General features: G+C 73.4%; 39 protein-coding genes. 16 read left to right on the plus strand and 23 right to left on the minus strand.

The window, feature by feature from the left end; translation table 11 throughout:
• Nucleotides 1-107: 107 nt before the first annotated feature.
• Together metG and ACFU5G_RS10210 are read right to left on the minus strand one after the other, a co-directional pair.
• On the minus strand, nt 108-1,826 hold the full coding sequence (gene metG, locus ACFU5G_RS10205; protein ID WP_377243282.1) for a methionine--tRNA ligase: 1,719 nt from the start codon (nt 1,824-1,826) through the stop codon (nt 108-110).
• A gap of 150 nt (nt 1,827-1,976) precedes the next feature.
• Nucleotides 1,977-2,567 carry a TIGR03086 family metal-binding protein gene (locus ACFU5G_RS10210; protein WP_377243285.1) on the minus strand — a complete coding sequence of 197 codons (591 nt, stop codon included), beginning with the start codon at nt 2,565-2,567 and terminating at the stop codon, nt 1,977-1,979.
• 51 nt (nt 2,568-2,618) lie between these two features.
• Here ACFU5G_RS10210 and ACFU5G_RS10215 point away from each other — a divergent pair, with 51 nt between their 5' ends.
• Nucleotides 2,619-3,035 (plus strand): MarR family winged helix-turn-helix transcriptional regulator, encoded by a 417-nt coding sequence (locus ACFU5G_RS10215; RefSeq protein WP_377243288.1) that lies wholly within the window; start codon nt 2,619-2,621, stop codon nt 3,033-3,035.
• Here the strand turns inward: ACFU5G_RS10215 and ACFU5G_RS10220 are convergent.
• On the minus strand, nt 3,032-3,511 hold the full coding sequence (locus ACFU5G_RS10220) for a hypothetical protein (RefSeq protein WP_377243291.1): 480 nt from the start codon (nt 3,509-3,511) through the stop codon (nt 3,032-3,034). The genes ACFU5G_RS10215 and ACFU5G_RS10220 overlap by 4 nt on opposite strands.
• A 124-nt stretch (nt 3,512-3,635) precedes the next feature.
• Here ACFU5G_RS10220 and ACFU5G_RS10225 point away from each other — a divergent pair, with 124 nt between their 5' ends.
• On the plus strand, nt 3,636-4,589 hold the full coding sequence (locus ACFU5G_RS10225; protein ID WP_377243294.1) for a dihydrodipicolinate synthase family protein: 954 nt from the start codon (nt 3,636-3,638) through the stop codon (nt 4,587-4,589).
• Between the two features lie 68 nt (nt 4,590-4,657).
• On the opposite strand, the gene ACFU5G_RS10230 is transcribed toward ACFU5G_RS10225, so the two are convergent.
• From ACFU5G_RS10230 to ACFU5G_RS10280, 11 genes are all read right to left on the minus strand, one after another.
• Complete coding sequence (locus ACFU5G_RS10230) at nt 4,658-5,704, minus strand: magnesium transporter CorA family protein (protein WP_377243297.1); 1,047 nt, start codon at nt 5,702-5,704, stop codon at nt 4,658-4,660.
• Entirely contained in the window at nt 5,704-6,204 is a 501-nt protein-coding gene (locus tag ACFU5G_RS10235; RefSeq protein WP_377243300.1) for an Lrp/AsnC family transcriptional regulator, read from the minus strand. The genes ACFU5G_RS10230 and ACFU5G_RS10235 overlap by 1 nt, the downstream gene beginning before the upstream one ends.
• Before the next feature lie 111 nt (nt 6,205-6,315).
• Nucleotides 6,316-7,035 (minus strand): response regulator, encoded by a 720-nt coding sequence (locus ACFU5G_RS10240; RefSeq protein WP_020016460.1) that lies wholly within the window; start codon nt 7,033-7,035, stop codon nt 6,316-6,318.
• On the minus strand, nt 7,032-9,569 hold the full coding sequence (locus ACFU5G_RS10245; RefSeq protein WP_377243303.1) for a DUF4118 domain-containing protein: 2,538 nt from the start codon (nt 9,567-9,569) through the stop codon (nt 7,032-7,034). Before ACFU5G_RS10245 ends, ACFU5G_RS10240 begins: the two co-directional genes overlap by 4 nt.
• A 4-nt stretch (nt 9,570-9,573) precedes the next feature.
• Nucleotides 9,574-10,200, minus strand: coding sequence for a potassium-transporting ATPase subunit KdpC (gene kdpC, locus ACFU5G_RS10250; RefSeq protein ID WP_377243306.1), 627 nt, complete (start codon nt 10,198-10,200; stop codon nt 9,574-9,576).
• A gap of 33 nt (nt 10,201-10,233) precedes the next feature.
• Nucleotides 10,234-12,429: a potassium-transporting ATPase subunit KdpB gene (kdpB, locus tag ACFU5G_RS10255; RefSeq protein WP_377243309.1), complete on the minus strand. Its 2,196-nt coding sequence runs from the start codon at nt 12,427-12,429 to the stop codon at nt 10,234-10,236.
• A complete protein-coding gene (kdpA, locus tag ACFU5G_RS10260) occupies nt 12,426-14,093 on the minus strand; it encodes a potassium-transporting ATPase subunit KdpA (RefSeq protein ID WP_377243312.1) in 1,668 nt (555 codons plus the stop codon). Before kdpA ends, kdpB begins: the two co-directional genes overlap by 4 nt.
• 8 nt (nt 14,094-14,101) lie before the next feature.
• On the minus strand, nt 14,102-14,194 hold the full coding sequence (gene kdpF, locus ACFU5G_RS10265; protein ID WP_020016455.1) for a K(+)-transporting ATPase subunit F: 93 nt from the start codon (nt 14,192-14,194) through the stop codon (nt 14,102-14,104).
• A gap of 746 nt (nt 14,195-14,940) precedes the next feature.
• The gene (locus ACFU5G_RS10270) at nt 14,941-15,378 is read right to left on the minus strand and encodes a zf-TFIIB domain-containing protein (RefSeq protein ID WP_377243315.1); all 438 of its coding nucleotides are present in this window, start codon (nt 15,376-15,378) and stop codon (nt 14,941-14,943) included.
• 70 nt (nt 15,379-15,448) lie between these two features.
• Nucleotides 15,449-16,696 (minus strand): hypothetical protein, encoded by a 1,248-nt coding sequence (locus ACFU5G_RS10275; RefSeq protein WP_377243318.1) that lies wholly within the window; start codon nt 16,694-16,696, stop codon nt 15,449-15,451.
• Between the two features lie 2 nt (nt 16,697-16,698).
• On the minus strand, nt 16,699-17,826 hold the full coding sequence (locus ACFU5G_RS10280; RefSeq protein WP_377243321.1) for an SPFH domain-containing protein: 1,128 nt from the start codon (nt 17,824-17,826) through the stop codon (nt 16,699-16,701).
• Nucleotides 17,827-18,051: 225 nt separating this feature from the next.
• Between ACFU5G_RS10280 and ACFU5G_RS10285 the strand changes: the two genes are divergently transcribed.
• The 6 genes from ACFU5G_RS10285 to ACFU5G_RS10310 all read left to right on the plus strand — a co-directional run bounded on the left by ACFU5G_RS10285 (nt 18,052) and on the right by ACFU5G_RS10310 (nt 24,524).
• Nucleotides 18,052-18,435 (plus strand): universal stress protein, encoded by a 384-nt coding sequence (locus tag ACFU5G_RS10285; protein WP_377243324.1) that lies wholly within the window; start codon nt 18,052-18,054, stop codon nt 18,433-18,435.
• Between the two features lie 19 nt (nt 18,436-18,454).
• Nucleotides 18,455-19,573 carry a GTP 3',8-cyclase MoaA gene (moaA, locus tag ACFU5G_RS10290; protein ID WP_377243327.1) on the plus strand — a complete coding sequence of 373 codons (1,119 nt, stop codon included), beginning with the start codon at nt 18,455-18,457 and terminating at the stop codon, nt 19,571-19,573.
• 134 nt (nt 19,574-19,707) lie between these two features.
• Nucleotides 19,708-20,697, plus strand: a complete 990-nt coding sequence (locus ACFU5G_RS10295; RefSeq protein ID WP_377243330.1) for a carbohydrate ABC transporter permease — start codon at nt 19,708-19,710, stop codon at nt 20,695-20,697.
• Nucleotides 20,694-21,575, plus strand: a complete 882-nt coding sequence (locus ACFU5G_RS10300) for a carbohydrate ABC transporter permease (RefSeq protein WP_377243333.1) — start codon at nt 20,694-20,696, stop codon at nt 21,573-21,575. The genes ACFU5G_RS10295 and ACFU5G_RS10300 overlap by 4 nt, the downstream gene beginning before the upstream one ends.
• Nucleotides 21,576-21,625: 50 nt before the next feature.
• Nucleotides 21,626-23,008, plus strand: coding sequence for an ABC transporter substrate-binding protein (locus ACFU5G_RS10305; protein ID WP_377243336.1), 1,383 nt, complete (start codon nt 21,626-21,628; stop codon nt 23,006-23,008).
• A 130-nt stretch (nt 23,009-23,138) separates the two neighbouring features.
• A complete protein-coding gene (locus tag ACFU5G_RS10310; protein WP_377243339.1) occupies nt 23,139-24,524 on the plus strand; it encodes a glycosyltransferase family 4 protein in 1,386 nt (461 codons plus the stop codon).
• Here the strand turns inward: ACFU5G_RS10310 and ACFU5G_RS10315 are convergent.
• Both ACFU5G_RS10315 and glp read right to left on the minus strand, forming a co-directional pair.
• Nucleotides 24,490-24,909: a molybdenum cofactor biosynthesis protein MoaE gene (locus ACFU5G_RS10315; protein ID WP_377243342.1), complete on the minus strand. Its 420-nt coding sequence runs from the start codon at nt 24,907-24,909 to the stop codon at nt 24,490-24,492. The two genes, ACFU5G_RS10310 and ACFU5G_RS10315, sit on opposite strands and share 35 nt — an antisense overlap.
• Before the next feature lie 32 nt (nt 24,910-24,941).
• Nucleotides 24,942-26,192, minus strand: coding sequence for a gephyrin-like molybdotransferase Glp (gene glp / locus ACFU5G_RS10320; protein ID WP_377243345.1), 1,251 nt, complete (start codon nt 26,190-26,192; stop codon nt 24,942-24,944).
• A 78-nt stretch (nt 26,193-26,270) separates the two neighbouring features.
• On the opposite strand from glp, the gene ACFU5G_RS10325 reads away from it, so the two are divergent.
• On the plus strand, nt 26,271-26,909 hold the full coding sequence (locus ACFU5G_RS10325; RefSeq protein WP_377243348.1) for a hypothetical protein: 639 nt from the start codon (nt 26,271-26,273) through the stop codon (nt 26,907-26,909).
• Between the two features lie 12 nt (nt 26,910-26,921).
• Here the strand turns inward: ACFU5G_RS10325 and ACFU5G_RS10330 are convergent, their stop codons facing one another.
• A complete protein-coding gene (locus ACFU5G_RS10330; RefSeq protein WP_200835928.1) occupies nt 26,922-27,410 on the minus strand; it encodes a dsRBD fold-containing protein in 489 nt (162 codons plus the stop codon).
• A gap of 150 nt (nt 27,411-27,560) precedes the next feature.
• On the opposite strand from ACFU5G_RS10330, the gene ACFU5G_RS10335 reads away from it, so the two are divergent.
• The 3 genes from ACFU5G_RS10335 (at nt 27,561) to ACFU5G_RS10345 (ending at nt 30,827) form a co-directional block, all read left to right on the plus strand.
• Entirely contained in the window at nt 27,561-28,775 is a 1,215-nt protein-coding gene (locus ACFU5G_RS10335; RefSeq protein WP_377243352.1) for an XdhC family protein, read from the plus strand.
• A gap of 221 nt (nt 28,776-28,996) precedes the next feature.
• A complete protein-coding gene (locus tag ACFU5G_RS10340; protein ID WP_377243355.1) occupies nt 28,997-30,202 on the plus strand; it encodes an FAD-dependent monooxygenase in 1,206 nt (401 codons plus the stop codon).
• A gap of 10 nt (nt 30,203-30,212) precedes the next feature.
• Nucleotides 30,213-30,827, plus strand: a complete 615-nt coding sequence (locus ACFU5G_RS10345) for a TetR/AcrR family transcriptional regulator (protein ID WP_377243358.1) — start codon at nt 30,213-30,215, stop codon at nt 30,825-30,827.
• Here the strand turns inward: ACFU5G_RS10345 and ACFU5G_RS10350 are convergent.
• A complete protein-coding gene (locus ACFU5G_RS10350) occupies nt 30,802-31,155 on the minus strand; it encodes a VOC family protein (protein ID WP_377243360.1) in 354 nt (117 codons plus the stop codon). The two genes, ACFU5G_RS10345 and ACFU5G_RS10350, sit on opposite strands and share 26 nt — an antisense overlap.
• Before the next feature lie 78 nt (nt 31,156-31,233).
• Between ACFU5G_RS10350 and ACFU5G_RS10355 the strand changes: the two genes are divergently transcribed.
• Both ACFU5G_RS10355 and ACFU5G_RS10360 read left to right on the plus strand, forming a co-directional pair.
• A complete protein-coding gene (locus tag ACFU5G_RS10355) occupies nt 31,234-32,232 on the plus strand; it encodes a S66 peptidase family protein (protein ID WP_377243363.1) in 999 nt (332 codons plus the stop codon).
• 100 nt (nt 32,233-32,332) lie between these two features.
• Complete coding sequence (locus ACFU5G_RS10360) at nt 32,333-32,749, plus strand: Hsp20/alpha crystallin family protein (protein ID WP_377243366.1); 417 nt, start codon at nt 32,333-32,335, stop codon at nt 32,747-32,749.
• 176 nt (nt 32,750-32,925) lie between these two features.
• On the opposite strand, the gene ACFU5G_RS10365 is transcribed toward ACFU5G_RS10360, so the two are convergent.
• From ACFU5G_RS10365 to ACFU5G_RS10385, 5 genes are read right to left on the minus strand one after another with little or no spacing between them, the layout of a single operon-like run.
• The gene (locus tag ACFU5G_RS10365; RefSeq protein ID WP_377243369.1) at nt 32,926-33,858 is read right to left on the minus strand and encodes an ROK family protein; all 933 of its coding nucleotides are present in this window, start codon (nt 33,856-33,858) and stop codon (nt 32,926-32,928) included.
• Nucleotides 33,855-35,675 carry a dipeptide ABC transporter ATP-binding protein gene (locus tag ACFU5G_RS10370; RefSeq protein ID WP_377243372.1) on the minus strand — a complete coding sequence of 607 codons (1,821 nt, stop codon included), beginning with the start codon at nt 35,673-35,675 and terminating at the stop codon, nt 33,855-33,857. Before ACFU5G_RS10370 ends, ACFU5G_RS10365 begins: the two co-directional genes overlap by 4 nt.
• Nucleotides 35,672-36,508 (minus strand): ABC transporter permease, encoded by an 837-nt coding sequence (locus ACFU5G_RS10375; protein ID WP_377243375.1) that lies wholly within the window; start codon nt 36,506-36,508, stop codon nt 35,672-35,674. Before ACFU5G_RS10375 ends, ACFU5G_RS10370 begins: the two co-directional genes overlap by 4 nt.
• Nucleotides 36,505-37,542: an ABC transporter permease gene (locus ACFU5G_RS10380; RefSeq protein WP_377243378.1), complete on the minus strand. Its 1,038-nt coding sequence runs from the start codon at nt 37,540-37,542 to the stop codon at nt 36,505-36,507. The genes ACFU5G_RS10375 and ACFU5G_RS10380 overlap by 4 nt, the downstream gene beginning before the upstream one ends.
• 1 nt (nt 37,543) lies before the next feature.
• Nucleotides 37,544-39,358 (minus strand): peptide ABC transporter substrate-binding protein, encoded by a 1,815-nt coding sequence (locus tag ACFU5G_RS10385; protein WP_377243381.1) that lies wholly within the window; start codon nt 39,356-39,358, stop codon nt 37,544-37,546.
• A gap of 264 nt (nt 39,359-39,622) precedes the next feature.
• Between ACFU5G_RS10385 and ACFU5G_RS10390 the strand changes: the two genes are divergently transcribed.
• Nucleotides 39,623-40,846 carry an ROK family protein gene (locus ACFU5G_RS10390; RefSeq protein WP_377243384.1) on the plus strand — a complete coding sequence of 408 codons (1,224 nt, stop codon included), beginning with the start codon at nt 39,623-39,625 and terminating at the stop codon, nt 40,844-40,846.
• Nucleotides 40,843-42,345 (plus strand): M81 family metallopeptidase, encoded by a 1,503-nt coding sequence (locus tag ACFU5G_RS10395; RefSeq protein WP_377243387.1) that lies wholly within the window; start codon nt 40,843-40,845, stop codon nt 42,343-42,345. Before ACFU5G_RS10390 ends, ACFU5G_RS10395 begins: the two co-directional genes overlap by 4 nt.
• The last annotated feature ends 201 nt before the right edge of the window (nt 42,346-42,546 follow it).

The raw sequence follows: 42,546 nt of genomic DNA on the forward strand, positions 1-42,546 counted from the left end.
CGGCACAGGGCTGTGCCGACCTCGATGCCAAGTGCCGACGTCGCAGGAGACTGCCGACCTCAGCCGCCAACCGCAGCCGCCGGCCGGCGGCCCTCAGCCTGCCGAACTCAGTCCTCGCCGCCGCCGAAGCGCTCGCGGTAGGCGTCCAGGTCGTCGTCGCTGATCTTGGCGAACAGCACCGGCGGCACCGTGAACGCCGTCCCGGCCGGCACGGCGTCGAGCGACGTCGCGGCATCGGCGTCGACCCAGGTCGCGGTGTCGTCGTCGAGGGCGAACACGCCGCGCAGCGTCGCCGCCGTCTGCGGGATGAACGGCTCGGAAACCACCGAGTAGAGGTGGATCAGGTTCATAGCGGTGCGCAGCGAGACCGCCGCCGCCTCCGGGTCGACCTTGACCTGCTTCCACGGCTCCTTCTCGACAAGGTACGCGTTGCCCGCCGACCACAGCGCGCGCAGGGCGTTCGCGGCCTTGCGGTACTGGAGGGCCTCCAGGTGCTCCTCGTACTCGGCCAGCAGCCGGGACACCTCGGCGCCGAGCTTCTCCTCGGCCGGGCCGGGCTCGCCGCCCTCGGGGACGGTCTCGCCGAACCGCTTGGCCGAGAACGTCAGCACCCGGTTGACGAAGTTGCCGAGGGTGTCGGCCAGGTCCTTGTTCACCGTGCCGGCGAAGTGCTCCCAGGTGAACGACGAGTCGTCGGACTCCGGGGCGTTCGCGATCAGGTACCAGCGCCAGTAGTCGGCCGGCAGGATCTCCAGCGCGGCGTCGGTGAAGACGCCCCGCTTCTGCGACGTCGAGAACTTGCCGCCGTAGTAGGTGAGCCAGCTGAAGCCCTTGACGTAGTCGACCATGGTCCACGGCTCGCGGACGCCGAGCTGCGTGGCCGGGAACATCACCGTGTGGAACGGGACGTTGTCCTTGGCCATGAACTGCGTGTAGCGCACGTCGTCGGCCTCGTACCACCAGGACTTCCAGTCCCGGGTCTCGCCTGCGGGGGCGGCGTCCGCCCACTCCTGGGTGGAGCCGATGTACTCGATCGGGGCGTCGAACCACACGTAGAAGACCTTGCCGTCGGCGGCGAGCTCGGGCCAGGTGTCGGCCGGGACGGGCACGCCCCACTCCAGGTCGCGCGTGATGGCGCGGTCGTGCAGGCCCTCGGAGAGCCACTTGCGCGCGATCGAGGTGGACAGCAGCGGCCAGTCCTTGCTGTTGCCGTCGATCCACGACTCGACCTCGGCCTGGAGCTTCGACTGGAGCAGGAACAGGTGCTTGGTCTCGCGCACCTCGAGGTCGGTCGAGCCGCTGATCGCCGAGCGCGGGTCGATCAGGTCCGTCGGGTCGAGCACGCGGGTGCAGTTCTCGCACTGGTCGCCGCGCGCGCGGTCGTAGCCGCAGTGCGGGCAGGTGCCCTCGACGTAGCGGTCGGGCAGGAACCGGCCGTCGACCGGCGAGTACACCTGCCGGATCGCCCGCTCCTCGATGAAGCCGTTTTCGTTGAGCTGCCGCGCGAAGTGCTGCGTGGTCTCGGCGTTCTGCTCCGAGGAGCTGCGCCCGAAGTGGTCGAACGACAGCCCGAAGCCCTCGTAGATCTTCTTCTGCGTCTCGTGCGCCCCGGCACAGAACTCGGCGACGGGCAGGCCCGCCTCGGCCGCGGCCAGCTCGGCCGGCGTGCCGTGCTCGTCGGTGGCGCAGATGTACAGCACGTCGTGGCCGCGCTGGCGCATATACCTCGCGTAGACGTCGGCCGGGAGCATCGACCCGACCATGTTCCCCAGGTGCTTGATGCCGTTGATGTACGGAAGCGCACTGGTGACAAGGTGGCGAGCCATCGCTGGATGCTCCGATTCGTAGTTCTGGATCCGTGGGTCCGGGCAGGATGCCCGGCGGGCTCGCGGAGCGAGCCACGGCCAAGCCTAGATCCACCGGGTCCCGGGGGCGGCATCGCGGTCACGGTGTGAGCGGCGTCGCGCTCGGGATGGTCAGGCGGCGGCCGGCCGCGGGGCACGGCCCAGCAGCCGCAGCGCGGCGAGCCACGGGTCGGAGCCGGTCGCGGTGAGCGGCGGCTCGAACACGCCCGGCGTGCCGCCCGGCCGGGCGGCGATGGCGCCCGCGCTGTCGAGCACGAAGGCGACGGTGGCGTCGTCGGGCCGGTAGGTGGCGCCGACCGCGGTGGCCACGTCCCAGGCGTGCACCGCGGTGTCGAGGAGCTGCATGCCGAGGGCGAGGGTCGCCGGGACCTGGGCGCCGAACTCGGCCAGGTGGACGGTGGCGTCCGGTTGGGCGCGGCCGAACCCCTCCCGCAGCGCCGTCGCGGACTCCGCCCACACGCCGACGGCGCTGTCCGGCGTCACCGCCGGTCCCGCGTAGAGCGCGATGTCGGCGTCGCCGTCGCCGAGGGCGGCCGCGAAGCCGCGGTTCTGGCCGATCATGTGCGACAGCAGGGCGGCGAGGTCCCACTCGTCGCACGGCGTCGGGAGGTCGAGCGGGCCCTGTGCGGCCCGCTCGACGAGGCGGGTGGTGTCGGCGAGGGCGGTGTGGTGCAGGGTGAGCATCTCCGAATAAGTAAGCATGCGTAGACGATACACCCGCGCAGATCATAGGTTGGTGGTTAGGATCTCCGGGTGGAGCGTCCCGAGCTTGGCTATCTCTTCGACCGGCTGCTGCGGGTGGTGATCGCCCGCGAGGAGCCGATCCTCGCGGCCGCCGGCCTGCAGATGTGGGATCACGTGCTGCTCACCGCGCTCGCCCGGCGGGACGCCCCGACCCAGGCGCAGCTCGCGGCCGAGACCGGGCGCGACAAGACCCGGCTGATCGGCAACCTGGACCGGCTCGTCGAGCTCGGGCTGGTCAGCCGCGTGCCCGACCCGGCCGACCGGCGCAACCGCGTGGTCTCGCTCACCGCCGAGGGGCGGCGGGTCCTGGAGCAGTGCCAGGCAGGCATCCGCGCGATGGAGACGGAGCTGCTGGGCGGCCTCCCGGCCGGCGAGCGCGCGGACTTCGAGCGGGCGCTGGTGGCGCTGGTCGCTTCCCTGGACTAGCGCAGGCTCCCCCGGGCACGGCCGCCGAGCGCGCGGCGCGGGTCGCCCGCGCACGGCACGCCGAGCAGGTCCGGGGCGCCGACGTCGGCGGGCAGCGCCACCTCCGCGAGCGGCACCTTGTCGGGGTCGCAGACGAGCGTGGGCACCAGCCGCGCGACCGACGCCCGGCCCAGCAGCCGCAGCTCCGGCCACGTCGCGCCGCCCGGGCTCGCGAACCCGGCGTCGAGGACCAGCACCCTGAGGCCGTCGTGCGTGGTCGTGGTGTCGAGGACGGTCGTGACCAGCACGACGGACGGCTCCGGGCGGTCCGCCGTGTGCAGGCACGGCGTGCCGCACAGCAGCGCGAGCCCGTGCAGCGAGACACCGCCCACGACGACGTCGGTGGTGGTCGCCCGGGTGCCCGCCGGCCAGGCAGCGGCGGCGAGCGGGTCGGGGATGCTCGCGCGGAGCGTGGGCAGGAGCGCGGTGAGAGTCATGACCCCGTCGTACGGCGCGGGGACGGGCGCGGACCCGAGCGCTGACACAACCCATACGGACGCCCGCCAAGTCCTGACGGTGCCCGTACGGACGCTCCCCCACCCACCGGAATAGCGTGATCGGGTGCCTGATCCACGCTCCACGCGGCTCTTCGCCGCGACTGTCACGCCCTTCACCTCCGACGGCCACCTCGACCTCGACGCGCTCGCCGCGCACGTCGACCGCCTCGTGCGAGAGGGGGTGGACGGGCTGGTCGTCGGCGGGACCACGGGCGAGTCCGGCGCCCTCGCGCCGCAGGAGCGCACCGAGCTGCTCCGCGCTGCCATCGACGCGGCCGGCGACCGCGCCGCCGTCGTCGCCGGGGTGGGCGAGCACGACACGACCACGGGCATCGCCCTCGCCGTCGCCGCCGCCCGGGCCGGGGCCGACGGCCTGCTCGTCGCCGCCCCCGCGGCGAGCCGCCCGTCGCAGGCCGGGCTCCTGGCGCACGTCCGGGCGCTCGCGGACGCCGTCGAGGTGCCCGTGATGCTCTACGACAACCCGCGCCGGTTCGGCGTCGGCTTCGAGACGGCGACCCTGGTCCGCGCGGCCGAGCACCCGGGTGTCTGGGCCGTCAAGGACGCCACGGAGAACCCGCACCGCGCCGCGGAGATCATGGGGCTGACCGACCTCGCCTACTACGCCGGGTCGGACGCCGCGGCCATGGTGCTGACGGCGGGCGGGCAGGGCGTGGTCGGCGTCGGCGTCAACGTGGAGCCCGCCGCCTGGCGGGCCTACGTCGACGCGCTCCTGGACGGCGACCTGGACGCCGCGGACGACTTCGCCCGGCGTCTCGCCCCGCTCGACCACGCCCTGCACCGCCACGTGCCGCCCGCGGTGGCGACCAAGGTGGTGCTGCGCGGCCTCGGCCTGCTGCCCACCGCCCGGGTCCGCCTGCCGCTGGTGGGCCCGGTCCCCGAGGAGGCCGCGGCGATCCGCCGCGACCTGGAGGTCTACGAGGGGCTCCCGGACTTCCGCAGCGGGCTCGCCCGACTCGACCACCCGGACGCGCACGGGGGCGCGCTCCGCCTGCTCTGAGGAGCGTTCCGCCGGCTGTGAGGCGGACGCCGCCGGCTCCGGGTCCCCACCACGGAGCCGGCGGCGCGTCAGAGCCAGTGGCGCTTCCTGAACCCGGCGTAGAGCCACCCGGCCCAGCCCGCCATGGCGAGCACGGCGAGCGGGTAGCCCAGGGGCCAGGAGAGCTCGGGCATGTGCTCGAAGTTCATGCCGTAGATCGTGCCGATCAGCGTGGGCGCCAGGAAGATGGCCGCCCACGCCGAGATCTTCTTGACCGTCTCGCTCTGCTGGTAGGTGGCCTCGGCCAGCCGGCGTACCTCGTCGTTCTGCCGCTGCCCCACCATCGTCGAGGTGAGGTCGAGGATGCCGCGGTAGTACTCGATCAGCCCGTGCACGTACTGGAGCTGGCCGCTGGTCAGGTCCCGGACCAGGTCGAACAGGCGCCTGCCGTCGGCCACGGCGGCCCGGCCCGTCCAGGAGACGCCCGGCAGGCCCGCGAGGCTGTCGTAGACGGCGGAGTTCTGCGTGCTCATGGTCCACACGGCGAGCAGCTCGTGCCGGGCCCGGAAGAGGCCGTCCAGGAATCCCTCGGCGTTGGTGACGCGGCCGCCGGTGAGCCACTGCTCGAACCGCCACACGTCCGAGGTGACCGTCTCGACGAGCTCGTCCTGCACCCGCGCCATCGCCGAGACGATCGCGCGGGAGAGCTCGAAGCCGCTGTCGGGGCGGAACCGGTCGGCCTTGATCCGCTCGAGGACCGCACGGGTCTCCCGGAGCGCGACGTCGTCGGCGACGGCCGGGTTCACCGGACCGTGCACGGTCACGAGGTACCGCCGGCCCACGAACTGGTCCAGCTCGATGTAGTGGATGTGCCCGTGCTCGCCGCGCTCGGGTCCGTGCAGCACCACGAAGACGTGGTCCCGGTAGGCGTGCATCTTGGGCACGCGGTTGCGCTCGACGGCGTCCTTGACCGCCAGCGGGTGGAACCGGAACACCTCCGAGAGCACCCGGACCGCGTCGTCGTCGCACTCGGGGACGTCGACCCACACCAGGCCCTCGTCGGCGGCGAGCAGCTCCGGCAGCTCGTCCACGGTGCGGGACGCGACCCCGTCGGCGGTGATCAGGCGGACCTCCATCACGCCGCCCCCGACCAGGAGGGCACGCGGTGCAGCAGGAGCTGCGCCGACGTGTGCCGCACGCCCGGCTGCGCGCGCAGGCCGCGGAGCTCCTCCTCGACGTCCGGCAGGCTGCGACACGCGAGGTGGACGGCGTAGTCGGACTCCCCCGTGACCTGCCACGCCGACACGACGGCGGCGCTGCCCGCCAGCGCCTCCTCGAACGCCGCGAGGTCGGCGTCCGCGCGCACCCGCACCTGTACCAGGACCTCCACCGGGCGGCCGAGGACCGCGCGGTCGACCCGGGCGTGGAAGCCCGCGATGACGCCCCGCTCGACCAGCCGGCGCACCCGCACGGACGTCGCGGAGGTACTCAGGCCGGTCGCCGCGGCGAGCTCCTGCAGCGTGGCCCTCCCGTCGTGCAGCAGCAGGTCCAGGAGCACGCGGTCGGTGTCGTCCGGCGCCGGTGCGGGCGCCGGATCGGCACCGGAGGATCGGCGGGCGGCTGAGGTCAGGGCCATACCGCGACGCTACGAACGCCGCGCACGGGAACGGGTCGCGTGAACGTTATCCGTACGCCGGACCCGGACATCCTGACGGGACCTTGACGCCCTCGCTCCCCGGAGGCGCCGTCACTCCTCGAACCGGTACCCCGCCCCCGGGTGCGTCAGGATGTGCTTCGGGTGCGACGGGTCCTGCTCCAGCTTGCGCCGCAGCTGCGCGGTGTAGACGCGCAGGTAGTTGGTCTCCGTCGAGTAGGCGGGGCCCCACACCTCGTGCAGCAGCAGCTTGCGGTCCACGAGCCGGCCGCGGTTGCGCACCAGCACCTCCAGCAGCGCCCACTCGGTGGGGCTCAGCCGCACCTCTTCCCCGGCGCGCGAGACCTGCCGCCGCGCCAGGTCGATCCGCAGCTCGCCCGCGGTGACCACGGGCTCCTCGGCCTGCGCGGGCTCCGCCCGGCGGACGGCGGCGCGCAGCCGCGCCAGCAGCTCGTTCATGGCGAACGGCTTGGTCACGTAGTCGTCGGCGCCCGCGTCGAGCGCGTCCACCTTGTCGTCGCCGAGCTGCCGGGCCGACAGCACCACGATCGGCACCCGGGTCCAGCCCCGGATGCCGGCGATGACGTCGAGCCCCGGCATGTCGGGCAGCCCCAGGTCGAGCAGCACCACGTCCGGCCGCGTGGACGCCACGGCGTCCAGCGCCGCCGCGCCCGTGGGCGCCGCGGTCACGTCCCAGCCGTGCGCGCGCAGGTTGATGGCCAGCGCACGGGTCAGCGCGGCGTCGTCGTCCACCACGAGCACGCGGTTGCCGGACGCCGAACGCTCGCCCCCGCCGTCCACCTCACCGGTCACGGGACCATCCCATCACGCGGGACGGTGAGAACCATGGTCAGACCGCCGCCCGGAGTGTCCTCGGCGGAGATCCGGGCGCCGACGGCGTCCGCGAGGCCCGACGCGACCGCCAGGCCCAGGCCCAGGCCGTTCGCGCTCGTGTCGTCGAGCCGCTGGAACGGCTCGAACATGGTCGCCTTGCGGTCCTCCGGCACGCCGGGGCCCGTGTCGGCGACGCGCAGCTCCACGGCGTCGCGCGCGGCCGAGGCGGTGAACAGCACCTTGGCGCCGGGCGGCGAGTGCCGCACCGCGTTGGAGACCACGTTGGCCACCACGCGCTCGAACAGGCCGGGGTCGGTGTGCACGAGCGGCAGGTCCTCCGGCACGTCGAGCGTGAGGTCGGCCAGCCACGGCTCGACGGCGATCGGCACCACCTCCTCCAGCGACGCGGCACGCAGCGCGGGCCGGACGGCGCCGGTCTGGATGCGGGACAGGTCCAGCAGGTTGCCGATGAGGCGCTCCAGCCGGTGCGTCGAGTCGGCGATCGTGGCCGTCAGGATGTCGCGGTCCTCCCGGTCCAGCTCGACGTCCGGCGAGGCCAGGCCGTCCACGGCCGTACGGATCGCCGCGAGCGGCGTGCGCAGGTCGTGCGAGACGGCGGCGAGCAGCGCGGTACGGGTGCTCTCGGTGCGCTCCAGCACCTCGGCCTGGGCGGCCTGCTCGCGCAGCCGGCGCCGCTCCATGACGATCCCGGCCTGCGCCCCGAACGCCTCGACCACCTGCCGGTCGCTCGCCGGCAGCACGCGGCCGGCCAGGACGAGCCGGTGCCGGTCGTCGATCGCCACCTCGGTCACGGTCGCCTCCTCCTCGGCGCGGCCGTGGGGAGCGGGCCCGGCGTCCGCCTCGGTGACCCACCGCTCGTGCGCCACCACGGACCAGGGCGCGCGGTCGTCGGCGCGCTCCTCCAGGCGCACATCCCCCATCGCGAAGGTCTGGGCCAGCCGGTGCACGATCGCCTGCGCCGTGTCCTGGCCCGACAGCACCGACCGGGACAGCGCGGCCAGCGTGGACGCCTCGGCGCGCGCCCGGTAGGCCTGCGTGGTGCGGCGGGCCGCCAGGTCCACCACGGAGGCCACGGCCACCGCGATCACCACGAACACCGCCAGCGCGAGCACGTTCTCCGCCTCCGCGATCGTCAGCCGGCCCGTCGGCGCCGCGAAGAACCAGTTCAGGCACAGGTTCGACACCACGGCCGCCACGACGGCGGGCCACAGCCCACCGATCATCGCGACCCCCACCACGCCCGCCAGGAGCAGCATGGCGTCCGTCGCGAGCGCCACGTCGTCGGTGCCGAACGCCAGCAGCCCGGCCGTGAGCACCGCGGGGATGAGCAGGGCCGACGCCCAGCCCGCGGCCCGGCGCCGCGGGGACAGCGACGAGTAGCGCGAACGCACGCCCACCCCGACCCGCGCCCGCTCGTGGGTCACCAGGTGCACGTCGATCGCGCCCGACAGCCGCGCGATCTCGGCGCTGGACGAGCCCAGCAGCGCCTGCCGCCACACGGGGTGCCGGGAGACGCCCACCACGATCATCGTCGCGTTGACCCCGCGCGCGAAGTCCACGACGGCGGACGGCACGTCCTCCCCCACCACCGTGTGGAACACGCCACCGAGCGACTCCACCAGCGCGCGGTGCGCGGCGATCGTGGCCGACGGCGTCGACGGCAGCCCGTCGGTCGGCAGCACGTGCACGGCCAGCAGCTCGGTGCCCGCCGCCCGCTGGGCGATCCGCGCGGCCCGGTGCAGCAGGGTCTCCGTCTCCGGGCCACCGGTGACGGCCACGACGATGCGCTCGCGGGCCGGCCAGGTGCCGCCGATCGAGTGGTCGGCGCGGTACCGGGTCAGGGCGTCGTCCACCCGGTCGGCCAGCCACAGCAGCGCGAGCTCGCGCAGCGCCGTCAGGTTGCCCACGCGGAAGAACGACGACATGGAGGCGTCGATCTGCTCGGCGCGGTACACGTTGCCGTGCGCCAGCCGGCGCCTCAGCTGCTCCGGTGAGAGGTCCACGAGCTGGATCTGGTCCGCCTCGCGCACCACCTGGTCCGGCACGGTCTCGCGCTGCCGCACGCCGGTGATGGCCTCGACGTCGTCCGTCAGGGACGCGATGTGCTGCACGTTGACCGTGGTCACCACGTCGATCCCGGCGTCCAGCAGGTCGTGCACGTCCTGCCAGCGCTTGGCGTGCTGGGAGCCGGGTGCGTTGGTGTGCGCCAGCTCGTCCACGAGCGCCACCTCGGGCGCGCGCTCCAGCACCGCGGCGACGTCCAGCTCGGTGAGCGTGGACCCGCGGTGCTCGGCCAGCCGGCGCGGGATCATCTCCAGGTCGCCGATCTTGGCGACCGTCGCGGCCCGGCCGTGCGTCTCGACCAGCCCGATCACGAGGTCCGTGCCGCGCGCACGGCGGCGGTGCGCCTCGTCCAGCATGGCGTAGGTCTTGCCCACGCCAGGGGCCGCCCCCAGGTAGACGGTGAGGCGGCCCCGGCGTCCGGTGGTCATGGGTTCAGTGTGCGTCATCGAGCGCGAGGTTGAGCTCCAGCACGTTGACCCGCGGCTCGCCCAGCACGCCCAGGTCACGCCCGGCCGTGTGCGCCTCGACCGCGGCCTCGACGTCGGCCACCGGCAGGCCGCGCTCGCGCGCCACCCGGGCGACCTGGATCGCGGCGTACTCGGGGCTGATCTGCGGGTCCAGGCCCGAGCCGGACGCCGTCACGGCGTCGGCCGGGACGTCGGCCGGGTCCACGCCCTCCAGCTCGGCGACGGCGGCCTTGCGCTCCTCGATCGTCGCCACGAGGTCGGGGTTGAGCGGGCCCAGGTTCGAGGCCGCCGAGGCCAGGGTGTCGTACCCGTCGCCCGCCGCCGACGGCCGCGGGTGGAAGTACTCGGCGCCGGTGAAGCCCTGGGCGACCAGCGCCGAGCCCACCGCCTCCGACCGGTCGGTCGTGTGCGAGCCGTCCGAGCGGACGAGCGAGCCGTTCGCCTGCCAGGGGAACGCCACCTGTCCCACCGCCGTCATCGCGAGGGGGTAGGCCAGGCCCGTGAGCAGGGTGAAGACGAGCAGCATGCGCAGCCCCGCCAGCGAGTGCCGGGTCAGCGTCGCGAGATCGCTCGCCACCGTGGTGCTTGCCATTGTGATTTCCTTTCCGGATCCGATGCGCGCGGGCTACAGGCCCGGGATCAGCGAGACGACGAGGTCGATGAGCTTGATGCCGATGAACGGCGCGACCAGGCCGCCCAGGCCGTAGACGAGCAGGTTGCGCGTCAGCAGGGACGACGCCGACGCCGGCCGGTACCGCACGCCGCGCAGCGACAGCGGGATCAGCGCCAGGATGATCAGCGCGTTGAAGATGACGGCCGACAGGATCGCCGAGCCCGGGCTCGCCAGGCGCATGATGTTCAGCACCTCGAGCTGCGGGAACACCGTCATGAACATGGCGGGCAGGATCGCGAAGTACTTCGCGACGTCGTTCGCCACCGAGAACGTGGTCAGCGCACCGCGCGTGATGAGCAGCTGCTTGCCGATCTCCACGATCTCGATCAGCTTGGTGGGGTCCGAGTCGAGGTCCACCATGTTGCCCGCCTCCTTGGCGGCGGACGTGCCGGTGTTCATCGCCACGCCGACGTCGGACTGGGCCAGCGCCGGGGCGTCGTTCGTGCCGTCGCCGGCCATCGCGACGAGCTTGCCGCCCTCCTGCTCGCGCTTGATGAGCGCGAGCTTGTCCTCCGGGGTGGCCTCCGCCAGGACGTCGTCCACGCCCGCCTCCGCGGCGATGGCCCGCGCGGTCACGGCGTTGTCGCCAGTGACCATCACCGACCGGATGCCCATGGCGCGCAGCTCGTCGAACCGCTCGCGCATGCCCTCCTTGACCACGTCCTTGAGCCGGACGACGCCGAGCACGCGCGCCGGCGCCTCGCCCACCTGCTCCGCGACCACCAGCGGGGTACCGCCCGCCTTCGAGACCGCGTCCACGTGCTTCTCGAGGTCCTTGAGCTCACGCTCGGAGACCTGCGCGCCCGTGCTGTGCACCCAGCGCTGGATCGCGCTCCCGGCACCCTTGCGGATGCGGTGCATCTCGGTGTGGCCCGCGCCCCCGGCCTCGCTGGACCGCGTCAGCGGCAGGTCCACGCCCGACATCCGGGTCTGCGCCGTGAACGGCACCAGCTCCGCGTCCAGCGGCAGCTCCTCGCCGACGCCGTACTTCTCGTCGACCAGGTCGACGATGCTGCGCCCCTCCGGGGTCTCGTCGGCCAGCGACGCGAGCCGCGCCGCGACCGCGAGCTCCTGCGGCGTCACCCGGCTCACCGGCAGCACCTGCGTGGCGCGCCGGTTGCCGTACGTGATGGTGCCCGTCTTGTCGAGCAGCAGCACGTCAACGTCGCCCGCCGCCTCCACGGCGCGGCCCGACATCGCCAGCACGTTGCGCTGCACCAGCCGGTCCATGCCCGCGATGCCGATCGCGCTCAGCAGCGCGCCGATCGTCGTCGGGATGAGGCAGACCAGTAGCGCCACGAGGACCAGCAGCGACTGCCGCGAGCCCGAGTAGACCGCGAACGGCTGCAGCGTGGCCACCGCCAGCAGGAACACGATGGTCAGCGACGTGAGCAGGATGTTCAGCGCGATCTCGTTCGGCGTCTTCTGCCGCTCGCTGCCCTCGACCAGGGCGATCATCCGGTCCACGAACGTGGCGCCGGCGGGCGCCGTGATGCGCACGACGACCTGGTCGGACAGCACCACGGTGCCGCCGGTGACGGCGCTGCGGTCGCCGCCGGACTCGCGGATGACCGGCGCCGACTCGCCGGTGATGGCCGACTCGTCGATGGACGCGACGCCCTCGATGACGTCGCCGTCGCCCGGGACGGTCTCGCCCGCGGCGACCACCACGACGTCGCCCACCTGCAGCGTCGAGGACGGCACCTCGACGGTGGGCAGCAGGTCCAGCCGCGTGCCCGAGGTCAGGGTGTCCTGCGGGGCGTCGACCTTGCGCGCCGTCGTCTGCTTCTGGGTGGCGCGCAGGGTCGAGGCCTGCGCCTTGCCGCGCGACTCCGCCACGGACTCGGCGAGCGTCGCGAAGAGCACGGTGGCCCACAGCCAGACCGCGATCCACCAGGCGAACACGCCCGGCTCGACGATCGCGAGCACCGTGGTGACCAGGGCGCCCACCTCGACCACGAACATGACGGGCGAGGTGTACAGCACGCGCGGGTCGAGCTTGCGCAGTGCGCCCGGGAAGGCGGACCGCAGCTGCGTCCAGGTCAGGGCGCGCGGTGCGGCGGAGCGCTTGGCCCGCTGCGGGCCGGCCCCGCCGGCCGCGGGTTCTTGGGTGGGGACGTCCGGGATGTTCCGGGTGTCGATGGTCATGACAGGGACTCCACAACGGGACCGAGGGAAAGAACGGGGATGAAGGTGAGACCCACGACGATGATCGCCACCGTCGCCAGCAGGCCCGCGAACAGCGGGCGGTGCGTGGGCAGGGTGCCCGACGTCGCGGGCACGGCCGTCTGGCTCGCGAGACGGCCGGCGAGGGCCAGCACCAGCGCGATCGGCACGAACCGGCCGGCCAGCATCGCGATGCCCTGCGTCACCTCGTAGAACGGGGTGCCGCTGGTGAGCCCGCCGAACGCGGAGCCGTTGTTGTTCGCGGCGGAGGCGTAGGCGTACAGCACCTCGGACAGGCCGTGCGGGCCCGACTCCTGGATGCCGACGAGGCCCGGCTCGACGACCACGGCGATCGCCGTGCCCACCAGGACCAGCGCGGGGACGGTCAGCACGTACAGCGCGACGAGGGTCATCTCGGGGCGGCCGATCTTCTTGCCCAGGTACTCGGGCGTGCGACCCACCATGAGCCCGGCGATGAACACCGCGACCACGGCCAGGACGAGCATCCCGTACAGGCCGGAGCCGACGCCGCCCGGGGCGATCTCGCCCAGCAGCATGTTGAACAGCACCAGCCCGCCGCCGGGGGCGGTGAGCGAGTCGTGCGACGCGTTCACCGCGCCGGTCGACGTCGCCGTGGTCGCCACCGCGAACAGCGCGCTGCCCGCGAGGCCGAACCTGGTCTCCTTGCCCTCCATGGCGGCGCCCGCCGCCTGGGGCGCGGCCCCGGGGCCCGCCATCTCGGCCCAGGTGGTCAGCGCGAGCGAGGCCGCGAAGAGGCCGGCCATGACGCCGAGGATCGCCCAGCCCTGCCGCTTGTCGCCGACCAGGATGCCGAACGTGCGGGGCAGCGTGAACGGGATGAGCAGGATCAGGAAGATCTCGACCAGGTTGGTGAACGGCGTCGGGTTCTCCAGCGGGTGGCCGGAGTTCGCGTTGAAGAAGCCGCCACCGTTGGTGCCGAGCTCCTTGATGACCTCCTGCGAGGCCACCGGGCCACCCAGCGACTGCTGGGTGGCGCCCTCGACCGTGGTGATCGCGGTGTGCGGGTCCAGGTTCTGGATCACGCCGCCGGCCATCAGCAGCACCGCGGCCACCAGGGACAGGGGCAGCAGGATGCGGGTCACGCCGCGGGTCAGGTCGGACCAGAAGTTGCCGATGCGGGCGTCCGTCCCGGAGCGGGCGAACCCACGCACCAGGGCGATCGCGACCGCCATGCCGACGGAGGCGGAGACGAAGTTCTGCACGGCCAGGCCGGCCATCTGCACCAGGTGTCCGGCGGCGGCCTCACCCGAGTACCACTGCCAGTTGGTGTTGGTCACGAAGCTGACCGCGGTGTTCCAGGCACCGGCCGGGTCGAACCCGGTGAAGCCCAGGCTCCACGGCAGGTACGCCTGGAGGCGCAGCATGCCGTACAGGAACAGCACGGAGACGAGCGAGAACCCGAGCAGGGACATCAGGTAGGTGGTCCAGCGCTGCTCGGCGTCCGGGTCCACGCGGACGACGCGGTACCAGAGGCGCTCGGCGCGCAGGTGCTTCGGGCTGGAGTAGACGTGCGCCATGTAGGCGCCCAGGGGGGCGTGGACGGCGGCGAGGACGGCGACCAGGACGGCCACCTGTGCCACCGCGACGAGGACTGCGGAGCTCATGGCGGCGATCACCGCGTCCGGTCGGCGCGGATCAGCGCCACGAAGAGGTAGACGAGGCCCGCGAGGGTGAGCACCAGGCCCACGGCGTCGAAGGGGTTCACTTCCGCCTCCCCGAGGGGCGCGCGGAGTCGTCGCTCGCGGCGGCGCGGCGCGCCACCAGAGCCACCGCGGCGAAGAACGCCACGGTCAGGAGGATGAAGGCCAGATCGGTCATGCCACTGGTCTACGCCTGCGCGCGACCGGTGGAACCAGTCCTTGACGGAACGCTGACGCCGCCTGACCGCCCGCTAACACCCTCCTGACGTCGCGGGCTTCTGTGGGGCCGGGGGCGGTGAACGTAGGGTCCGTCGGCGCATGAGCGGCCATGGACCGACGACGCCTACGTTCGACCACTCGACCACTCGACCACTCGGCAGCGCGTGCCGAGTGCCAGGTGCCGGGTGCCGCGCGTCGTCGGCCCGGCTGGGCGCCGTCGAACGTAGGGCCTGTCGTCGCATGAGCGGTCATGAGCCGACGACACCTACGTTCGACCACTCGGCAGCGCGTGGGGAGTGCCGGGTGCCGGGTGCCAGGTGCCGCGCGTCGTCGGCGCGGCCGGGCGCCGTCGAACGTAGGGTCCGTCGGCGCATGAGCGGTCATGAGCCGACGACACCTACGTTCGACCGCTCGACCGCTCGGCAGCGCGTGCCAGGTGCCAGGTGTCGGGCAGCGCGTGCCAGGTGCCAGGGTGCGGGTGCGCTCATCTAACTCGGGCCGGGAATGAGATCGGTCGGTTGCTGTGAGGTCGGTCGGTTGATGGACCGGTCTCGCAGCAACCGACCGATGTCGTCAGCGCGGCGCGGGTGGGTCAGAAGTCGAAGAGCTCACCCAGGATCGACTCCTTGCGCTTCTTCTTGTAGCGCGAGTCGTAGCGGCGGTCGCCGTACGAGTCGTAGCGGCGGTCGTCGTCACGACGGCGGTCGTCGTCGTAGCGGCGGTCGCGGTCGTAGCGGCGGTCGTCGTCACGACGCCGGTCGTCGTAGCGCGGGTCGTAGGCCGGCTGCGGCGAGCCGTAGGCCGGGCCGGCGTGCACCGGGTTCGGCGCCGAGGGGGCGACGGGAGCGGGCGGGGCCACGGGGGCCGACGGCCGGTTCTCCGCGGCGATCTCGGCCTCGACCGACCGGTCGATGACCTTGTCGAGCTCGCCACGATCGAGCCACACGCCACGGCACGTGGGGCAGTAGTCGATCTCGATCCCCTTGCGCTCGGACATCACGAGCGTCGTCTGGTCGATGGGGCACAGCATCGGTTGGTCTCCTCGCGGTCGTCTTCTACCGGTCACCCAACGGACAGGGCGGGGCTGCGGTTCCTGCGGGCTACGCCGGAACTCCCACGCTCTCACGGACCACCGGCTCGCCCCACCCCGCAGCGCCCTCCGCGAGCCCCCCGGCGTCCGCGAGCGCCCCGGCGTCCGCGAACCCGGCGACGTGCGCGGCGGCCGCGAGCGCCCCGGCCGTGCCGCCGTCCCCGTTCGCGACGACCGCCCAGACGATCGCCGCCGCCACGAGCAGGCCCGCGAGCACGGCGAGCGTGATCTTCCACGCCGACCACGGCCGCTGGCCCACCACCTCGGCGGTGCGGGCGTTGACCAGCACCTGGAACGGCTTGCCGCCGTACAGGTAGGTGGCGATCCACACGGGCAGCAGCAGGAGCTTGTAGGTCACCGCGGCGTAGCTGGTGTGCACCTGGTGCACGCGCTGCACGTCGCCGCCGATGTCCCGCTCGCAGTCGTTCTCGATGACCGGCGCCATCTCGCCCTTGGCGACCTCCAGCCCGGTCTCGGGCTCGACGTCGTACCGCAGGGTCTCGTAGCCGGCCAGGTAGTCGGGCTGGTAGGCGCGGGCCTGCTGCAGCGGCCACGGGCTGAGCTTCGCGAGGTGCTCCGGCATGACCCGCCCGGTCCCGGCCACCAGCACGTCGTCGAAGTCCCGCCCCACCGTGCCCGACGCCGGGTACCAGCGCGTCTTCTGCACCTGCCGGGTCTGGGTCTGGCTGCGACCCTCGGAGTCGGTGGTCGTGTAGGTCTCGGTGACCCAGTAGTGCTCGCCACGCTGCCCGACGTAGTCGGACCGGGTCCGCGCGTCGAACGTCCAGTGCGGCAGGTAGACGCCGTGCGCCTGCTCGGCGGAGACCACCTTCTTCAGGGCCGACGGCGCGAACCAGCGCGAGCGCACCCAGGTCCGCAGGGCGCCCTGCATGGCGTCGCGGTCCACCTCGAAGGGCAGCACCGCCTCGGGCTCGACCAGGCCGAGGCCCTCGACCTCGGCGACCATGGGCGACCCGCAGAACCCGCACTTCTGGGAGAGGTGGTCGCTGGTGGTCACGGCGCCGCAGGTGCCGCACCGGTAGTCCTGCGTGGCGGGCGCGACGGTGCGCGTCCGGGACGCGAGCGCCGCGAAGTCGTGCTCGCGCACCTCGCGGACGACGGCGGTGACCTGCTGCGTGTGCCCGCAGTAAGGGCAGGTCAGCGTGCCGGTGCCCGCGGCGAACTCGACGTTGGCCCCGCACTGCTCGCACGGGTAGGCGTGGTGGGCGGCGGGGCCGCCGTCGGTGAGCTCGACCATCCTCAGGCCTGCGGCAGCGGGGGCGGCGTCGCGCCGAGGTGCTTGGCCACGTCGGGCACGGACGACGCCGGCTCCCAGCCGGCCATGCCAGCGCGCCAGATCAGCGTGCTCGGCGTGAGGGTGCCGGCGGCGGCCTGGGCGGCCAGCGCGGCGTCGTCGAACGGGCCGGTCTGGGCGCCGCCGTTGCCGAGGAACCAGCCGCCCGGGAGGGGCGGCGGGCCCGCCGGGGCAGCCGCGGGGGCCGGGGCGGACGGCGCGGCGGGCTGGGTGGGCGGCACGATCGCGTTGCCCACCGCCTGGCCCAGCCCCATGCCGATGACGGCGCCCGCGCCGCCTCCGCCGTCGGCCGCGGCCTCCATGGCGGCACCGGCCTGGAACTGCTGGAAGGCGGCCATGCTGCCCACGGTGCCGGACGAGACGATGCCCATGGAGGTGCGCTTGTCGAGCGCCTCCTCGACCTCGGGCGGCAGCGAGATGTTCTCGATGACGAACTTCGGCACGGCGATGCCGAGGTCGGTCGACAGCTCCTCGGTGAGCCGGGCGGCGAGCTGGTCGCCGAGGTCGCCGTGGTGCGCGGCGACCTCGATGACGGGGATGCCGGACGACGAGAGCACGCTCGCGAAGTGGCTCACCACGTTCTGGCGCAGGTACTCGTGCACCTCGTCGGTGCGGAACTGCGGGTCGGTGCCGACCAGCTCGCGCAGCAGCAGCTGCGGGTCGGAGACCTTGGCGGAGAACGCGCCGAAGGCCCGCACGCGCACCATGCCGAGCTCCGGGTCCCGCATCATGACGGGGTTCTTGGTGCCCCACTTGAGGTCCGTGAACTGGCGGGTGCTGACGAAGTACACCTCGGCCTTGAACGGCGAGTGGAAGCCGTGCTTCCAGCCCTTCAGGGTGGACAGCACCGGGAGGTTCTGGGTCTCCAGGGTGTAGGTGCCGGGCTCGAACACGTCGGCGATGGTGCCCTCGTTGACGAAGACCGCGGTCTGCGACTCGCGGACGACGAGCCGGGCCCCCATCTTGATCTCGTTCTCGTAGCGGGGGAACCGCCACACGATGGTGTCCCGCGTGTCGTCGAGCCACTCGACGATGTCGACGAGCTCGCCCTTGATCTTGTCCAGCAGACCCATGACGTCTTCCTCTTCTCTCCACCCGGGCAGGTGCCCGGGAGCCCCAAGCACTCGGACCCTACAAGTCCGGTACGTCCCGGCAAACGAAAAGGCATCGTGTTCGGTGCCCAGGACGTCCCACGGCCGTCCCACGTGCTGTCCGGCGCCTGCCGGTGAACCGGACATGTGAGAGAGTTTCACCGCAGGGTGACTACCCGGCGAACCTGTCCGGAGGTGCTAGGACCGATGACCGTCCTCGTGGCGTACAACGAGTCACCCCAGGGTGAGGCCGCTATGCGTGCCGCCGTCGCCGAGGCGGTACGGCGCCGCCAGGAGCTGGCCGTGCTCGTGCTGACGCCGCAGGCGGACAGCAAGGTCCCCGCCTCGCTGGCGCACCTGCTCGACACCGTGCCCGGCACGGTCTCCGTGGCGCCGGTCGCGTTCCGCGCCGAGCAGGCCGACGTCGCCGACGCGATCGTCGACCAGGCCGAGGCCGTGTCCGCGGAGCTCGTCGTGATCGGCTCGCGCAAGCACTCGACGGTGGGCACGTTCCTGGTGGGGTCGACGACGCAGCAGGTGCTGCTGGACTCCCCCGCCCCGGTGCTGGTCGTCAAGGCCAGCTACGCCTGAGCCGGACTACGCTCGGGAGATGAGCGCTGTGACTCTCGGCATCCCGTCGGTGCGAGGCGTGCCCCGGCGCGCGGCCACCCCGGCGGGGCGACCGCGGCCCGAGACGCCGCTGCTGGTCGACCGCTACGGGCGCGTGGCGCACGACCTGCGCGTGTCGATCACCACGGCGTGCTCCCTGCGCTGCACCTACTGCATGCCCGCCGAGGGCCTGCCGCTCGTGCCGAAGGACGAGCTCATGACGCCGGACGAGATCGGCCGCCTCGTCCGCATCGGCGTGCACGACCTCGGCATCCGCGACATCCGGTTCACCGGCGGCGAGCCGCTCATGCGGCGGGACCTGGAGCAGATCGTCGGCGCCTCCCGGACCGCCGCCGACGACGCGATGCGTGCCCTGGGCTCCGACGAGCACGTCCGCATCGCCATGACGTCCAACGCCCTCGGCCTGGACAAGCGCGTGGGCGCGCTGGTCGCGGCCGGGCTGGACCGCGTCAACGTCTCGCTGGACACGGTGGATCGCCAGGCGTTCGCGACCCTGACCCGCCGGGACCGGCTGGACGACGTCCTCACGGGGATCCGCGCGGCGCTGGCCGCCGGGCTGGCGCCCGTCAAGATCAACGCGGTGCTGCTGCCCGAGACCCTGGCGGGCGCCGCCGACCTGCTCGCCTGGTCCGTGGAGCACGGCTGCAACCTGCGGTTCATCGAGGAGATGCCGCTCGACGCCGACGGCCGCTGGACGCGCGAGGACGTGGTCAGCGCCGCCGACCTGCTGGCGGTGCTGCAGGAGCGGTTCACGCTCACCCCCGCCGGCCGCGAGGACCCCTCGGCCCCGGCCGAGGAGTGGCTCGTGGACGAGGGCCCGGCGACCGTCGGGATCATCGCCTCGGTGACCCGCTCGTTCTGCGGGGCCTGCGACCGCACCCGGCTGACTGCCGAGGGCACCGTGCGCTCGTGCCTGTTCGGCAACGAGGAGACCGACCTCAAGTCCCTGCTGCGCGCCGGCGCCACCGACGACGAGGTCGGCGACGCGTGGCGGGCCGCCATGTGGGCCAAGCCCCGCGCCCACGGGAGCGACGCCGTCGAGCTCGCGGCCGACGCGTTCGCGGAGACCGAGCGCAGCATGGGCGCCATCGGCGGCTGACATGACTTCCACGTGACCTGGGGTCGTCCCAGGTGACGTCCCGGGGACGCCCGCGTGTACGTTGCCGGAAGCCTCACCCCCGCGAGCGACAAAAAGCCGCATAACGCCCAGACGGGTTCCTAGGCTCCCGGCACGTGACCACCATCGCGACGCCACGGGCGCCCGAGGACCCCGGCGCCCCGCCGGCCGGTTCCGCGGGCCCCGAGCGCACCGAACCCCAGCGCCTGGGCCGCAGCCGCCTCGCGGCCGGCCGCCGCCGCACCGCCCTGCTCTGGGCGCTCCTGCTGGCCGGCCCCAACATCGCCCTCCTGCTGGTCTTCGTGTACCGGCCGCTGGTCGAGAGCCTCTACCTCTCCACCCTGCAGTGGAACCTCGGCTCCCCCACGGCGCGGTTCGTCGGGCTCGGCAACTACGTCGAGTGGTTCACCGCGCCGACCACCGGGCGCATCGTGCTCACCACGCTCGTCTTCACCGTCGCGACCGTGGGCGGCGCCATGGTGCTGGGCCTCGGCCTCGCCCTGCTGCTGAACCGCAGGCTGCGGGGCCGCGGCATCGCCCGCACCGTCGCGTTCGCGCCGTACGTGCTGGGCGGGTTCGCCGTCGGCATCCTCTGGCTGTTCATGTTCGACCCGCGCTACGGCCTGATCCAGGAGCTGCTCGGCTGGGTGGGCATCGCCTCGCCCCAGTGGTACACCGGCCGCCCCTGGCCGCTGGTCATGGTGATCGTCGTCTACCTGTGGAAGAACCTCGGGTACGTCGCCCTCATCTACCTGGCGGGCCTGCAGGCCGTGCCGCAGGACCTCAAGGACGCCGCGGCCATCGACGGCGCCTCCGCCGCCCGCACGCTGCGCTCCGTGGTGCTGCCCCTGCTCACGCCCACCACGTTCTTCCTGCTCGTGACCATGCTGCTCAGCTCCCTGCAGTCGTTCGACACCATCAAGGCGATGACGCAGGGCGGCCCGCTCGGGTCCACCACCACGCTCATGTACTCGATCTACGTGGAGAGCTTCGTCAACGGCCGGGCGGGCTACGCGTCCGCCGTCGCCACGATCCTGTTCCTCGTGCTGCTGGCCGTCACCGCCGTGCAGCTGCGGTTCGTCCAGCAGAAGGTGCACTACGCATGACCGCCACCACGCTCCCGCGCCCCACCGGCCCGGCCGGCCCCACCACGCCCGCCCGCCGACGGCGCTCGCCCCAGCTGGGCGGCTACGTCACCATGATCTTCGCGACCCTCGTGCTGGGCGCCCCGCTGCTGTGGATGGCGCTCGCGAGCCTCAAGGCCCCGGACGAGCTCTACCAGGTTCCGCTCCAGTGGCTCCCGGCGCAGCCGGACCTGGACAACTACGCGCAGGCCGCTGGCGCCATCCCGCTCGGCCGGCTGCTGGTCAACAGCATCGGCCTGACCGTCGTCGGCGCGGGGCTCAAGGTCGCGCTCGGCCTGTGCTGCGCGTACGCGCTGGTCTTCCTCGACTTCCCGTTCCGCAAGGTCGTGTTCGGGCTGGTGATCGCCACGCTGATGATCCCGCCGCAGATCACGATCATCCCCAACTACACGCTCGTGGCGAGCCTGGGCTGGCTGAACACCTACCAGGGCATCCTCGTGCCCGGGCTCGCCAGCGCGTTCGGCACCTTCCTGTTCCGCCAGCACTTCCTGACGCTGCCCCGGTCCGTCCTGGAGGCGGCCGAGCTCGACGGCGCGGGCCACTGGCGCAAGCTGTGGCGGTTCGTGGTGCCGATGAGCACGCCCACGCTGGCCGCCGTCGCGCTGGTCTCGGTCGTGACCGAGTGGAACGACTACCTGTGGCCGTTCCTCGTGGTCGACGACCCGTCCAAGATGACGCTCCCCGTGGGCCTCACCCTGCTGCAGAACACCGACGGCATGACGAACTGGGGCGTGCTGCTCGCCGCCACCGTCGTCGTGACCCTCCCCATCCTGCTGGTCTTCCTCGTCCTGCAGCGCCGGCTCGTCGCCGGCCTCACCGCGGGCGCCGTCACCGGCTGACCAGCGCCCGCACTCCCCCAGCACTCCCCAGAAACAACCAAGGAGCACCCGTGTCCCACCGCCCTGCCCGCCGTGCCACCGCGCGGCCGCGCACCGTCGTCGTCACCGCGCTCGCCGCGCTGACCGCCCTGACCGCAGCCGGGTGCGCCGGCCCGAGCGTCGGGGCGGCCGGCGGCTCCGACGAGCCTTCCGCCGAGGCCGTCGACTGGTCGCAGGTCGAGCCCGCGAAGGAGATCACCTGGTGGAGCAACCACCCGGGTGCGTCGCAGGAGGTCGAGCAGCAGTTCATCGACGAGTTCAAGGACGAGACCGGCATCAGCGTGAAGCTGGTGACCGCGGGCGCCGACTACGACGAGGTCGCGCAGCGCTTCCAGGCCGCCTCGCAGACGGACGAGCTGCCCGACCTGGTCATCGCCTCGGACGTCTGGTGGTTCCGCTACCACCTGAACGACCAGATCATGCCGGTCGACGACGTCATGGAGTTCCTGGACGCCGACGCCGCGGACTTCCAGCCCGCGCTGTACTCCGACTACGAGTACGACGACCAGCACTGGGCCGTGCCGTACGCGCGCTCGACGCCGCTGTTCTACTACAACAAGGACCTGTGGGAGGCCGCCGGCCTGCCCGACCGCGGCCCGGAGACCTGGGCCGAGCTCGAGGAGTGGGACGCCTCCCTGAAGGACGAGGTGCCCGAGAAGGGCTCGACGTTCGGCCTGTCGACCGGCCCGTCGTGGGGCGCCTGGTGGTTCGAGAACATGATCTGGGGCCAGGGCGGCGCCTACTCCGACGGCTTCGACCTGACGCTCGACACCCCTGAGGCGATCGCCGGCGGCCAGTTCGTGCACGACCTGTTCCACGAGTCCGGCGTGGCCACCCTGTCGGCCGACGACGCCATGGCCGACTTCTCCTCGGGCCTGATCGCCTCCACGATCGGCTCGACCGGCTCCCTGAAGGGCGCGCTCGACGCCGCGAAGTTCGAGGTCGGCACGGCCTACCTGCCCGACGGCCCGCAGGGCGGCGGCACGCCGACCGGTGGTACCGGTCTGGCGATCCCGTCGTCCAAGACGCCGGAGGAGCAGCTCGCGGCCGCGATGTTCCTGGAGTTCCTCACCGACACCGAGAACACCGCCACCTTCTCGCAGTCCACGGGCTACATGCCCGTGCGCACCTCCGCGGTGGAGAGCGACACGATGAAGGCGACCTACGAGGAGACGCCGCAGTTCCGCACCGCGGTGGACCAGCTCGCCGACAAGGCCCGCGTGCAGGACGACGTCCGCGTCTTCGTGCCCGGCGCCGACGCGCTGCTGAACGACGCCCTGGAGCAGATCGTCATCGAGGGCGCCGACCCGGCCACGGCGTTCGAGGGGATCACGCCGCGTATCGAGACGGCCTACACCGAGAACGTCGAGCCCTACCTGGCCCCCCAGGACTGACGTGCCCGAACAGGACGAGGCCCGCCACGACGCCCCCGCGCACCGTGGCGGGCCTCGTCCCGTGCGGCCGGCCGCCGCACGTACCACCGGGGCGGTCGGAGCGGCCCCGGGAACGTGGTTGAATCGCGCCGTGATTACAGCGACCGATCGGCCGCACCGCATCATGATCGTCACCGACGCCTGGGAACCGCAGGTGAACGGTGTCGCCACGGCGCTCTCGCGCACCGTGGCCGAGCTGCGCCGGATGGGCTGCGCGGTGGAGGTGGTCACGCCCTGGGACGGCTACCGCACCATCCCGCTGATCACCTACTCCGAGATCCGCGTGCCCATCATGGCGCGCGACGACGTGGAGCGGCGGTTCCTGGAGTTCGCGCCCGACGCCGTGCACATCGCCACCGAGGGTCCGCTCGGCTGGTACGCGCGCGCCGTCTGCGACCACTTCGGCTTCCCGTTCACCTCCAGCTACCACACGCAGTTCCCCGAGTACGTGAGCGCGCGCTGGTCGTGGATCCCGCTGTGGGCGGGGTACCGCTACGTGCGCAAGTTCCACGACAAGTCCGGGGCGGTGCTGGTGGCGACGCCGACCATGCGCGAGCAGCTCACCCAGTGGCGCATCCGGAACGTGACGCCGTGGAGCCTCGGCGTGGACACCGAGCAGTTCCACCCGCGCCGCCGGGCCGCCGCGTCCGGGTCCGGCGCCACGGGCAACGGCGTCTACCGCGACCTGCCCGGGCCCGTCTTCCTGTACGTGGGGCGGCTCGCGGTGGAGAAGAACGTCGAGGCGTTCCTCGACCTGGACCTGCCCGGCTCGAAGGTCGTGGTGGGCGACGGCCCGGCCCGCGCCGACCTGGAGGCCGCGTACCCGGCGGCGCACTTCCTGGGCCGCCGCTCCGGCGACGACCTGGCGCAGCACTTCGCCGACGCCGACGTGCTCGTCTTCCCGAGCCGCACCGACACCTTCGGGCTGGTCATCCTGGAGGCGATGGCCTCGGGCACGCCCGTGGCCGGGTTCGACGCGCCAGGTCCGCGCGACCTGATCCCCGGCTCCGGCGCGGGCGCCGTCGACGACGACCTGCGGGCGGCGTGCCTGGCCGCGCTCGGCTGCTCCCGCGAGGAGACCCGCCGGTACGCCGAGCTGTTCTCGTGGCGCGCGTGCGCCGAGGCGTTCTACGACCGGCTCGACGTGCCGCCGCCGCCGGTGCGGGAGCGCATCTGGGTGCGCGGGATCCAGCGCCTGCCGAGCCTGGGACTGACCGGGCTCAGCATGCCGAACCTGTCGATGCCCCACCTGACCCTGCCGTCGCTGCCCAGCCTGCCGTCGCTCCCGAGCCTGCCGTCGCTGCCCAGCCTGTCGCGGACCGGCCTGTCGCGGCCGAGCCTCACGCTGCCGGGCCGGACGCTGCAGGGCCGCGTCGCCCGGCTGCCCGAGCTGCTCATCCCCCGCCGGGTGGGCCGCGCGGTCACCCGCGTGCGGCGGATCGTCACAGACCGACCCACTCGGACTCGCCGTCCGTGAACTGCTGCTTCTTCCAGATCGGCACCTCCGCCTTGATGCGCTCCACCAGCAGGGAGCACGCCTCGAAGGCCTCCTTGCGGTGCCCGGCCGACGCCGCCGCGACGAGCGCGACGTCCCCCACCTCGAGGTGCCCGTAGCGGTGCGTCGCCGCGACGCGGAGGCCCGTCTCGGCGCTCATTGCCTGGCACACTTTTTGTAGCACGGCGGTGGCGTCGGGGTGCGCCTCGTAGTCGAGGCTCGTGACGGCGCGGCCGCCGTCGTCGTCCCGGACCACGCCGCGGAAGGTGACCACGGCGCCGCACTCCGGCGCGGCCACCGCCGCCTCGACGGCCCGCCCGACGGCGTCGTCGAGCACCTCCTGCGTCACGCGCACGACCTCGTCCATGCTTGACCGTTCCCTCTCGCCCGGGTGCGGCGTCACAGCGGCCACACGGCCACCTCGGCACCCGGTTCGAGCGTAGTCGCGGCGGCGGGCACGTCGATCAGCACGTCCGCGGCGGCCATGGACGCCACGAGGTGCGAGCCGGGCCCGCCGACGACGGCGACCCGCTCCCCGGCCCCGGCCGCGCCCGCCGACGGGCGCACCCAGCGGCCCCGCAGGAGCTGCCGCTTCCCCGCCGGGGAGCGGACGGCGCCGTCGAGCACCGCGGGCAGGCGCTCCACCGGCGGGAGCCCGGCGGCCCGCCGCAGCACGTCCCGGAGGAAGACCACGAACGAGACCTGCGCGCTGACGGGGTTGCCCGGGAAGGTGAGCACGGGCGTGCCGCCGATCCGGCCGAACCCCTGCGGCCCGCCGGGCTGCATCGCCACGGAGCGGAAGACCACCTCGGGCAGGGCGTCCTTGACCACCTCGTAGGCGCCCTGGCTCACGCCCCCGGTGGTGAGCACCAGGTCGCAGCCCGCCGCGGCGCGCTCCAGCCCGGCGCGCACCGCCGCCGGGTCGTCGGCCAGGGTGAGCCGCTCGCTCACGCGCCCACCCGCCGCCTGGACGGCGGCCGCGAGCGCCGGGCCGTTGGCGTCCCAGATCTGGCCGGGTCCGGGCTCGCCGCCCGGCCCCACGAGCTCGCTGCCCGTGGACACGACGGCTACCGAGACCTGGGCGAGGAGCGCGAGGTGGGCGACCCCGCAGGCGGCGGCCGCCGCGACGTGGTGCGGCGCGAGCACGGTGCCGGCGGGCAGCACGACGGCGTCGGCGGCGACGTCGGACCCGGGCTCCCGGACGAACTCGCCGGCCGCGCGGGCGCGCGCCACGACGACCGTGTTCGCCAGGGCCGCCGCGGCGCCGTTGAAGGTCACGTGGTCGGTGTCCTCGACCGGCACCACGGCGTCCGCGCCCTCGGGAACCGGGGCGCCGGTCATGATCCGCACCGCGGTGCCCGGCGCGAGCGGCGCGGGCTCGCCCGGCGCGGCGGCGACGTCGCCCGCGACGGGCAGGGAGACGGGCGCGCCCGGGCCGGCCGCGGCGACGTCGGCGGCACGCACCGCGAAGCCGTCCATCTGGGAGTTCCGGAACCGGGGCAGCGGCCCGGGGGCGGTCACGTCGCGCGCGAGCACGCGGCCGAGCACCCCCTGGTCGAGGGGCACCTGCTCGGCGGGCCGGTCGGCGAGCGCCGCGAGCAGCTCCGCGACGTCGGCCCGGTGCTGTTCCACGTCCACGCGCTCGCTCATGCCCGCAACCTACCCGCAGCGTCGTGCTGCGGGCGGCTTGCCCTGGCGAGCGGACCGGGCCGCACGAAAGAATCGAGCATGCACATCCAGGCGCTGAGCAACAACGGGACCACGCCCGACGGCGCCCTGGTGCGCCGGGAGTCCGAGACCGACGACGGCCTGCTGGTGCTCGACTCGGTGCTCGCGATGCGCCCGCAGCCCGACGTGGTGCTGCGCGCCCGGCAGCGCGTGGAGTACGACGGCGACGTGCGGGCCTGGGTGCGCTGGTCGCACCAGCGCGAGCCGGGCGGCGTGGACGTCTCGTTCGAGCGCGCGGACCTGCCGCCGGGCGTGGGCGACGGCGTGCCGTCGTTCGCCCGGTACCTGCTGGTGCTGAAGCTCGCGACGGTGGGGTCCTGGGTCGAGTACACGCAGCTCGACGACACCGATCCCACGCGCACGCAGCACGCCCTGCTGGTGCGCACCGACACGCAGCCGCTGGTGCTGCCGGACGGCATCTCGGTCTCCGCGATGCGCATCGACCAGCTCCTGGACGGCAGCCCCGCGAACGCGTTCTGGTGCGACGAGCACGGGGTGCTGCAGGCCGACTACATCGAGACGTTCCCTGACGGCACCCGGATCACGGGCATCTCGTGGCGCACCACCTGGGCGGGCGTCGAGCCGTGGCTCGACCCCGAGGTGCGTGCGGCGCTGGACGCGTCGGGGATCCTGGCGTAGTGCCGGGCCGGGTCACCGGTGCAGGTGCGCCTTGTGCCCGACCGCGGCGGAGACGTCGGCCTCGGCCACGGCGAGCAGCCGGTCGGCGAGGCGCCGCAGCGCCCGGCCGGCGGCGATCTCGTCGCCGATCAGCGGGACCTCGTCGTCGTCGGGTGACTTCCTGGCGTGCCCGACGCCGCGCAGGGCGTCCGGCGGACCGTTCATCACCGTCGCCTCCGCCGTCGTGCTGCCCGCCGCCTCGACCACGGTGATCCGCACGTCCCAGGTGAGCGCGCGGCCGCGGCGGGCCTCGGCCCACGCGCCGGACGTCGCCTCGACCTGGGCGTCCACGTACGTGTCGCCGCCGGGGTAGACGAGCGTCTCCTCGCCCGTGTCGGACCAGCGCACCCGGTACGGCGGCGACCCGTCGCCGTGAGGACACTCGGTCACCACGCCGTCCCGCACAGCGCCGCCGACCACGCCGGAAGCCGTGACGATCCGGTCGCCCACTGCTGCTTTCATGGGGTCCTCCTCGCGTCGTTGCGGTCCCTTCCATCATGACCCCGAACCCCACGGCGTGACAGACGTACCGGTTACCTGGGCGACCTCGGCCCGTGACACGGAAGTGAGAACCTGGCAGGAGACGGGGTTCGCGCGGAGGAAGGAGCCGGGGTGCGGGACCTGCTGCCGCAGCTGCTCGACTGGTGGCGCGCCGACGAGCGCGCGGCCGTCGCGACGGTGGTGCGCACGTTCCGGTCCGCGCCGCGCGAGCCGGGTGCGGCGCTGGCCGTGGGGCCGGGCGGCGAGGTCATCGGCTCGGTGTCCGGCGGGTGCGTCGAGGGCGCGGTGTACGACCTCTGCCTCGAGGTCGCCGAGACGGGCCGTCCCGTGCTCGTCAGCTACGGCGTCACCGACGACGACGCCTTCGACGTGGGCCTGACCTGCGGCGGGACCATCGAGATCTTCGTCGCGCCCGTGTCGCGGTCGGCCTGGCCGGGCTTCGGGTCCTTCGCTCGGCGGGTGCTGGGCACGTCGTCGCCCGACGGCGGCGCGGCGGCGTCGGGCGTCTGCCTCGCCACGGTCGTCGGGGCGGACGGCGGCGGTGGCGGTATTGGTGGCGGTGCCGGTGATCCCCGTGGTGCCGGCGGAGCGCTCGGCCGGCACCTCCTCGTCTCCGGGGCGGACGTCCCCGGGGCGGACGCAGGCGTCCCCGAGGAGACCCTCGGGGACGCGGGCCTGGACGCGGCGGTGACCGCGGACGCCGTCGGGCAGCTCGCCGCCGGCACCTCAGCCCTGCGCGAGTACGGGCCGCACGGCGAGCGCACCGGCACGGGGACGCGGGTGTTCCTGCAGGTCTTCGCCCCGCCCCCGCGGCTCCTGGTGTTCGGCGCGATCGACTTCGCGGCGGCGCTGGCGCGCGCCGGCCGCCTGCTCGGGTACCGCGTCACGGTGTGCGACGCCCGCCCGGTGTTCGCCACGCCGGCCCGCTTCCCCGAGGCCCACGAGGTGGTCGTCGAGTGGCCGCACCGGTACCTGGCCGCCGAGATCGAGGCGGGCCGCGTCTCCGCGCGCGACGCCGTCTGCGTGCTGACCCATGACGCCAAGTTCGACGTGCCCCTGCTGCACACCGCGCTGACCGACCTGCCCGCCGGCACGTACGTGGGCGCCATGGGCTCCCGCCGCGCGCACGCCGAGCGGACGGCCCGGCTGGTCGAGGACGGCGTGCCGCTCCCCGCACTGAACCGGCTGCACAGCCCGATCGGGCTGGACCTGGGCGCGCGCACGCCGGACGAGACCGCCGTGTCGATCGTCGCCGAGCTGATCGCGGCCCGCTCCGGCGCCACGGCCCGTCCCCTGCACGAGACGGACGGCCCGATCCACGGCTGAGGTCGCTTCGGCGACCCGGACGGCCCCGCTCGACCGAACTCCCCGACGTGTCAGACGTACAGGTCACCCGGGTGACCTGTACGTCTGACACGTGCGGCTCGGCCATCCCCGCTCGCGCAGCACTCGGTGTCCTGGGTCACAGCCGCGCCCTCTTCCTTAATTGCGACAGGTTGTCGTAACTTCTCCTTGCGACAGGTTGTCGCAACTTGGGAGGAGCTCCGATGACACAGCAGGACAAGCGCGCTCTCGTGGTGGGCCTCGGGATCGCCGGCATCGCGACCGCGATCGGGCTGCGCCGGGCGGGCTGGGAGCCCGTCGTCGTCGAGCGCTCCCCCGAGCGGCGCACGGGCGGGTACTTCGTCGGGATCTTCCCGGACGGCAAGCAGGCCCTCGCGGACCTGGGCGCGACGGACAACCTGCACGTGCGCAACCCCGTCGACGGCAAGGACTGGACCGTGCGCCGGTCCGGGCAGGCCCGGCCCGGCGCCGGTTTCCTGGACCGCCCGGGCGGCCCGTACGCGGTGGTGCGCGGGGACATCGAGGACGCACTGTGGCGCACCCTCGAGGACCTCGGCGGTGCGGAGGTCCGCTTCGGCACCCGCCCGGTCGGGATCGAGCAGACGCCGGACACGGCGCGGGTGCGCCTCGTGCAGGAGCCGAGCGGCGCCGAGTCCGTGGAGGAGTTCGACCTCGTCGTGGGCGCCGACGGCGTCCGCTCGGGCGTGCGCAAGCTGGCCTTCGGCCCGGACGCGGACTACCTGGACCAGTGGGAAGCCATCATCTGCGCCTTCGAGCTGGACGAGCAGGTCCCCGGGCTCGGGCCCGAGGACGGCAGCATCGACGCGCGCTCCCGCCGGGCGGCCTGGGTCTTCGGGTTCGCCGACCGCACCCCCACCGCGTTGCTGACGTACCGCACCCAGGACGTGGACGCCCAGTTCACGCGCCCGCCGGCCGAGACTCTGCGTGAGGTCTACGCGGGCATGGACCACCCGTCCGTGACGCACGTCCTGGACCAGCTCGAGAAGGCCCCGCACTTCCTGTTCGACTCGGTCAACCAGGTGAAGATGCCCTCTTGGCGCTCGGGCCGCGTCGTCCTGGTCGGGGACGCCGCCTGGTGCCTGAACCTCTACTCCGGCATGGGCTCCAGCATGGCGATGCGCGGCGGCGCCGACCTGGGCCAGGCCCTGCGGGAGCACCCCGAGGACCTGCACGCGGCGCTGGCCGCCTGGGAGACGGGCCTGCGCCCGGCCATCACCGGCCACCAGCGCCGTGCCCGGCTCATGCAGCAGCTCTTCGTCCCGTCGGGCCCGGTGGCCGAGCGGGTGCGCTCCGCGGTCCTGGTGGGGCTCGGCGCCGTCGGGCGGCTGACGAACCGCAAGGCCGCGGGCGACACGAAGGTCCCGGCCGCCGCCGGCGCGGGCAGGTGATACTGGGCCCATGGCACGGATCAAGGGCGGCACGTTCCAGGCCCACCACGAGCAGGTCTGGTCCGACCTGACGGAGGCGATGGGCACGCTGCTCGCCGAGCGCGGCTACGACGGCTTCAACCTGGGGCACGTGGCCGCCGGCGCGGGCATCGCCCGCAACACGATCTACAACTACGCCAAGGACAAGGCGGCGCTGGCCGCCAAGATCGCGCAGCACGCCAGCCGCGACATCCTGGCCCGGATCGACGAGATCGCCGCGGGGCCCGAACCGGCCCCGCGGCGCCTGGCGCAGATCGTGGACACGCTGATGCGCTCCTTCGACACCCCGGCGGTGCGCCTCATGCTGCACTCGCCCGCCACGGCGATGCCGCAGGACGTGCTGGAGCACCCGGAGGGCCCCTTCGCCCAGGTCGCCGCCGCCGTGGAGCAGGTCCTGCGCGACGGCGTCGACGAGGGCACCTTCCGCCCTGTCGGCGACGTCGCGCTGACCACGCACCTGCTGAGCGGCATCGTGCGCGCGGGCGCCGAGCGCACGGCCTCCGGCGCGGACATCGAGCAGATCCTGCCGGCCGTCACGGACCTGCTGCTGGCCGCGCTCCTCAGTCCGGGTGGTGCACCACGTTGATCACGTTGCCGTCCGGCGCCCGGACCAGGAACCGGCGCACGCCCCACGACTCCGTGGTCAGCGGGTGCACGATCTCGTAGCCGAGCCGCCGGGCCTCGTCGTACGCGCCGTCGACGTCGGGCGTGTGCACCGAGACGACCGCGTCCTCGGGCGAGGTCGCGTCGCGGGTGACGAGCTGGACGATCGCCCCCGTCTCGGGCGAGGTGCACCGGGCCACCCAGCCCAGGTCGAACTCCTCGGTGCTCAACCCGAGATAGCCGGTGTAGAAGTCCTTGGCTGCCGCTACGTCGGCCACCCGAAGGTTCGGCATGATGCGTGTGGCGCGCACGGCGTCCTCCAGCTCGCGGGAGATCGGTTCGCGGGAAATGCCGGGCCGACGACGCCGCGGCCGTCCTAGGCTGCGGGCATGTCAGCGCACGCAACCATCGTCCCGCCCCGGCTCCGCTCCGGCGACACCGTCCGCGTCATCGCCCCCGCCAGGTCGCGGGCCATGATCATGGAGCACGACAACACCCGCTGGGTCGACGAGCGGTTCGCCGCGATGGGACTCACGCTGACGTTCGGCGAGCACGTCGACGAGGACGACCAGTTCCGCAGCTCCTCGATCGAGCACCGCGTCGCCGACCTGCACGCCGCGTTCGCCGACCCGGCCGTCGCGGGCGTGATCACCGTGATCGGCGGGTTCAACAGCAACGAGCTGCTCCCCCACCTGGACTTCGACCTGATCGCGGCGCACCCCAAGGTGTTCTGCGGCTACTCGGACATCACCGCGCTGCAGAACGCGATCCTCGCCCGCACGGGCCTGATCACCTATTCCGGCCCGCACTGGTCGAGCTGGGGCATGCGCGACCACTTCGAGCCCACCGGCGACTGGTTCCGCGCCGCCGTGACCGGCGACGCCCCGATCGTCGTCGAGCCCTCCGCGGCCTGGACGGACGACCTCTGGTTCCTCGACCAGGACGCCCGCACCCCCGTGGCCAACGAGGGCTGGTGGCGGCTGCGGCCGGGGCAGGCGTCGGGCCGGATCGTCGGCGGCAACCTCTGCACGCTCAACCTGCTGCAGGGCACCGCGAACATGCCGTCGCTCGACGGCGCCCTCCTGTTCATCGAGGACGACTTCGAGTCGAACACGGTGGCCTTCGCGCGCAACCTCACCTCCCTGCTCCAGCAGCCCGACGCCGCCGGCGTGACCGGGCTCGTGGTCGGCCGGTTCCAGGCCGCCACAGGCATGACGCGCGAGGCGCTCGACGAGATCGTCGCGCGCCAGCCCGCCCTGGCCGGCAAGCCGGTGCTGGCGGGCGTGGACTTCGGGCACACCAGCCCGCTGCTCACGATCCCGGTCGGCGGCGCGGCGGACGTCGTCGTCGGCGAGCACGAGGCGAGCCTGACGATCACCCGCCACTGACGCCGGCGGCAGGGGCGGCGTCCGCCGTCGGCGAACCCGGAAATTGAGTCGGGTCGACTCAGGTTGTACCGGTCATCAACCGCATCCGGAGGAGAACATCATGACCACCGTTCTGACCCGTTCACCGTTCGCCCAGACCTGGCTCCGTGACCCGTGGAGCCAGACTGCCGCGACCGCCGGCCCCGTGCCCGCGGCCGACGTCTACCGTGAGGGCGAGGACCTCGTCGCCCGCCTCGACCTGCCGGGCGTGAACCCGGCCGACGACGTCACCGTCGAGGTCGAGGGTCGCAAGCTCGTCGTGCGCGGCGAGCGCAAGGACCAGCGCTCGGAGGAGTCCGAGGGCCGCCGCATCTCGGAGGTCCGCTTCGGCTCCTTCCGCCGCGTCGTCACCCTGCCGAAGGCCGTGGACGGCGACGTCGTCCGCGCGTCCTACGACTCGGGCGTCCTGACGGTCACCGTGCCGGGCGTCTTCGCCGGCACGACGCCGCAGCGCGTCGAGGTCACCACCGCCGCCTGATCCCCAGGCAGCCACTCTGACGGCGCCCGACCGCACAGCGGCCGGGCGCCGTCGGCGTTCTGCTGTCGGGTGCAACTGACCGAACTCACTGACTTCGGTCCCCTGCATTGAGACCGGTCGGTTGAATGACCGGTCTCGGGGCAAGGGACCGATGTCATCTGCGCCAGAGGTCGCAGTCACCGCGCCAGCGCCGCCGCGCCCACCACCGTCGCGTCGCCGCCCAGCACCGCCCGGCGCACCTCGATCATGTGCCCCGACACGGGCGGCTCGTCGTCCAGCCGGGCCCGGATCGCGGGCTCCAGCAGGTCCCAGGCGTGGGCCAGCCCGCCGCCCACCACCACGTGCCCGACGTCGAGCAGCGCCGCCAGCACCAGCACCGCCGACCCGACCGCGCGCCCGGCGTCGGCCAGCACGCGCGCGGCGGCCGCGTCCCCGGCCCGCGCCCGGGCCTCGATCTCCGCCGCGCCGACGACGGCTCCCGAACCCTCGCGCGAGCCGACGCCGCCCGAGCCGCCCGCCGCCACGGCCTCCCCGTACCGGCGCTCCACCGAGCGCCCCGACGCGAGCGTCTCCAGGTGCCCGCGCTGCCCGCAGGTGCACCGCGCGTCGCCGAAGCCGGGCATGTGCCCGATCTCCCCGGCCGCCCCGGCCCCGCGGTACAGCGCGCCGTCCAGCCAGAGCGCGCCCCCGACGCCGGTCCCGAGCGCGATCCCCGCCGCCGACCGCACGCCGCGGACGGCGCCCCAGGTCGCCTCGCCCACGAGGAACGCGTCGACGTCGTTCGCCACGGTGACCGGCAGGCCGGTCCGGGCCGCGAGCCCACCCCGCAGGTCGGTGCCGACCCAGCCGACGAAGGAGTCGCTCGCGGCGAGCACCTCGCCCGTCACCGGGTCCACGACCCCGGCCGCGCCGACGCCGACCGCCGCGACCCGCACCCGGGCCGTGGCGGTCGCCTGCGCCACCAGCCCGGCCGCGACGTCGAGCATCGCCGCACCGCCCGACGGCGTCGGCGCGGTCGCCGAGGCGAGCACGGCGCCGTCCGCCGTGACGACGGCGGCCCGGATCTTGGTGCCGCCGATGTCGACCCCCGCGGTGGGCCCGCCCGTCACAGCGCGGCTCCGGGGGCCGGGGCGGCGCCCGACGCGACCGCACCCGGCACGGGCGCCAGCCGCTGCCGCGCCGCGCGCCGCTCCCGCTGCGCGGCCGGGTCGGGCGTCGGCACGGAGGCCAGCAGCTCGGCCGTGTACAGCTCGCGCGGGGCGCTGAACACGTCCGCCGTCGGGCCGCTCTCCACGAGGCGCCCGCCCCGCAGCACGGCCACGCGGTCGGTCAGCTCGTGCACCACGCCCAGGTCGTGGCTGATGAACAGGCAGCCGAACCCGAGCTCCGCGTGCAGGTCGCGCAGCACCTGGAGCACCTCGGCCTGCACGGACACGTCCAGGGCGCTGGTCGGCTCGTCGGCCACCAGCAGGCGGGGCCGCAGCGCGAGCGCCCGGGCCAGCCCGATCCGCTGGCGCTGGCCGCCGGAGAACTCGTGCGGGTAGCGCCGCTCGGCGCCCGCGGGCAGGTGGACGGCGTCCAGCAGCTCGCGCACCCGCGCCCGCTTCTCGGCCGCGGTCAGCCGCCGCCCGTCGCGGCCGTGGATCGCCAGCGGCTCCGCGATCGACTCGCCCACGAGCCGGCGCGGGTCCAGCGAACCGCCCGGGTCCTGGAACACGACGCCGACGTCGGCCAGCAGGCGCCGCCGGGCCCGGCCGCGGGCGCGCGCGACGGAGGTGCCGAGCAGCAGCACCTCACCCTCGGCCGGCGTGAGCAGGCCGAGGCAGGCGCGCCCCGCCGTCGACTTGCCCGAGCCGGACTCGCCGACCAGGCCCAGCATCTCGCCCGCGCGCACGGTCAGGTCGAGGCGCTCGACGGCGCGCACGTGCCGGCCCTGCACCCGGTAGTCGAGGCTGACCCCGCGCAGGTCGAGCACGACCTCGCCGCCACTGGTGGTCGAGCCGACCCCGCTGGTCGAGCCTGTCGAGACCTCCGTACCCGTCGAGCCAACCCCGCTGGTCGAGCCTGTCGAGACCCCCACATCCGCCGAACCAGGTCTCGACAAGCTCGACCCACCACCGCTCGCCGGCGGCACCGCCGGCACCGCGTCCAGCAGCGCCCGCGTGTACTCGTGCTCCGGCGCCAGCAGCACCTGCTCCACCGGCCCGTGCTCCACGATCCGGCCGCCGCTCATCACGGCCACCTCGTCGGCCAGGTCGGCCACGACACCCATGTTGTGCGTGACCAGCAGCAGCGCCGTCCCCCGCTGCGCCACGAGCTCGCGCAGCAGGTCGAGGATCCCCGCCTGCACGGTCACGTCGAGCGCCGTCGTCGGCTCGTCGGCGACGATCAGCTGCGGCTCGCACGCGAGCGCGATCGCGATGACCACGCGCTGCCGCTGCCCGCCGGACAGCTCGTGCGGGTACTGCCCCGCCCGCCGCTCCGGCTCGGGGATGCCCACGGACCGCAGCAGGTCCACGGCCCGTTCCCGCGCGGCCGCCCGCGGCACGCGCTCGTGGTTGAGCACCGCCTCGGCGATCTGGTCGCCCAGGGTCATGGTCGGGTTGAGCGCCGTCATCGGCTCCTGGAACACCATGGACACCACCCGGCCGCGCAGGTCCACGAGCTGGTCCTCGGGGGTGGTCACGACGTCGCGCACCGCGTCGCCGTCGGCCAGCTCGACCGAGCCGGTGACGCGCGCCGTCGACGGCAGCAGGCCCAGCACGGACAGCGACGTGACGCTCTTGCCCGAGCCGGACTCGCCCACCAGCGCGACCACCCGGCCGCGCCGCACCTCGAGGTCGACGCCGCGCACCGCGGGCACCTCCCCGGAGCCGGTGGTGAAGGTGACGTCCAGGTCCCGGATGCGCAGTACGACGTCGCTCATGCCGTCCTCCCCTTCACGTCGACGACGTCCCGCAGCCCGTCGCCCACGAAGTTCAGCGCGCAGACCACGACGACGATCGCGAGGCCGGGCGGCAGGATGAGCCACCAGGCGCCCTGGTAGATGTAGTTGATGCCGTCGTTCAGCATCGCGCCCCAGTCGGTCGTGGGCGGCTGGACGCCCATGCCGAGGAAGCTGATGTAGGCGACGAGCAGGATGGCGTCGGCCACCTGGAAGGTCGCGTTGACCACCACGGTGCCCACGGTGTTGGGGATGACGTGCGTCAGCACGGTGCGGCCGTGCGAGGCGCCCATCGCGCGGGCCGCCACCACGTAGTCGCGGGTGCGGACCGACAGGGCCTCCGCCCGGATCAGCCGGGCCGGGACCAGCCAGGACACCAGGCCGAGCACCACGATCATCATGCCGACCGTCGGCCGCACGATCGTGGAGAGCACCAGCAGCAGGAAGATCGCGGGGATCGCGATGCCGGCGTCGACCACCCGCATCATGACGACGTCGACGGCGCCGCCCACGTACCCGGCGATCGCGCCCCAGAGGGTGCCGACCACCGTGGCGAGCGCCCCCGCCAGGACCCCGACCAGGAGCGAGACCCGGCCCGCGACCATCAGCCGGCCCAGGTTGTCGTAGCCGAGCGCGTCCGTGCCCAAGGGGTGCCCGTCGACGCCGGGCGGCAGGTTGGCCGCGCCGAGATCGGTCGCCACCTGCTCCGTCGGGTAGACCAGCGGGCCGATCAGCACGAACAGCACCAGGATCACGAGCGCCACCGCGCCCACCACGGCCAGCCGGTTGGTGGCGAACCGCCGGATCGCGGTCATCGCAGGCCTCCTCGGGTGCGAGGGTCCAGGACGGCCTGGACGACGTCGGCCAGCAGGGAGCCGACGACGGTGGCGACCGAGATGACGAGCACGCAGCCGAGCAGCACCGGGAAGTCGCTGCTCTGCGCGGCGCTCCAGAACAGCAGTCCCATGCCGGGGTAGTTGAACAGCTGCTCGACCACCAGGGCGCCGCCGAACATGACGGGAAGGTAGTAGCCGAGCATCGCGACCACCGGCGTCAACGAGTTGCGCAGCACGTGCCGCAGCACCACGCGGCGGTGGCCGGTGCCCTTGGCGCGGGCGGTGCGCACGTAGTCCTCGCCGAGGTTGTCCAGGGTCGAGGAGCGCATGTACCGGCTGAACGTGGCCACGATCGGCACCGCGCCGGTGAGCACGGGCAGCACGAGCGCGTCGGGCTGGGCCAGCACCTCGGCGATCCCGGTGCCCTGCGGGGCCGCCGCCGGGAACAGCCCGGCGGTCTGGCTGAGCAGCAGGATCAGCAGCATCCCGAGGAAGAACGTCGGCGTCGAGTAGGCGACGATCGCCAGCGTGGAGAGCCAGTAGTCGACGGCGCGGTTGCGGCGCACGGCCTGGTAGACGCCGACGGGCACGGCGATCAGCACCGCGACGACGAGGGAGAGCCCGGTCAGCAGCAGCGTCTTGGGCAGGCGCAGGGCGATCGCGTCGGAGACCGACTGGTTGAGCAGGTAGGACTCGCCGAGGTCGCCCGTCAGCGAGCGTCCCAGGAACGAGAGGTACTGGAGCACGACGGGCTGGTCGAGGCCGTTGGCGGCCTCGAACGCGGCGATCTGCTCGGGGGTGGCCTGCTGGCCGAGGACGCCGCGGGCGGGTCCGCCCGGCAGCGCGTGCAGCAGCGCGAACACGATGACGCTGACCACGAGGATCACGACGAGCGCCTGGAGCACGCGCCGGACCAGGAAGCGGCCGAAGCCGCCGCGGGCCGCCCGGACGGGCGGGGGCGCGGCGACTCCGGCTTCGACGGTCCCGCTCTGCGCGGGGATGGCTGTCGTCATGTCAGCCGGCCCAGCTCCAGCGCTGCGGGTGGAAGCTGGCGAGCGGGTCCTGCGTGGTGCCCTCCAGCCCGTCCTTGATCACGGAGACCTGGTAGACGGGGTTCGGCAGCCACATGACCGGCAGGTTCTCGGCGCCGAACTTCGAGTACTCCTGCATGACCGACGGGTCGGTGCTCTCGGTGGAGTCGTGCATGAGGGTGTCGAGCTCGTCGTCCGAGTAGGAGCCGAAGTTCGACGCCGCGCCGGTGCCGAACACGCGCTCGCCGCTGGGGTAGCCGCCGAAGTACCAGCTGCCGGCTGTGCCGAAGAACGGGAGCTGCCAGTCGCAGTCCGCCTGGTCGGCGGTGCACGGCGCGATGGAGGACAGCACCGTGTTCAGCGGCGCGCTCTCGATGGTGACGCCCACGCCGGCCTGCTCGAACGTGGACTTGATCTCGGCGAACATGTTGTCCGTCTCGGCCGAGCCGCTCTGCGTCAGGATCGTGATCGCCAGCTTCTGGCCCTCCTCGACGTCGGTGCCGCACTCGTCGTCGCCGTCACCGGGGCTGGTGCACTCCAGCACGCCGTCGGACCCGGCGGTCCAGCCGTGGTCGGCCAGCAGCGCGGCCGCGGCCTCGGGGTCGAACGGGTACGGGTTGTCCTTCTGCTCGTCGGAGAGGAAGTCGCTCTCGGGGTTCTGCGGCACCGGCCCGTAGCCGGGCAGCGCCGCACCCTTCCAGATGACGTCGGAGATCTGCTCCTGGTCCACGAGGTGCTGGAGCGCCTGGCGCACGTAGAGCTGGCGGTAGACCGGCCCCAGCTCGGGGTGGTTGAAGTTGTACGGCAGGTAGGTGATGGACCAGCCCGCCCAGGGCTCGACGGCGTAGCCGAGCGACTCGTACTGCTCCGGCGCGTCCAGGCCGGTGGTCGGGATGTACCCGTAGTCGACGGCGCCGGACCGCACGGCGTTCACCTCGGCGTCGGTGGACGTGTACGGCAGCAGGTTGACGGTGTCGATCGAGGCGGCGTCGTCGCCGTCGTACTTCTCGTTCTTGGTCAGCTCGACCTGGCCGCTGTCCGTGAACCCGGTCAGCGAGTATGGGCCGTTGATGGTCTGCCACAGCGGGTTGGACTCGTAGGTGGACAGGTCCTCGCTCTGCGTGACGAGGTAGTCGAAGATCGCCTTCGCGCCGTCCTCGGTCTCGGCGAGCGCCGGGTCGGGGGCGTCGCCGTCGGCGGCCTTGGCCCAGGCGTGGGCCGGCAGCGGCACGACGAGCGTGAGCTGCGAGGCCTGCAGCCACTCCGGGTTGTAGACCTTGTCGAAGGTGAGCTCGACGGTCTTCTCGTCCGGGGTGGCCACCTCGGTCACGTTGTCGGGCATGCGGCCCTCGGAGTAGCTGGCCCAGACGTCCGTGTTCGCCTTGACGAGGTCGAACCAGAACTTCACGTCGGCCGAGGTGACGGGCTCGCCGTCGCTCCAGGTGCGGCCCTCGTCGAGGGTGATGGTGGCGACCAGGCCGTCGTCGGAGAAGGTGATCTCGTCGGCGAGATCGGCGCTCGCCACGCGCCCCACCTCGCCCTCGGAGCCGTCGTACGCGACGAGCGGCTCCCAGAGGGTGCGGGTGATCGCCGAGTTGTGGGTCGCGAGCTTGCCCGCGATACCCAGCGGCACGATCCAGTTGGGGGTCGCGTTCGCGGGCAGGGCGTAGTTCACGTCGGTGCGTGCGGCTGCCTCGTCGCTGCCGGACGAAGACGTCGAGCATCCGGCGAGGAGGGCGACGGCGGCGGCCGCGCCGACGGCCAGCCGTACGGCCCGTCCGGCATGCGTGGTGCGCATCTGGGTCTCCTTGGTCTGCGGGGCCGACGACGCCGGAGCCTGTGCGACTCGGGCACTTGTTTCGCCAGCCGAATAATGGAGCACCGTAGACGTATTAAGTTTCCCGAATCTATGCGGAATCCGTAACAAGACTGTTAATTCGGGACCGCAAAAAGGCCGACCTGTCCGGAGCATGGCCGATGTGGTGCAGACTCTTGCCCGGAACTTGTTCCATGTCCTGAAAGAAGTACTGCAAGAAGTTCTCGAAGAACCTGGAGGAGGCCCGTGGCCCAGCCCGCGCGTCCCCGGGTGGCCGCCGCACGGCTCGAGCGCGAGATCCTCGTGCTCGTGTCCAGCGGCCGCGCCCGGTCCCGCAAGGAGATCGCCGAGTCGCTCGGCATCGCGCCGTCCACCGTCTCGCAACGGGTGCAGGCGATGCTCGCCTCCGGCGTCCTGGAGGAGACGGGCGAGGGTGCGTCCAGCGGCGGACGGCGGCCGCGCGCGCTCCGGGTGCCCGGCAGCACCGGCTACCTCGGCGTCGTCGACCTCGGGGGCGCCCACGCCCGGCTCGGCATCCTGCCGCACGGCGGCGAGCTGACCACCACCACGGAGGTGGCCCTCGCGATCGGCGACGGCCCCGGACCCGTGCTGACGCAGGTCACGGCCGCGCTGCGCGAGATGGCAGCCGCACAGCCCGACGGCGGCCGGCTGCTCGGCGTCGGCATCTGCCTGCCCGGCCCGGTCGACGTCGCCCGGCGCGCCCTCGACAGCCCGTCGCGCATGCCCGGATGGTCGGGGTTCGACGTCGGCTCGTGGCTGGAGGACGCCCTGGGCGTTCCCGCCGTGGTCGAGAACGACGCGAACGCGATGGCTGTGGGCGAGCACTTCGGGCACGCCCGGCGCACGCGGCACTCCGTCTCCGTCAAGGCGGGCACCGCGATCGGCGCCGGCATCCTGGTCGACGACCGGCTGTACCGCGGCGCGGGCGGCGCGGCGGGCGACATCACGCACACGCGCATCCCGGCCGGCGGCGACACCCCGTGCACCTGCGGCAACCGCGGCTGCCTGGAGACCGTGGCCTCGGGCGCGGCCCTGGTGCGGCTGCTGCGCGAGCAGGGCTACGACGTCGACGCGACCGCCGACGTCCTCGCCCTGGTGCGCGACGCCGAGCCCGTGGCGACCACCCTGACCCGGACCGCCGGGCGGCACCTGGGCGCGGCGCTGTGCACGGTGGTCAACTTCTTCAACCCCGGCGCCGTCTACCTGGGCGGCGCGCTGTCCACGCTGGAGCCGTTCGTCTCCGCGATCCGCAGCCAGATCTACGAGGGCGCCCACCCGCTGATGACCCGCGACCTCGTGATCGCGCCGTCCGGCCTGGGCCCCGACGCGAACCTCGTGGGCGTGGGCCGCCTGCTGGAGGACACGCTCGTGCCGCACGCCCTGGCCACCCCGCAGTCCCCTGCCCCCTCCACAGCGTCATCCACAACCGCGTCGGAAGGACCACGATGACCAACCCCCGCCCGCGGGTCGCGATCGCCGGCATGTCGATCGAGTCCAGCACGTTCTCCCCGCACCGTTCCGGGTGGGAGGCCTTCACGCTCCGCCGCGGCGACGAGCTCGTGGCGCACTACCCGTTCCTGGCCGACGGCGCCCCGCTGCGCGACGCCGCCGACTGGACCGGCGTGCTGCACGCCCGGTCGCTGCCGGGCGGTGCCGTCCCGGCCGAGGTCTACGAGTCGGTACGCGACGAGATCGTGGCGACCCTGCGCGCGCAGCAGGCCGAGCACGGCCCGTACGACGGCGTGCTCCTCGACATCCACGGCGCCATGACGGTGGTGGGCCGGGACGACGCCGAGTCCGACCTCGCCGCGGCGGTGCGCGCCGTCGTCGGCCCGGGGACCCTGATCAGCACCACGATGGACCTGCACGGCAACGTGCCCCGGGAGCTGGCGCAGGCCAGCGACCTGATCACCTGCTACCGCATGGCCCCGCACGAGGACGCGTGGGAGACCCGCGAGCGCGCGGCCGCGAACCTGCTCGCGCGGCTGGAGTCGGGCGGTGCCCCGAAGAAGGCGTGGCTGCAGGTCCCCGTGCTGCTGCCCGGGGAGAAGACCAGCACCCGCATCGAGCCCGCGGCGTCCATCTACGCCGACGTCGCCCGCGTGGCCGACCTGCCCGGCGTGCTCGACGCCGCGCTCTGGGTCGGGTACGCGTGGGCCGACGAGCCGAGCTGCCGGGCCGCCGTCGTCGTCACGGGGGACGACGAGGAGGTGATCGTGCGCGAGGCCGAGCAGCTCGCCCGGCAGTACTGGGACGCGCGCGACGAGTTCGCGTTCGTCGCGCCGGCCGCCCCGTACGACGAGTGCGTGGCGACGGCTCTGGCGAGCGAGGCACGGCCGTACTTCCTGTCGGACTCCGGCGACAACCCCACGGCGGGCGGCGCGGGCGACGTCACCTGGACGCTCGCGCGGCTCCTGGCGGAGCCGGCCTTCGCCGTCGCGCCCGAGGACGGCGGCCGCACCGCGATCTACGCCTCCCTGCCCGACGCCGCGGCGGCGCGCTCGGTGGCCGCGACGTTCGCGTCGGCTGGTCCCGGCGCGGCGGTCGACGTCGAGGCGGGCGCCCGGGTCGACGACGGCCCGCACGGGCCGGTCCGGTTGAGCGGCGTGGTGGAGCACGTGAGCGAGGGCGACCCCGACGCCGGCATCGTCGCCGTCGTGCGCGTGGGCGGGCTGCGCGTGATCCTCACGGAGCGGCGCAAGCCGTACCACCTGGAGCGCGACTTCACGGTGCTGGGCCTGGACCCGCGCGGGACCGACGTCGTCGTGGTGAAGATCGGCTACCTGGAGCCCGAGCTGTACGACATGGCGGCCGACTGGATGCTCATGCTCACCCCGGGCGGCGTCGACCAGGACCTGCTGCGGCTGGGCCACCACCGCCTGACGGTGCCGACCCACCCGTTCCACGAGTTCGCCGCCGAGCCGAAGCTCCGCGCCGAGCTCCTGTGACACCCCCGCGGTCGCGAGCCGTTGGTCGAGCTGCACCCCGCTGGTCGAGCTTGTCGAGACCCGGTGATCGAGTGACACCCCGCTGGTCGAGCTTGTCGAGACCCGGTGATCGAGTGACACCCCGCTGGTCGAGCTTGTCGAGACCTCACCAGGTCTCGACGAGCTCGACCAACGCGGAGAGGACAACGCCCGGTCGCTTAT

This window comes from Promicromonospora sp. NPDC057488 (genome assembly GCF_042802395.1).
In the GTDB taxonomy this organism is placed as follows: Bacteria; Actinomycetota; Actinomycetes; order Actinomycetales; family Cellulomonadaceae; genus Promicromonospora.

Bases quoted from the DNA above. Each gene is read 5' to 3' on its own strand.
- metG (WP_377243282.1), bottom strand. From the start codon at position 1,826: ATGGCTCGCCACCTTGTCACCAGTGCGCTTCCGTACATCAACGGCATC.
- ACFU5G_RS10210 (WP_377243285.1), bottom strand. From the start codon at position 2,567: ATGCTTACTTATTCGGAGATGCTCACCCTGCACCACACCGCCCTCGCC.
- ACFU5G_RS10220 (WP_377243291.1), bottom strand. From the start codon at position 3,511: ATGACTCTCACCGCGCTCCTGCCCACGCTCCGCGCGAGCATCCCCGAC.
- ACFU5G_RS10230 (WP_377243297.1), bottom strand. From the start codon at position 5,704: ATGGAGGTCCGCCTGATCACCGCCGACGGGGTCGCGTCCCGCACCGTG.
- ACFU5G_RS10235 (WP_377243300.1), bottom strand. From the start codon at position 6,204: ATGGCCCTGACCTCAGCCGCCCGCCGATCCTCCGGTGCCGATCCGGCG.
- ACFU5G_RS10245 (WP_377243303.1), bottom strand. From the start codon at position 9,569: ATGACCACCGGACGCCGGGGCCGCCTCACCGTCTACCTGGGGGCGGCC.
- kdpC (WP_377243306.1), bottom strand. From the start codon at position 10,200: ATGGCAAGCACCACGGTGGCGAGCGATCTCGCGACGCTGACCCGGCAC.
- kdpB (WP_377243309.1), bottom strand. From the start codon at position 12,429: ATGACCATCGACACCCGGAACATCCCGGACGTCCCCACCCAAGAACCC.
- kdpA (WP_377243312.1), bottom strand. From the start codon at position 14,093: ATGAGCTCCGCAGTCCTCGTCGCGGTGGCACAGGTGGCCGTCCTGGTC.
- ACFU5G_RS10270 (WP_377243315.1), bottom strand. From the start codon at position 15,378: ATGCTGTGCCCCATCGACCAGACGACGCTCGTGATGTCCGAGCGCAAG.
- ACFU5G_RS10275 (WP_377243318.1), bottom strand. From the start codon at position 16,696: ATGGTCGAGCTCACCGACGGCGGCCCCGCCGCCCACCACGCCTACCCG.
- ACFU5G_RS10280 (WP_377243321.1), bottom strand. From the start codon at position 17,826: ATGGGTCTGCTGGACAAGATCAAGGGCGAGCTCGTCGACATCGTCGAG.
- ACFU5G_RS10285 (WP_377243324.1), top strand. From the start codon at position 18,052: ATGACCGTCCTCGTGGCGTACAACGAGTCACCCCAGGGTGAGGCCGCT.
- moaA (WP_377243327.1), top strand. From the start codon at position 18,455: ATGAGCGCTGTGACTCTCGGCATCCCGTCGGTGCGAGGCGTGCCCCGG.
- ACFU5G_RS10300 (WP_377243333.1), top strand. From the start codon at position 20,694: ATGACCGCCACCACGCTCCCGCGCCCCACCGGCCCGGCCGGCCCCACC.
- ACFU5G_RS10315 (WP_377243342.1), bottom strand. From the start codon at position 24,909: ATGGACGAGGTCGTGCGCGTGACGCAGGAGGTGCTCGACGACGCCGTC.
- glp (WP_377243345.1), bottom strand. From the start codon at position 26,192: ATGAGCGAGCGCGTGGACGTGGAACAGCACCGGGCCGACGTCGCGGAG.
- ACFU5G_RS10325 (WP_377243348.1), top strand. From the start codon at position 26,271: ATGCACATCCAGGCGCTGAGCAACAACGGGACCACGCCCGACGGCGCC.
- ACFU5G_RS10330 (WP_200835928.1), bottom strand. From the start codon at position 27,410: ATGAAAGCAGCAGTGGGCGACCGGATCGTCACGGCTTCCGGCGTGGTC.
- ACFU5G_RS10340 (WP_377243355.1), top strand. From the start codon at position 28,997: ATGACACAGCAGGACAAGCGCGCTCTCGTGGTGGGCCTCGGGATCGCC.
- ACFU5G_RS10345 (WP_377243358.1), top strand. From the start codon at position 30,213: ATGGCACGGATCAAGGGCGGCACGTTCCAGGCCCACCACGAGCAGGTC.
- ACFU5G_RS10355 (WP_377243363.1), top strand. From the start codon at position 31,234: ATGTCAGCGCACGCAACCATCGTCCCGCCCCGGCTCCGCTCCGGCGAC.
- ACFU5G_RS10360 (WP_377243366.1), top strand. From the start codon at position 32,333: ATGACCACCGTTCTGACCCGTTCACCGTTCGCCCAGACCTGGCTCCGT.
- ACFU5G_RS10370 (WP_377243372.1), bottom strand. From the start codon at position 35,675: ATGAGCGACGTCGTACTGCGCATCCGGGACCTGGACGTCACCTTCACC.
- ACFU5G_RS10375 (WP_377243375.1), bottom strand. From the start codon at position 36,508: ATGACCGCGATCCGGCGGTTCGCCACCAACCGGCTGGCCGTGGTGGGC.
- ACFU5G_RS10380 (WP_377243378.1), bottom strand. From the start codon at position 37,542: ATGACGACAGCCATCCCCGCGCAGAGCGGGACCGTCGAAGCCGGAGTC.
- ACFU5G_RS10385 (WP_377243381.1), bottom strand. From the start codon at position 39,358: ATGCGCACCACGCATGCCGGACGGGCCGTACGGCTGGCCGTCGGCGCG.
- ACFU5G_RS10395 (WP_377243387.1), top strand. From the start codon at position 40,843: ATGACCAACCCCCGCCCGCGGGTCGCGATCGCCGGCATGTCGATCGAG.